Annotated in this window: 58 protein-coding genes (2 of these 58 cut by a window edge); 28 read left to right on the top strand and 30 right to left on the bottom strand. The window is 64.8% G+C overall.

The window, feature by feature from the left end:
• The 4 genes from AC04PT_RS11980 to AC04PT_RS11965 all read left to right on the top strand — a co-directional run.
• Window positions 1-793, top strand: partial view of a M15 family metallopeptidase gene (locus AC04PT_RS11980; RefSeq protein ID WP_482873917.1) — the 3' portion only. The gene continues 41 nt to the left of window position 1, outside the view; the window shows 793 of its 834 coding nt (coding positions 42-834); its start codon lies beyond the left edge, outside the window; the stop codon is at window positions 791-793.
• 245 nt (window positions 794-1,038) lie between these two features.
• Window positions 1,039-1,326 carry a co-chaperone GroES gene (gene groES / locus AC04PT_RS11975; RefSeq protein ID WP_482873916.1) on the top strand — a complete coding sequence of 96 codons (288 nt, stop codon included), beginning with the start codon at window positions 1,039-1,041 and terminating at the stop codon, window positions 1,324-1,326.
• Between the two features lie 71 nt (window positions 1,327-1,397).
• Complete coding sequence (gene groL / locus AC04PT_RS11970) at window positions 1,398-3,047, top strand: chaperonin GroEL (RefSeq protein WP_482873915.1); 1,650 nt, start codon at window positions 1,398-1,400, stop codon at window positions 3,045-3,047.
• 253 nt (window positions 3,048-3,300) lie between these two features.
• A complete protein-coding gene (locus AC04PT_RS11965) occupies window positions 3,301-4,635 on the top strand; it encodes a Hint domain-containing protein (RefSeq protein WP_482873914.1) in 1,335 nt (444 codons plus the stop codon).
• A gap of 91 nt (window positions 4,636-4,726) precedes the next feature.
• On the opposite strand, the gene AC04PT_RS11960 is transcribed toward AC04PT_RS11965, so the two are convergent.
• From AC04PT_RS11960 to trmD, 6 genes are all read right to left on the bottom strand, one after another.
• The gene (locus AC04PT_RS11960) at window positions 4,727-5,515 is read right to left on the bottom strand and encodes a division plane positioning ATPase MipZ (protein ID WP_482873913.1); all 789 of its coding nucleotides are present in this window, start codon (window positions 5,513-5,515) and stop codon (window positions 4,727-4,729) included.
• Window positions 5,516-5,619: 104 nt separating this feature from the next.
• Window positions 5,620-6,828: a multidrug effflux MFS transporter gene (locus AC04PT_RS11955; protein WP_482873912.1), complete on the bottom strand. Its 1,209-nt coding sequence runs from the start codon at window positions 6,826-6,828 to the stop codon at window positions 5,620-5,622.
• Window positions 6,829-6,934: 106 nt separating this feature from the next.
• Window positions 6,935-7,156 (bottom strand): 50S ribosomal protein L31, encoded by a 222-nt coding sequence (gene rpmE / locus AC04PT_RS11950; protein ID WP_482873911.1) that lies wholly within the window; start codon window positions 7,154-7,156, stop codon window positions 6,935-6,937.
• A gap of 11 nt (window positions 7,157-7,167) precedes the next feature.
• Window positions 7,168-7,560, bottom strand: a complete 393-nt coding sequence (gene rplS, locus AC04PT_RS11945; RefSeq protein ID WP_482873910.1) for a 50S ribosomal protein L19 — start codon at window positions 7,558-7,560, stop codon at window positions 7,168-7,170.
• 276 nt (window positions 7,561-7,836) lie between these two features.
• Window positions 7,837-8,691 (bottom strand): EamA family transporter, encoded by an 855-nt coding sequence (locus tag AC04PT_RS11940; RefSeq protein WP_482873909.1) that lies wholly within the window; start codon window positions 8,689-8,691, stop codon window positions 7,837-7,839.
• A 65-nt stretch (window positions 8,692-8,756) separates the two neighbouring features.
• Window positions 8,757-9,569, bottom strand: coding sequence for a tRNA (guanosine(37)-N1)-methyltransferase TrmD (trmD, locus tag AC04PT_RS11935; RefSeq protein WP_482873908.1), 813 nt, complete (start codon window positions 9,567-9,569; stop codon window positions 8,757-8,759).
• Window positions 9,570-9,650: 81 nt separating this feature from the next.
• Here trmD and AC04PT_RS11930 point away from each other — a divergent pair, with 81 nt between their 5' ends.
• The gene (locus tag AC04PT_RS11930; RefSeq protein ID WP_482873907.1) at window positions 9,651-10,526 is read left to right on the top strand and encodes a phosphotransferase; all 876 of its coding nucleotides are present in this window, start codon (window positions 9,651-9,653) and stop codon (window positions 10,524-10,526) included.
• Here the strand turns inward: AC04PT_RS11930 and AC04PT_RS11925 are convergent.
• The 8 genes from AC04PT_RS11925 to AC04PT_RS11890 form a co-directional block, all read right to left on the bottom strand.
• Window positions 10,523-11,326, bottom strand: coding sequence for a hypothetical protein (locus tag AC04PT_RS11925; protein WP_482873984.1), 804 nt, complete (start codon window positions 11,324-11,326; stop codon window positions 10,523-10,525). The genes AC04PT_RS11930 and AC04PT_RS11925 overlap by 4 nt on opposite strands.
• Window positions 11,327-11,332: 6 nt before the next feature.
• Complete coding sequence (rimM, locus tag AC04PT_RS11920; protein ID WP_482873906.1) at window positions 11,333-11,851, bottom strand: ribosome maturation factor RimM; 519 nt, start codon at window positions 11,849-11,851, stop codon at window positions 11,333-11,335.
• A 78-nt stretch (window positions 11,852-11,929) separates the two neighbouring features.
• Window positions 11,930-12,559 (bottom strand): 5,6-dimethylbenzimidazole synthase, encoded by a 630-nt coding sequence (gene bluB / locus AC04PT_RS11915; protein WP_482873905.1) that lies wholly within the window; start codon window positions 12,557-12,559, stop codon window positions 11,930-11,932.
• Between the two features lie 17 nt (window positions 12,560-12,576).
• A complete protein-coding gene (gene rpsP, locus AC04PT_RS11910; RefSeq protein WP_482873904.1) occupies window positions 12,577-12,942 on the bottom strand; it encodes a 30S ribosomal protein S16 in 366 nt (121 codons plus the stop codon).
• Window positions 12,943-12,985: 43 nt separating this feature from the next.
• Window positions 12,986-13,282 (bottom strand): chorismate mutase, encoded by a 297-nt coding sequence (locus AC04PT_RS11905; RefSeq protein ID WP_482873903.1) that lies wholly within the window; start codon window positions 13,280-13,282, stop codon window positions 12,986-12,988.
• A 24-nt stretch (window positions 13,283-13,306) separates the two neighbouring features.
• A complete protein-coding gene (locus tag AC04PT_RS11900) occupies window positions 13,307-13,852 on the bottom strand; it encodes a GNAT family N-acetyltransferase (RefSeq protein ID WP_482873902.1) in 546 nt (181 codons plus the stop codon).
• 3 nt (window positions 13,853-13,855) lie between these two features.
• Complete coding sequence (gene ffh, locus AC04PT_RS11895) at window positions 13,856-15,355, bottom strand: signal recognition particle protein (protein WP_482873901.1); 1,500 nt, start codon at window positions 15,353-15,355, stop codon at window positions 13,856-13,858.
• A gap of 310 nt (window positions 15,356-15,665) precedes the next feature.
• Entirely contained in the window at window positions 15,666-16,211 is a 546-nt protein-coding gene (locus tag AC04PT_RS11890; protein ID WP_482873900.1) for an FMN-dependent NADH-azoreductase, read from the bottom strand.
• 121 nt (window positions 16,212-16,332) lie between these two features.
• Between AC04PT_RS11890 and AC04PT_RS11885 the strand changes: the two genes are divergently transcribed.
• Both AC04PT_RS11885 and AC04PT_RS11880 read left to right on the top strand, forming a co-directional pair.
• Window positions 16,333-17,229, top strand: coding sequence for a LysR family transcriptional regulator (locus tag AC04PT_RS11885; protein ID WP_482873899.1), 897 nt, complete (start codon window positions 16,333-16,335; stop codon window positions 17,227-17,229).
• A complete protein-coding gene (locus AC04PT_RS11880) occupies window positions 17,222-18,097 on the top strand; it encodes a DMT family transporter (RefSeq protein ID WP_482873898.1) in 876 nt (291 codons plus the stop codon). The genes AC04PT_RS11885 and AC04PT_RS11880 overlap by 8 nt, the downstream gene beginning before the upstream one ends.
• Window positions 18,098-18,344: 247 nt before the next feature.
• Here AC04PT_RS11880 and AC04PT_RS11875 read toward each other — a convergent pair whose 3' ends face one another.
• The 3 genes from AC04PT_RS11875 to AC04PT_RS11865 all read right to left on the bottom strand — a co-directional run bounded on the left by AC04PT_RS11875 (window position 18,345) and on the right by AC04PT_RS11865 (window position 22,780).
• Window positions 18,345-18,695, bottom strand: a complete 351-nt coding sequence (locus AC04PT_RS11875) for a hypothetical protein (RefSeq protein ID WP_482873897.1) — start codon at window positions 18,693-18,695, stop codon at window positions 18,345-18,347.
• 60 nt (window positions 18,696-18,755) lie between these two features.
• The gene (locus AC04PT_RS11870) at window positions 18,756-22,211 is read right to left on the bottom strand and encodes a chromosome segregation SMC family protein (protein ID WP_482873896.1); all 3,456 of its coding nucleotides are present in this window, start codon (window positions 22,209-22,211) and stop codon (window positions 18,756-18,758) included.
• Window positions 22,212-22,387: 176 nt separating this feature from the next.
• Window positions 22,388-22,780, bottom strand: a complete 393-nt coding sequence (locus AC04PT_RS11865; protein WP_482873895.1) for a hypothetical protein — start codon at window positions 22,778-22,780, stop codon at window positions 22,388-22,390.
• 107 nt (window positions 22,781-22,887) lie between these two features.
• Between AC04PT_RS11865 and AC04PT_RS11860 the strand changes: the two genes are divergently transcribed.
• Window positions 22,888-23,661: a FadR/GntR family transcriptional regulator gene (locus tag AC04PT_RS11860; protein WP_482873894.1), complete on the top strand. Its 774-nt coding sequence runs from the start codon at window positions 22,888-22,890 to the stop codon at window positions 23,659-23,661.
• 136 nt (window positions 23,662-23,797) lie between these two features.
• On the opposite strand, the gene AC04PT_RS11855 is transcribed toward AC04PT_RS11860, so the two are convergent.
• The 5 genes from AC04PT_RS11855 to AC04PT_RS11835 form a co-directional block, all read right to left on the bottom strand.
• Entirely contained in the window at window positions 23,798-24,367 is a 570-nt protein-coding gene (locus tag AC04PT_RS11855) for a F0F1 ATP synthase subunit B (RefSeq protein ID WP_482873893.1), read from the bottom strand.
• A gap of 4 nt (window positions 24,368-24,371) precedes the next feature.
• Window positions 24,372-24,908 carry a F0F1 ATP synthase subunit B' gene (locus AC04PT_RS11850; RefSeq protein ID WP_482873892.1) on the bottom strand — a complete coding sequence of 179 codons (537 nt, stop codon included), beginning with the start codon at window positions 24,906-24,908 and terminating at the stop codon, window positions 24,372-24,374.
• Window positions 24,909-24,995: 87 nt separating this feature from the next.
• Complete coding sequence (locus AC04PT_RS11845) at window positions 24,996-25,220, bottom strand: F0F1 ATP synthase subunit C (protein ID WP_022572950.1); 225 nt, start codon at window positions 25,218-25,220, stop codon at window positions 24,996-24,998.
• 72 nt (window positions 25,221-25,292) lie between these two features.
• A complete protein-coding gene (locus AC04PT_RS11840) occupies window positions 25,293-26,057 on the bottom strand; it encodes a F0F1 ATP synthase subunit A (RefSeq protein WP_482873891.1) in 765 nt (254 codons plus the stop codon).
• Complete coding sequence (locus tag AC04PT_RS11835; RefSeq protein WP_482873890.1) at window positions 26,047-26,385, bottom strand: AtpZ/AtpI family protein; 339 nt, start codon at window positions 26,383-26,385, stop codon at window positions 26,047-26,049. Before AC04PT_RS11835 ends, AC04PT_RS11840 begins: the two co-directional genes overlap by 11 nt.
• A 255-nt stretch (window positions 26,386-26,640) precedes the next feature.
• Here AC04PT_RS11835 and AC04PT_RS11830 point away from each other — a divergent pair, with 255 nt between their 5' ends.
• Window positions 26,641-26,973: an ArsR/SmtB family transcription factor gene (locus tag AC04PT_RS11830; protein WP_482873983.1), complete on the top strand. Its 333-nt coding sequence runs from the start codon at window positions 26,641-26,643 to the stop codon at window positions 26,971-26,973.
• Between the two features lie 53 nt (window positions 26,974-27,026).
• Here AC04PT_RS11830 and AC04PT_RS11825 read toward each other — a convergent pair whose 3' ends face one another.
• Entirely contained in the window at window positions 27,027-28,208 is a 1,182-nt protein-coding gene (locus AC04PT_RS11825) for a lytic murein transglycosylase (RefSeq protein WP_482873889.1), read from the bottom strand.
• Between the two features lie 205 nt (window positions 28,209-28,413).
• Between AC04PT_RS11825 and AC04PT_RS11820 the strand changes: the two genes are divergently transcribed.
• Window positions 28,414-28,797, top strand: a complete 384-nt coding sequence (locus tag AC04PT_RS11820) for a hypothetical protein (protein WP_482873888.1) — start codon at window positions 28,414-28,416, stop codon at window positions 28,795-28,797.
• Here AC04PT_RS11820 and AC04PT_RS11815 read toward each other — a convergent pair.
• The 4 genes from AC04PT_RS11815 to AC04PT_RS11800 form a co-directional block, all read right to left on the bottom strand.
• Window positions 28,761-29,750, bottom strand: coding sequence for a glutathione S-transferase family protein (locus AC04PT_RS11815; protein ID WP_482873887.1), 990 nt, complete (start codon window positions 29,748-29,750; stop codon window positions 28,761-28,763). The two genes, AC04PT_RS11820 and AC04PT_RS11815, sit on opposite strands and share 37 nt — an antisense overlap.
• 129 nt (window positions 29,751-29,879) lie before the next feature.
• Complete coding sequence (locus tag AC04PT_RS11810; protein WP_482873886.1) at window positions 29,880-31,058, bottom strand: MalY/PatB family protein; 1,179 nt, start codon at window positions 31,056-31,058, stop codon at window positions 29,880-29,882.
• Window positions 31,059-31,189: 131 nt separating this feature from the next.
• The gene (gene ptsP, locus AC04PT_RS11805) at window positions 31,190-33,436 is read right to left on the bottom strand and encodes a phosphoenolpyruvate--protein phosphotransferase (RefSeq protein WP_482873885.1); all 2,247 of its coding nucleotides are present in this window, start codon (window positions 33,434-33,436) and stop codon (window positions 31,190-31,192) included.
• 48 nt (window positions 33,437-33,484) lie between these two features.
• Window positions 33,485-34,723, bottom strand: a complete 1,239-nt coding sequence (locus tag AC04PT_RS11800; protein WP_482873884.1) for an aspartate kinase — start codon at window positions 34,721-34,723, stop codon at window positions 33,485-33,487.
• 435 nt (window positions 34,724-35,158) lie between these two features.
• On the opposite strand from AC04PT_RS11800, the gene trpB reads away from it, so the two are divergent.
• The 9 genes from trpB (at window position 35,159) to AC04PT_RS11755 (ending at window position 44,505) form a co-directional block, all read left to right on the top strand.
• Window positions 35,159-36,391 (top strand): tryptophan synthase subunit beta, encoded by a 1,233-nt coding sequence (trpB, locus tag AC04PT_RS11795; protein WP_482873883.1) that lies wholly within the window; start codon window positions 35,159-35,161, stop codon window positions 36,389-36,391.
• A 210-nt stretch (window positions 36,392-36,601) separates the two neighbouring features.
• Complete coding sequence (locus tag AC04PT_RS11790) at window positions 36,602-37,060, top strand: PepSY domain-containing protein (protein ID WP_482873882.1); 459 nt, start codon at window positions 36,602-36,604, stop codon at window positions 37,058-37,060.
• Between the two features lie 58 nt (window positions 37,061-37,118).
• Window positions 37,119-37,565, top strand: coding sequence for a hypothetical protein (locus AC04PT_RS11785; protein ID WP_482873881.1), 447 nt, complete (start codon window positions 37,119-37,121; stop codon window positions 37,563-37,565).
• Between the two features lie 24 nt (window positions 37,566-37,589).
• Complete coding sequence (locus AC04PT_RS11780; protein ID WP_482873880.1) at window positions 37,590-38,078, top strand: helix-turn-helix transcriptional regulator; 489 nt, start codon at window positions 37,590-37,592, stop codon at window positions 38,076-38,078.
• Window positions 38,079-38,141: 63 nt separating this feature from the next.
• On the top strand, window positions 38,142-39,860 hold the full coding sequence (metG, locus tag AC04PT_RS11775) for a methionine--tRNA ligase (protein WP_482873879.1): 1,719 nt from the start codon (window positions 38,142-38,144) through the stop codon (window positions 39,858-39,860).
• Between the two features lie 274 nt (window positions 39,861-40,134).
• The gene (locus AC04PT_RS11770; RefSeq protein ID WP_482873878.1) at window positions 40,135-40,623 is read left to right on the top strand and encodes a Csu type fimbrial protein; all 489 of its coding nucleotides are present in this window, start codon (window positions 40,135-40,137) and stop codon (window positions 40,621-40,623) included.
• A gap of 43 nt (window positions 40,624-40,666) precedes the next feature.
• Entirely contained in the window at window positions 40,667-41,110 is a 444-nt protein-coding gene (locus AC04PT_RS11765; protein WP_482873877.1) for a fimbrial biogenesis chaperone, read from the top strand.
• A 64-nt stretch (window positions 41,111-41,174) separates the two neighbouring features.
• Complete coding sequence (locus tag AC04PT_RS11760) at window positions 41,175-43,574, top strand: fimbria/pilus outer membrane usher protein (protein WP_482873876.1); 2,400 nt, start codon at window positions 41,175-41,177, stop codon at window positions 43,572-43,574.
• Window position 43,575: 1 nt separating this feature from the next.
• Window positions 43,576-44,505 (top strand): Csu type fimbrial protein, encoded by a 930-nt coding sequence (locus AC04PT_RS11755; RefSeq protein ID WP_482873875.1) that lies wholly within the window; start codon window positions 43,576-43,578, stop codon window positions 44,503-44,505.
• Between the two features lie 115 nt (window positions 44,506-44,620).
• Here AC04PT_RS11755 and AC04PT_RS11750 read toward each other — a convergent pair whose 3' ends face one another.
• Window positions 44,621-45,055: an FKBP-type peptidyl-prolyl cis-trans isomerase gene (locus AC04PT_RS11750; RefSeq protein WP_482873874.1), complete on the bottom strand. Its 435-nt coding sequence runs from the start codon at window positions 45,053-45,055 to the stop codon at window positions 44,621-44,623.
• Between the two features lie 306 nt (window positions 45,056-45,361).
• On the opposite strand from AC04PT_RS11750, the gene AC04PT_RS11745 reads away from it, so the two are divergent.
• The 5 genes from AC04PT_RS11745 (at window position 45,362) to AC04PT_RS11725 (ending at window position 51,059) form a co-directional block, all read left to right on the top strand.
• Window positions 45,362-46,768 carry a sensor histidine kinase gene (locus AC04PT_RS11745; RefSeq protein WP_482873873.1) on the top strand — a complete coding sequence of 469 codons (1,407 nt, stop codon included), beginning with the start codon at window positions 45,362-45,364 and terminating at the stop codon, window positions 46,766-46,768.
• A gap of 79 nt (window positions 46,769-46,847) precedes the next feature.
• Window positions 46,848-47,534 (top strand): haloacid dehalogenase type II, encoded by a 687-nt coding sequence (locus AC04PT_RS11740; RefSeq protein WP_482873872.1) that lies wholly within the window; start codon window positions 46,848-46,850, stop codon window positions 47,532-47,534.
• A 2-nt stretch (window positions 47,535-47,536) separates the two neighbouring features.
• Window positions 47,537-48,367: an alpha/beta fold hydrolase gene (locus tag AC04PT_RS11735; protein WP_482873871.1), complete on the top strand. Its 831-nt coding sequence runs from the start codon at window positions 47,537-47,539 to the stop codon at window positions 48,365-48,367.
• The gene (locus AC04PT_RS11730) at window positions 48,364-49,332 is read left to right on the top strand and encodes a threonine ammonia-lyase (protein WP_482873982.1); all 969 of its coding nucleotides are present in this window, start codon (window positions 48,364-48,366) and stop codon (window positions 49,330-49,332) included. The genes AC04PT_RS11735 and AC04PT_RS11730 overlap by 4 nt, the downstream gene beginning before the upstream one ends.
• A gap of 176 nt (window positions 49,333-49,508) precedes the next feature.
• Window positions 49,509-51,059 carry a Ppx/GppA phosphatase family protein gene (locus tag AC04PT_RS11725; RefSeq protein WP_482873870.1) on the top strand — a complete coding sequence of 517 codons (1,551 nt, stop codon included), beginning with the start codon at window positions 49,509-49,511 and terminating at the stop codon, window positions 51,057-51,059.
• Between the two features lie 9 nt (window positions 51,060-51,068).
• Here AC04PT_RS11725 and AC04PT_RS11720 read toward each other — a convergent pair whose 3' ends face one another.
• Complete coding sequence (locus AC04PT_RS11720; RefSeq protein ID WP_482873869.1) at window positions 51,069-51,587, bottom strand: GAF domain-containing protein; 519 nt, start codon at window positions 51,585-51,587, stop codon at window positions 51,069-51,071.
• A gap of 205 nt (window positions 51,588-51,792) precedes the next feature.
• Between AC04PT_RS11720 and AC04PT_RS11715 the strand changes: the two genes are divergently transcribed.
• The 3 genes from AC04PT_RS11715 to AC04PT_RS11705 all read left to right on the top strand — a co-directional run bounded on the left by AC04PT_RS11715 (window position 51,793) and on the right by AC04PT_RS11705 (window position 55,070).
• Entirely contained in the window at window positions 51,793-53,007 is a 1,215-nt protein-coding gene (locus AC04PT_RS11715) for an endonuclease/exonuclease/phosphatase family protein (RefSeq protein ID WP_482873868.1), read from the top strand.
• Window positions 53,000-53,791, top strand: a complete 792-nt coding sequence (pcaD, locus tag AC04PT_RS11710) for a 3-oxoadipate enol-lactonase (RefSeq protein ID WP_482873867.1) — start codon at window positions 53,000-53,002, stop codon at window positions 53,789-53,791. Before AC04PT_RS11715 ends, pcaD begins: the two co-directional genes overlap by 8 nt.
• 193 nt (window positions 53,792-53,984) lie before the next feature.
• Complete coding sequence (locus AC04PT_RS11705) at window positions 53,985-55,070, top strand: Zn-dependent alcohol dehydrogenase (protein ID WP_482873866.1); 1,086 nt, start codon at window positions 53,985-53,987, stop codon at window positions 55,068-55,070.
• Window positions 55,071-55,072: 2 nt separating this feature from the next.
• Here the strand turns inward: AC04PT_RS11705 and AC04PT_RS11700 are convergent, their stop codons facing one another.
• On the bottom strand, window positions 55,073-55,504 hold the full coding sequence (locus AC04PT_RS11700; RefSeq protein ID WP_482873865.1) for a GNAT family N-acetyltransferase: 432 nt from the start codon (window positions 55,502-55,504) through the stop codon (window positions 55,073-55,075).
• Between the two features lie 26 nt (window positions 55,505-55,530).
• On the opposite strand from AC04PT_RS11700, the gene AC04PT_RS11695 reads away from it, so the two are divergent.
• A protein-coding gene (locus AC04PT_RS11695) for a mandelate racemase/muconate lactonizing enzyme family protein (protein ID WP_482873864.1) crosses the window boundary here: on the top strand, window positions 55,531-55,714 show its beginning. It continues 1,049 nt past the right edge of the window; 184 of the gene's 1,233 nt are visible here — the first part of the coding sequence; it begins with the start codon at window positions 55,531-55,533; its stop codon lies beyond the right edge, outside the window.

The following is a 55,714-nucleotide window of genomic DNA, read 5'->3' as shown; positions in this document are numbered from 1 at the left end:
CCTGGCTCAGCCGGCGGTGGCCGCCGATTGCGGCGCGCGCGACTTCATGGCGTTGGATTTGCCGACGAACGGGGTCTCCCCTTTGAAACTTGCGCTCGAGACCGCCTATCCCGGCGTGATCGTCGACCTTGCCGAAGGGACGGTCTCGACCGGCGGGGCGACCTTGCCGCTGGGCCGGCTTCGGTCTGGCGACCCGAAGGGCATGTTGACTTCGGGCTCGATCCTCGAACAGTTTCATTACGCCTATCCGCTGGCCTTCGACCTCGATGCCCGCAGCCAGCCGTGGAACGATCCGGGGCGGGTGCGCAATGACGCGTTCTTCCGCGCGCTCTATTTCGGAAGCGAAAGCGAGGCACGGGCGAGCCTGAAAAAAGTGCGCTATCCCGGGCCCGGGAAGGCCTCGTACCTGATGACTGACAAGCACGGCGTGGCCTGTCAGTTGGCCGCTGCCATGGCAGCGATCGCCAGAAGCAACGCAGCGGATCACCCCAGCCTGCGCGGCATCGGAGGCAGCTTCAACTGGCGCCCGATATCGGGAACCCGGCGCCTGAGCGCGCACAGCTTCGGGATCGCACTCGACCTCAACACCAAATACGGCGGCTACTGGCGCTGGAGCGGGGCCGAGGAAGGGCAGGTAGGCGACTACCGCAATGGAATACCCGAACCGGTCGTCCGCACGCTGGAACGCTTCGGCTTTATCTGGGGCGGCAAGTGGCACCATTTCGATGGCATGCATTTCGAATACCGCCCGGAGTTGATCCTCTACGCTCGGCTGGCCGGAGCGCGACACTAATCTTCAGCTTACTTGTGCCCGATCTGATCTGGGCATATCCCGTGTGCCGCAGGCATCGCCAACCGCACGTGGCTGGGGCCGAAGCCAGCAGTGACGTCGCGCCAAATTTTTGCGCTGCGACTCGTTGACACGCGGTTTCCAAATCCATAGCTATGCGTCGTTAGCACTCAAACAGGGTGAGTGCTAATACCCTCCCCGAGGGAGAGGGACGACTGAAACGAACTTTGAGCCAAGGAGCTGCAAAGATGGCATTTACACCGCTGCACGATCGCGTGCTTGTGCGTCGCACCGAGAGCGAAGAAAAAACCAAGGGCGGCCTGATCATTCCCGACAGCGCCAAGGAAAAGCCGCAGGAAGGCGAAGTCGTCTCCGTCGGCGCCGGCGCGCGTGACGACGACGGCGACCGCATCGCGATGGACGTCAAGGCCGGCGACAAGATCCTGTTCGGCAAATGGTCGGGCACTGAGATCAACCTGGACGGCGAAGAGCTGCTGATCATGAAGGAAAGCGACATCATGGGCGTCATCGCCTGATGTGAGGTCGATGGGTGGAGACCACCCATCCTACGCTTTCCCCAACCCCCGGAATTCAAGGAGAGACAGATATGTCTGCCAAGGACGTCAAATTCGACACCGATGCCCGCAACAAGATGCTCAAGGGCGTCAACATCCTCGCCAATGCGGTGAAGGTGACCCTCGGCCCCAAAGGCCGCAACGTCGTGCTGGATAAATCCTTCGGCGCACCGCGCATCACCAAGGACGGTGTGTCGGTTGCCAAGGAAATCGAACTGGAAGACAAGTTCGAAAACATGGGCGCGCAAATGGTCAAGGAAGTGGCCCAGCGCACCAACGACGAAGCCGGTGACGGCACCACCACCGCGACGGTTCTGGCCCAGGCCATCGTCAAGGAAGGCATGAAGTCGGTCGCAGCGGGCATGAACCCGATGGACCTCAAGCGCGGCATCGATCTGGCCACCCAGAAAGTCGTCGAAGCCATCAAAGCGGCTTCGCGCGAAGTCTCGGACAGCCACGAAGTCGCTCAGGTCGGCACCATCTCGGCCAATGGCGAGAAGGAAATCGGCCAGCAGATCGCTGACGCGATGCAGAAAGTCGGGAACGAAGGCGTGATCACCGTCGAAGAGAACAAAGGCCTCGAGACCGAGACCGATGTCGTCGAAGGCATGCAGTTCGACCGCGGCTACCTGTCGCCCTATTTCGTCACCAACTCGGACAAGATGATTGCAGAGCTTGAAGACTGCATGATCCTGCTGCACGAGAAGAAACTCTCGTCGCTGCAGCCGATGGTGCCGCTGCTCGAGTCCGTGATCCAGTCGCAAAAGCCGCTGCTGATCATCGCCGAGGACGTGGAAGGCGAGGCGCTGGCGACCCTCGTGGTCAACAAGCTGCGCGGTGGTCTGAAAATCGCGGCCGTGAAGGCTCCGGGCTTCGGCGATCGCCGCAAGGCCATGCTGCAGGACATCGCGATCCTGACCGGCGGTCAGGTGATCTCGGAAGACCTGGGCATGAAGCTCGAGTCGGTCACCATGGACATGCTGGGCACCGCCAAGAAAGTCTCGATCACCAAGGACGAAACCACCATCGTCGACGGTGCGGGCGAGAAAGCCGAGATCGAAGCACGGGTTTCGCAAATCCGCACTCAGATCGAGGAAACCACCTCGGACTACGACCGTGAGAAGCTGCAAGAGCGCGTGGCCAAGCTGGCCGGCGGTGTTGCCGTCATCCGCGTCGGTGGCATGACCGAAGTGGAAGTCAAAGAGCGCAAGGACCGCGTCGATGACGCCCTGAACGCGACCCGCGCGGCCGTTCAGGAAGGCATCGTCGTCGGCGGCGGTGTGGCCCTGGTTCAGGCCGCCAAGGGTCTCGAAGGTCTGACCGGCGAGAACAACGACCAGAACGTCGGTATCTCGATCGTGCGCAAGGCGCTGGAAGCGCCCCTGCGTCAGATCGCCGAGAACGCCGGTGTTGACGGCTCGGTCGTGGCTGGCAAGGTCCGCGAAAGCGACGACCTGAAGTTCGGCTTCAACGCCCAGACCGAAGAATATGGCGACATGTTCTCGTTCGGCGTGATCGACCCCGCGAAAGTGGTGCGGACTGCCCTGCAGGACGCGGCCTCGATCGCCGGTCTGCTGATCACCACCGAAGCCATGGTTGCCGACAAGCCCGAGAAGCCGGGCGCCGGTGGCGCTGGCATGCCCGACATGGGCGGCATGGGCGGCATGGGCGGCATGATGTAAGTCACGCCATCCTGTCGGATGATTGGGGTCGCCTTCGGGCGGCCCCTTTTCGTTTCGGCTCTGGGCCATGCGCGCCGAGCAGGCCTCAGGGATCACGCGTAGGACCGTCGGTCCGGACTCTAAGCCTGACGTAGTGGCCGGTCCGGGACCGTCAGTGCGTAAAACTCGAGAGACATATCTGCGGCGCGCAACCCTTTGGAAAGCCCCACAGCGGTAGTTTCGCCCGAATGCCCTGCACCGGACGGAGCGTATCGTGGCGACCTACACCATCGTTTCTGCCACCAAGGACCCGCTCGGTCCTGACGAATTGCATGCGGGCGAGACGATCACGGTCTCGCCGGGCGATGTCTTCATTATCGATCCGTCTGCCGACTTCGACATCACCTTCGCCTCGTCCGGTGGCGGCCCGCATGCCTTTGACGTTCTCATCAACGACAGCAACCCCAATGCATTTAACATCACCAGCCACAGCGACCTGATTCCGTCGGTCACGGTCGCGGACGGCGTCGATGCCGGCCTTGTCGACATGGCGTCACAGAGCGCTGACGGGTTCACGCTGCAGGCCGGTGACAATGTCACTCTCGGCAAACTCTGGGGGTCGGCCTCGGACAGCAACACCATCAGCCTTGGCAACGGGTTCACCGCGACCGGCGACTGGAACACCCTGGGCGGTGGGACGGTCATGACGGTCGGGGACGACGCAACCTTCCTGAAGCTGACGTCGTCGGGCGGGGATGACAGCGTAACCCTGGGCGACCGCGCGACCTTTGAGGAGCTGGACACAGGCGGCGGCAACGATACGATCACGCTCGGCGACGACGCACAGGGCGCAAAGATCAAGGCCGGCGACGGCAACGACGCAATCACGACCGGCAATCGTGAGCAGATAACCTTGGTTGACGGCGCGGCCGGCGTCGATTCCTACACCACCCAGACGGCCGGAACCTCGCCGATCAACGTCGAAACCGTCTCGGTGGTCTGCTACGCCGCCGGCACCCTGATCGACACCCCCACAGGGCCGTGTCGGGTGGAAACCTTGCGCGCGGGTGATCTGGTCTGGACACTTGACCACGGGCCCCGCGTCATTCGCTGGGTGCACCGCAGCCATCGGAGCCTGGACAGCGCCTGCGGAAATGAAGTGCCGGTGTTGATCTCGGCGCATGCGCTGGGAAACGGGCGGCCAGCGCAAGACCTGATCGTATCGCCGCAGCATCGCATTCTGGTGGGGGGACGAGGTCAGCTGCAGGCATGCTTCGCCTCCGAGGTCTATGCGCCTGCCAAGGCTTTGATCGGGTTGCGTGGCATACGGAAGATGAACGGCCGCCGGCGCATCACGTGGGTCCACTTCGCCTGCGACCGGCACGAGGTTGTCTGTGCCAACGGCTGCCTGTCGGAATCGCTGTTGCTGGGGGCCACCATGTTGGATGGGCTGAACCCAGGCGACCGGCATGAGGTGACGCGGATTTTCGGCTCATCGCAACGGCCGGGGGGCGCCCTGAACGGGCCCCCGGCGCGAAGGTGTCTGCGCGTCGCGGCCGTGAGGCAGCGGATTGCCGATGGCGTGCCGAAGCTGTGTCACGAAACCTGACCCCCCCCCAAGCCCAACACTGCGGCTAGGGACCGGACTGGGGTTCGGTATCCATCGGGCGTGATCTTCGCGGCCTCGGCAATACCCGGTGTCAGAAATCGACCTTTACACCGGGCAGGTTCAGCGCCTTGATCAGGTCGCGCAATTCCTGCCGGGCTGCGATGTTCGACATGTTCAGCTGCTTGACCCCAGCATCGCGCAGGTCCAGCAGGGTCAGCCCGCGGGGGAACAGTTCCCGAAACACAACCCTCTCGGAAAACCCCGGTCCGACGCGAAAGCCGATGCGCTTGGCGAGCTTCTCGACCGCGTGCTGCATCTTCATCTTGTTGACCATCTGCTGTGCGCCCACGCGGTTGCGCAATACGATCCAGTCGATTGGCTTCAGCCCGGCCTTGGCGCGGCGCTGGCGGGCGGCCCAGACCATTTCGGAATAGACCGACGGGCCGGTGATGACCTCGCCGTCGGTGTCGATATGCGCCAACAGGTCGAAGTCCACGAAACTATCGTTCAGCGGCGTCACCAACGTGTCGGCCACCGAATGCGCCATCTGGCTGAGACGGGTGTGCGAGCCGGGACAATCGATCAGTATGAAGTCGCTGACCGGGTCGAGATCGGCCAGCGCCTGCGACAACCGCGCCTCCTGCGTGGCGACGTCGCCGGGTATGAAATCGACGTAGCTCGGCGTGGGCAGGTCCAGCCCGGCCTGAGCCATGTGGCTGGTGCGGTTGTGGATGTAGCGGCCGAAGGTCTTCTGGCGCAGGTCTAGGTCGAGCACCCCAACCCGGTGCCCCATCCGCGCCAGAGCGGTGGCCACATGCATCGATACGGTGGACTTGCCGGCGCCGCCCTTTTCGTTGCCGACGACGATGAGATGCGCCATGGCGCTGCCCTCTTGCCTGTGAACTGCTTCGGAGTTTTCCGCTACATTTCACTCCCGCGCGGGGCTGGCAAGGGGCATCTCGCACTGACCAAGGACGCAGCGCTTCAGATTGCGGCCACCCGGTTGCGGGTTGCCACGACGGTGACGACCGCCAGCGCCGCACAGACCAGAATGGCAAGGATCAATCGGGCCGGCGAGCCGTCGAAAAACACCCCCGTCAGCCCGATCATCACGCCGCCCACCACCATCTGCAAGGTGCCGCCATAGGACGAGGCAAGCCCTGCGATCGGGCCGTGCTCTTCCAGCGCCAGCACCATCGAGGTCGGTACCACCAGCCCGAGACAGGCGTTGCCCAGCATCAGCCCGACAACCAGACCTGCCAGCGGCAGCTCGGCCAGCATCGCCCAGACCGCCAGCCCGAGGGCACAGGCGGCAAAGCCCAGCGTGGCGAAAGTCACCACCCGCGCCGCGCCGAACCGCGCGCCCAGCGTGGCGGCGAACTGCGAGGCGCCGATGAAGCCCAGCGCGTTCAGCGCGAAGGCGAGGCTGAACTGCTCGGGGCTCAGCCCATAGCTGCCGGTGAAGACGAAAGGCGACATCGCGAGGTAGACGAAGAAGCTGGCCATGCCAAAGCCGCCCACCATCGTGAGCCCCATGAAGCCCCTGTCACGCGACAGTGTGGCGATGCCGCTTGCCATGGTGCGGGCATTGACCGGACGCCGGGCATCCATGGGCAGCGTCTCGGGCAGGGCGCGCCAGCTTATGAACAGCGCGAAGGCGCCTGCCATGGCCAGCACACCGAAGATCATCCGCCAGCCGCCAAAGCCCATCAACAGCGATCCGGTCAGCGGCGCCAGCATCGGCGAGACCGACATCACCAGCATGATCATCGCCATCATCCGGGTGCCCGCGTCGCCGGTGTGGCGGTCGCGGATGATGGCACGCGGCACCACCATCAGCACCGCCGCCCCCACCGCCTGCAACACGCGAGCCGCGATCAGCACCCCGATCGAGGGCGCGAAGGAGCAGCCCAGCGTGCCCAAGAGGAACACCGCCAGCCCGGCATAAACGGGTCGTTTGCGGCCCACCGCGTCCGACCACGGGCCATAGAGCATCTGCGCCAGGCCGAAGGCGATGAAATAGGCGGTCAGCGTCGCCTGTGTCGCGGCGATCGAGGCGTCGAGGTCGCGGGTGATATCCGGCATCGCAGGCAGGAACATGTCCACCGCGAAGGGGCCGGGTATGACCAGCGCACCAAGCAGCAGGCCTTCGCGCCACAGCGACGGCCTGCGGGACAGGGAAATATCAGACATGGAAAAACTCGCTTTCGTCAAAAGGCGAGGGCACCAAAAGAAAAAAGGCTGCCCCGCGGGTATCCCGGGGGCAGCCTCACGCCTTTGCGCGATGTGCGTCGGGTGCTTAGAACCCGAGCCCCTCGTATTTCTTCTTGAACTTCGACACGCGACCGCCCTGGTCGAGCAGGCGGGTGTTGCCGCCGGTCCAGGCCGGGTGCGCCGACGGGTCGATGTCCAGCGTCATGGTGTCGCCTTCCTTGCCCCAGGTCGAGCGCATCTGGACGACGGTGCCATCGGTCATCTTGACGTCGATGACGTGGTAATCGGGATGGATGTCTTGCTTCATCGAACCGCTCCTTACGCGTCTGCGGCGGCCTTGTCGGCCTTCGGCTTGTAGTTGCTGACCTCGGCGATACGGGCCGATTTACCACGGCGCGAGCGCAGGTAATACAGCTTCGCACGACGCACACGGCCCCGACGCACCACGGTGATGCTGTCGATGTTGGTCGAATACAGCGGGAACACACGTTCCACGCCTTCGCCGAACGAAATCTTGCGGACGGTGAACGATCCCGCGATACCTTCGCCGTTCTTGCGGCTGATGCAGACGCCTTCGTAGTTCTGCACCCGGGTACGCGTGCCCTCGGTCACCTTGTAGCCGACACGGATGGTGTCGCCGGCCTTGAAATCGGGAATCTCCTTCCCGAGCGAGGCGATCTGTTCGGCCTCGAGTTCTGCGATCAGATTCATCTGATCCTCTCCTATGTCTCTCACGGTTTGGCCCGTGAAGGTGGTCGGCCTCAGAGCTCTTGGTCTTCTTTCGGGTCCGCCTATGCGCCCGCCAGAGATCAGGTCGGCTTTGCTGTCCTTTGTCCCGCGGCCTTGCCTCTGGTGCCCTGCTCGATCCCCGCCAGAAGCAGACGGGAATCAGGAAAGGGCCAGCGCGGCGCGGAATGCGCGGGGTAAACCAGAGATCGGCGCCGATATCAAGAGAAAACGGCCTGCCGCGATCTCGGGACCCGGCCGTCAGCCCCTTGCAAAGCGCAGCAGCCCGGCACCGAGGATCGTCACCATGGTCGAGGCCACCTTGGCAAGGTCCAGCCGCTCGCGCAGGACGATCACGCCGATCAGCAGCGCAAAGACTATCGAGGTCTCGCGCAGCGCGGTGACCAGTGCGATCGGAGCCTGGGTAAAGGCCCAGACGACGATGGCATAGGCCAAGTAGGAAGCACTGCCGCCGATCAGCCCCATGCGCATGACCCGCCGGTCACGGGGCAATTGCCGGATCAGCCCAGGCCGGCTCCAGGCGATGAAGGCACAATACAGCACCGCATTGCCCAGCGCCGCCCAAGTCCAGTAGCCCATAGCGGTGCCTGCCGCCCGCGCGCCCATGCCATCGACAAGCGAATAGGCGGCGATGAACCCGCCGGTGCCCAGCGCCATGGCCGCGGCGCGCGGGTTGCGGGTGCCGTCGGCGCGGCGCACCAGCGCCAGCGACAGAATTCCGGCGGCGATCAGACCGATGGCGGTCAGCTCGGCCGGGGCGAGGGTGACACCCAGCGCCCCCACCGACACCGCTGCCACGATCAGCGGGGCTGATCCACGTGCGATCGGGTAAACCTGCGTCAGGTCGCCTGCCCGGTAGCCCGCGATCAGGAACAGCTGATAGCCAAGGTGCAGCGCGATGCCGGCAAAAAGCCAAGGCAACCCGGCCAGCGCCGGCAAGGGGATGAAGGGCAGGGCGAGCAGCGCAAGCGGCACATGCCCCAGAACCACTGCCGTCATCGCCACATGCTTGTCGAACCCGCCCTTGACCAGCGCATTCCACGTGGCGTGCAGCATCGCGGCCAGAAGAACGGCAAGGAATACGGTCAGTGTCACGCGGCAAGCTCCGGCATTGTCGGCCGGCCGCCGGCATCGCGCTGGCGGCCTGTCATGCGGCGACCCTAGTCGCTGCGCCGCCGGGTGTCACTGGCCCGTGTCTGCCAGGCCTCCCAAAGGTCGGGCCGGCGTGCACGGGTCAGCGCCTCGGACTGCGCCTGCCGCCACTTGGCGATCTCGCCGTGGTGGCCCGACAGAAGCACGTCGGGGATGCGGCGGCCCCGCCATTCGGCGGGCTTGGTGTACTGCGGATGCTCCAGCAGCCCGTTGGAGAAGCTTTCCTCTTCGGCGCTGGCCTCATTGCCCAGCACGCCCGGCAAAAGCCGCACAGTGGCGTCGATCATCGCCTGTGCCGCAATCTCTCCACCGGTCATGACGAAATCGCCGAGCGAGACCTCGGAAATCCCGTAGTGCTCGATCACCCGCTGATCCAGCCCTTCGAAGCGGCCGCAGATGAACACCGCGCCCGGTGTGGTGGCGAGGCTGCGGGCCATCTTCTGGTCAAAGCGCTTGCCACGCGGGCTGAGGTAGATCAGCGGCCCCGGTCCCTTGCGCAACGCGTGCTCGATCGCGCGCGCCATGATGTCGGGTCGCAGCACCATCCCCGCTCCACCGCCAGCGGGCGTGTCGTCCACGTTGCGATGCTTGCCTTCGCCAAAGTCACGCAACTGCACCGTGTCGAGCTGCCATAACCCGTCCTTCAACGCCCGCCCGGTCAACGATCCGCCCAGCACGCCGGGAAACATCTCGGGGAACAGCGTGATCACCGTCGCCCGCCAAGCATGCGCCAGATCCGGTGCGTCGCGCATCAACGGTTCGGGTTTCAGCGTCGGGCGGACGGCCTTGCGGCCATGGGACTTGTTGGGCGGCTGTGTCATGGGCGCTCCTTACCCGGTGAAAACGCAGCAGGGAAGGGGTTCGGGCTTGGCCGGGATGCCGAAATCGCGTCACAAGGGGACATGCTGACCGATGACCTGCCCCTCGCCGCATGGACCGCGCTGAGCCCGGAGACCCCGCCTGCCGACGTGGAACTGCTTGGCGCGCAGATCTGGCGCGTCGGGGATGTCGTTCTCAAGCGCTTTCCCGATGCCGCGCCGAACCAGTTTCGACGCATTGTCCGTGCGCACCGGCAGGCGGGGCGCATCTTTCGCGGCACGCCCCGGCTGGCCGCGCAACGCCTGCATGCCTTCGATGACGCACATCGCGCGCTGCTGCTGGCCTATGTCCCCGGACGATCCGGCCGCATGGCGCTGCTGGACGGGGACGATCCGGGCGTGATCCTGTCACAGGCCGGGGCGTGGTTGCATCACCTGCACGCGGGACGCCCCACGTCGGAGGCCGTCTTCAATCCGAAGCCTGCCCTTCGTCGGCTTGATCCCGCACCGGCCTGCGCCGACATCCGCGCCTACCGGACAGCACAGGACAGACTGCACCATGACGCCTTGGCGCTCCGCGACCGTCCGACCCCGCACGCCGTCCTGCACGGCGACATGACGCTGGCCAATCTTCTGACCGACGGCGACACCATGACGGGCATCGATTTCGAGAACCTCGCCGCGCATCCAGCCGCCCGCGATGTCGGAGAGCTGTGGGCCGATCTGCTGCTGCATGTCCGGGAATTGCCCGAGGATGCAACGCCCATGCCGCGCGTCTGGAAACAGGGCTTTGCGGCCGCATATCCCGCGCTCGACCTCGAAACGGCGCTCTTCTACACCCGCCATCGTCTGCTGCGTGCCTGGTCCGGGATCCCACCGCGCGGGCGGGACAGGGGGCCGCACCGAGTGCGTCAGCTGATCAACCTGCGCAGTCTGGTCCGCAACGGGGCTTTCGCCTAACGCTCGCGCTTTGCCTCGATCCGCCGCGCCATCCGCAGCATGGTCTTTTTCAGCGAAACCACCTTGCCATCGGGCAGGGCACATCGGTTGAGCGCGAGAAACACGTCGTCCAGCCCCTTGGGCCGAGAGTTCGACGTCGTACCGGTCTGAAGCTCCTGGCGTGCCGCCTCCGGCACCTCGAGCAGATCGAGAACCGGCGTCATCGGACCCTGGGGCAGCTCGCTCATGTCCTCCAGGCTCATCGCCTGCACTAAGAAGGGATCGACTGCCTTGGCCGTCTGGGCGACCACCGTGTCGAACTTTGCCGCCCGCGCGAACAGCCTCGCGAAGTCGTCCGGCCCTTCCGTCCGGCGCGCCGAGCGCAGGATCTGCCAATAGGCGCTGCGGAACCATGGCTCCGCCGCCCGGGTGGAGAAATGAAACCTCAGGTCAGCCGATTGGCGAAACACCGTCACCGCCGCCGCCGCGATCTGCGCCATCAATGCCGGTGCCGCACCATAATCCGCGATGTCATGCCGCCCCGGTAGATGCCCCGACAGGTCTTCGCTCAGCAGCGCCACCGGGCGCGGGTCATCCTTGTCCAGCGTGTCGAAGAACGCCTCCGCAGCCTCGTAGACGTGTTCAAGGGCCACCGCGTCCTCGGCTATGGAGTAGGCCCGCGCCGCATCGGTCAGCCCGCGAAAATCGTCGCGCAGAAAGACCCGCACGTGGGGCATCAAGACCTCGGCATTCGTCGCCGCCATGGTCTGGACCGAGGTCGTCCCGGTCTTGTGAAACCCAGCGTGGATGACGATGCGCACCAAGGCTCAATCCTCGTCGGTGTCGGGAAAGAGCCCCTTCGGCGGATCCGCCACGATCCGACCGGCGCCAATGTCCACCGTCGGCACCGCCGCCAGCGTAAAGGGAAGCAGCACTGTAGATTTCAGTCCCGGACCATGCACCTCCAGCAGGTCGTCGGCACCGTGGTTGTGCACCGCCTTGACCCGCCCCAGCGACACGCCGCCGGTGTCGAAAACCTCGATCCCGATCAGGTCGGCGTGGTAATATTCGTCATCGTCCAGATCCGGCAGACGATCACGCGGCGCAAACAACTGAACCCCGCGCAGCTCATCCGCCTGCTCCTTCGTGGCCACACCCGACAGCCGCGCCGCGAAGCCGCCCTTGACCGGACGACCCAGATCGATGTCGAACGCGCGGCCGTCTTCAGTGCTCAAGGGGCCGTAGCCGGCGATCGCCTCCGGCTCTGCGGTAAAGCTTTTCAGCCGCACTTCGCCGTGCACGCCGAAAGCGCCTGCAATCGCGCCCACGCAAACCTGTTCAGACATAGTCACCTTCCGTCGCATTCTGTCACTGCTCACCGGCCATGAAAAAGCCCCGTGGCCCGCGCCACAAGGCATTTATGCTTAAACCTCGCGCAAGGGCAGGCTGCCCCGGCGCTTTTCCCAGCCCGCAGTCTCCAGTTCCGGCGTCATGCTCTCTTCCTCGGGCCAGCCGATGCAGAGATAGGCCACCAGTGCCCAGTCCCCGGGCACCGCGAGGTCGCGCTTCAGCCGGTCCGGATCGAGGATCGACACCCAGCCGACGCCAAGACCCCGCGCCCGGGCATAGAGCCAGAAAAGCGTGATCGCACCGACCGTGGAATACCGCCGTGTTTCGGGCATAGTCGCGGCACCAAGTCCTGCGCCCTTCGCCGTGTCCTCGGCGCAGAATACTGCTACCTGCTCGGGCGCGTCGCGCATCCCCGACAGCTTCAGCCCGCTGTAATGCTGCGCTTTCTCACCGTCATAACCGTCCAGCGCCCGTGCATTGCAGGCTTCGAAGTTCTTCTGCGCTGCCTGCCGCGCCTCGGCGCTGCGTACACGCACTACCCGCCACGGCTCGCTCAGCCCCACCGAGGGGGCCAGCAGAAACGCGTCGAGGCACTGCCGGAGCAGTGCCTCGTCCACCGGATCGCGGCGAAAGTGGCGCACGTCGCGCCGCCAGCGCATCAGATCGGTCAATTGCGCCCGGAAGTCCTCCGAGAAGCACGTCATGACGACGGCCCGCGCGCTTATTCTTCCGCGGTCGCTTCAGCGGCTTCGGCAGCCTTTGCAGCCTTTTCCTCGGCGCGTTCCTGGGCTTTCTTGCCCGGGGTGCCTTTCTTGGCGTTGGCACGCTCTTTCTTGTCGACGACGCCGGCAGCTTCCAGGAAGCGCGACACGCGGTCTGTGGTCTGTGCGCCTTCGCCCAGCCAGTACTGCACGCGCTCCATGTCGAGCTTCACGCGGTCTTCGCTGTCTTTCGGCAGCAGCGGGTTATAGGTGCCCAGCTTCTCGATGTAGCGGCCGTCGCGCGGCATGCGCGAGTCGGCGGCGACGATGCGGTAGAAGGGGCGTTTCTTGCTGCCGCCACGGGCGAGACGAAGTTTGATGGCCATTGGGTTTCTCCTTTGAATGGCGTGTGGGGCCGGTCGGTCCGGCCTATGATTGGTGTTGCTGGTGGTGCCGAATGACTTCGGCGATGATGAAGTTCAGGAACTTCTTGGCGAACTCCGGGTCGAGATCGGCCTGAATTGCCAATTCCTCCAGACGCGCGATCTGGTTCGCTTCGCGGTCAGGATCGGAGGGGGGTAGGTCGTGTTCAGCCTTCAGCTTGCCCACGGCCTGGGTATGCTTGAACCGCTCGCCCAGCGTATAGACAAGGATCGCGTCCAGCCGGTCGATGCTGGCGCGGTGGCCCTTCAGAAGCTCGGCCGTGCGGGTGACGTTGTCAGTCAAGAGCGTATCCTTTCTTCCGCGGCCTCATGCCGTGCCCTCAAGCGGGTAATCGAACACCAATGCACCGTCGAGCGTGCCGCTCTGGACGCCGCCCAGCTTGGTGACCAGTGCCTGACTCGCGGTATTGTCAGGTGCGACGTAGCTGACGACACGGTCGGCCCCGAGGCCCTTCAGGTGGGCCAACGCCGCCTGCGCACCTTCCAGCGCAAAGCCCTGCCGCTGCGCTTCCGGGGCGATGAAGAACCCCAGTTCAATAGCCTCGTCGCCCGGCTCCACGCCTGCGAAAACAAAGCCCACCGGCGCGCCGCCATGGCAGACAGTGAACATCCCGTCGCCGCGCAGCACCCAGCCCGCCACGTAATTGGCGAATTGCGCCCAGATCGTCTCGACGTCCGGGGCCTGTCCCACGAACTTCGCGGCAGGCGACGAAAACAGCCGTTCGAACAGCGCGAAATCGTCCACCTCCGGCGCGCGCAGGATCAGCCGGGCTGTCGCCAGCACCGGAAGCGCGGCACGCGCGGCGGCGGCAATCTCTGCACCGGGGCAGGGAAGGGAGACAGGCGACAGCATGGCCTACTTCTTCTTTCCGAAGCCGCTGAGGCCCGGCGGAAGCGACGCGCCACCCAACCCGGGCAGACCGCCCTTGGCGCCCATCTGTTTGGCCGCTGCTTCCAGCGCCTTGGGGTCCATGCCCTGTGCCATTTCAGGGGGCAGACCGCCTTTGCCGCCGAACATGCCACGCATCGCCTGTTTCAGCATGCCGCCTTTGCCCATCTTGCCCATCTTCTTCATCATGTCGCCCATTTGGCGCTGCATCTTCAGAAGTTTGTTGAGGTCGCTGACCTCCATGCCCGCACCCGCCGCGATGCGTTTCTTGCGGCTGGCCTGCAACAGCTGCGGGTTGGCGCGTTCCTTCTTGGTCATCGAATTGATCAGCGCGATCTGCTGGCGGATGGCGCGGTCATCGAACCCTGAGTCCTCGACCTGCTTGGCCATCTTGCCCATGCCCGGCATCATCGACATCATGCCCTGCATGCCGCCCATCTTGAGCATCTGGTCCATCTGCATCTTCAGGTCGTTGAAGTTGAACTGGCCTTTCTGGAAGCGCTTCATCATGCGCTCGGCCTGCTCCATCTCCAGCGTTTCCTGGGCCTTCTCGACCAGCGCAACGATGTCGCCCATGCCGAGGATGCGGCCGGCGATGCGCTCCGGTTCGAAGGTCTCGAGCGCGTCCATCTTTTCGCCCAGACCGACGAACTTGATCGGCTTGCCGGTGACCGCACGCATCGACAGCGCCGCGCCGCCGCGCCCGTCACCGTCCATCCGGGTGAGCACCACGCCGGAGATGCCGATCTTGCCGTCAAATTCTTCGGCGACCTCCACGGCGACCTGACCGGTCAGACCGTCCACCACCAGAAGCGTCTCGCGCGGCTGCACGGCGTCGCGGACATCTTCGACCTCCTGCATCAGCACCTGGTCGATCTGCAGGCGGCCGGCGGTGTCCAGCATGTAGACGTCGTAGCCGCCCAACATCGCCTGCTGCTTGGCGCGTTTGGCGATCTGCACCGCGCTCTCGCCCTTGACGATCGGCAGCGTGTCGACACCAACCTGCTTGCCCAGCACTGCCAGCTGGTCCATCGCCGCCGGCCGATAGATGTCGAGCGAGGCCATCAACACCTTCTTGCCGTCGCGATCCTTCAACCGTTTGGCCAGCTTGCCGGTGGTGGTGGTCTTGCCCGAGCCCTGCAGGCCGACCATCAGGATCGGCGCCGGGGCATTGTCGATCTTCAGCGTGCCGGGTTCGCCCTCGCCCTTCAGCACTTCGATCAGCTCGTCATGGACGATCTTGACGACCTGTTGGCCCGGCGTGACCGATTTGGTTACCGCCGCGCCGGTGGCCTTGGCCTCCACCGCCTTGATGAAGTTACGTGCCACCGGCAGCGACACGTCGGCCTCCAGCAGCGCGACCCGCACTTCGCGCAGCGCGGTCTTGACGTCGTCGGCGCTCAGCGCGCCCTGCTTGGTGAGGCGGTCGAAGACGCCGGAAAGGCGATCTGACAGACTTTCGAACATGGGGCTTTCGCCTCCCGATCTCGTTTCCCTTGCCGCCTCATGTAAGACGCGACCGCTCAAAGCACAAACGCTCCCACGGGCGCAACGCGCTGGTGGGAGGCGATCCCGGGCTAGGCCCAAGGGACCGGAAGGCACAGTGCTTCCGGGTGTTGGCGCGGGGATTAGGCCAAGTCCAACAGAGAGTCAAGCCGGCCCGCATGACACGAGCCGGCCTCCTGGTCTTCTTCTGGCCGGAAATATCCCGGGAGGTCTGGGGGCAGAGCGCCCAGCCTGTCGACGCGCACAGGCGCGGCGAAAACCTCCCAAGCGATCAGGCGGCGGCCTTCACCGCTTCGGCTTCGTCGGTCACGAAGGTCACATCGGTGATGCCCACGAAGCCAAGTATGAACCGCAGGTATGTCGAGGCATGGTCGAACTCCGAGCCCAACGGCGTTCCGCCCGAGGCATAGGCCACGATTGCCTTCTTGCCGGTCATCAGCCCCTCGGGGCCATCGGCGGTGTAGCGGAAGGTCACCCCGGCGCGCGCGATCTGGTCGACCCATGTCTTCAGCGAGGCGGGCAGATTGAAGTTGTAGACCGGCATACCGATCACGAGCGTATCGGCCTCCTGCACCTGCGCAACCAGAGCGTCCGACAGAGTCAGCTTCTCGCGCTGCGCCTCGGTCCGATCCTCGGCGGGGGTGAAGTTCGCGCTCACCCAGGCCTCGTCTACCTGCGGCAGCGGCGTATCGGCGAGGTCACGGGTGATCACACGCGCCGGCGACAGCGTTTCGACAACGGCGTCGGTCAGGGCGCGGGTGGCCGAGCCGGTCTTGCGGGCAGATGCGTCGATGCGCAGAACGGTCTGGGTGGTCATGGTTGGTCTCCGGATCTTGATGTCTGTCTCTGCACCGACAAATAGCCATTGCATTTCCGAACTCAATGCCATCAATTTAACAAGACTTGCGCGTTTGCGCACACAGTTCACGAGGAACCGAATGGACAATTGGGGAGAGGTCCGCACGGCGTATCAGGTCGCGCTGCACGGCACCGTCAGCGGCGCCGCCGAGGCGTTGGGCGTGCACCACGCCACTGTGATCCGACACATCGACGCGCTCGAGGCGCAGCTTGGTGCCAAGCTGTTCCAGCGCCATGCCCGCGGGTACACCCCCACCGAAGCCGGGCAGGACCTGCTGCGCGTGGCCCAGACCACCGAGGATCAGTTCAACCAGTTGCAAGGGCGCATCAAGGGTCGGGGCGAGGGCGTCTCGGGCGAACTGGTGGTGACCTCGTTGGCCGGCATGGCCGGGCAGTTCGCGCAGGTGATGGCCGAGTTTCAGCGTGAATACCCGGACGTGGTAATCCGCTACCTCACCGGCGACCGGCTGTTCCGGCTGGAATACGGCGAGGCCCACGTCGCAATCCGTGCCGGTGCCCCGCCCGAGCAGCCCGACAACGTGGTGCAACCGTTCTTTCGCCAGCCCGTCGCGCTCTATGCCGCGAAAAGCTATGTCGCGGCGCACGGCGTGCCCAAAACCGACGACGATCTTGCCCGGCACCGGCTGGTTTCTCACGACGACAAGGACAGCCGGGCGCCGATGTACCGCTGGCTGCGCGGGCAGGTGCCCGAGTCCGCCTGTGTCTTTCGCAGCACCGACAGCCGTGCCGCCGCCGAGGCGGTGGTGTCCGGCATAGGCATCGGCTTCATCTCGGTATTCGAGGCCTGCCGCCACCCGGACCTCGTCGAGGTCATGCCGCCGCGCGACGAATGGTCGTCACAGCTCTGGTTGGTCACCCACGTTGATCTGCACCGTGCGGTCAAGGTGCAGGCCTTCCTGAAGTACCTCAAGGCCCATGCCAAGGATTGGGAAGTGGACTGCGCGGGCAATGACTGAGGCGGCCAAAGGCCACCTGGCGATGCTGGTCTTCTCGGCGCTGGTCGCAGGGTCCTTTTCGCTGGGGGCGCTGGTCGCCAACGAGATCGCGCCAGCCGCGCTGCAAGCCGTGCGTTTCCTTTTGGCCGCCGTGCTCACCGGCGCTCTGGCAGCGGCCTCCGGCAAGGTTCGCCGCGCGCACTTCAGGGCTCCGTGGCGCTATTTCGTGCTGGCCGCACTCTTTGGCACCTATTTCGTGCTGATGTTCGAAGGATTGAGATCCGCCGCCCCGGTCAGCGCCGCCGCCGTTTTCACCCTGATCCCGATCATGGCTGCCGGTTTCGGCTATCTCCTGCTGCGCCAGATCCTGACCCCCCGCATCGCGCTCGGCCTCTCGGTCGGGGCAGCCGGCGCTCTCTGGGTGATCTTTCAGGGCGACGTCGCGGCCCTCATGCGCTTCCAGATCGGCCGCGGCGAAGCCATCTATTTCGTCGGCTGCATCTGCCACGCAATCTATGCGCCCTTGCTCGCCAAGCTCAATCGTGGTGAACCGCCTGCGGTCTTCACCACCGGCATCCTGACTGCCGGAGCGCTGCTGATCGCCGCTTACGGCTGGCGCGACCTGCTGGCAACGGACTGGGCCGCGCTGCCGCTGATGGTCTGGCTGGCGCTCGCCTACATCGTGTCGTTCGCCACCGTCGCCACCTTTATGGCGCTGCAATATGCTTCCCTGCGGCTGCCGGCATCCAAGGTGATGGCCTACACCTACCTGACCCCGTCATGGGTGCTGCTGTGGGAGATTGCCCTGGGTCACGGCGCCCCGCCTGTGCTAGTGTTGGGCGGCGTGGCGCTGACCATCGCTGCACTGCTGGTGCTGATCAGGGAATAGAGGGGGGCGTCCGTTACGGCCCTCGGCAGCTGTCTAGGGCCCGTTTGCTAGGCTCTGTCACAGACCTGTCCAGGCCCGGACAAGAGCAATAAGAATGGAAGCCGCCGCAAAAGTCAGCATTCCCGTCATGGATTTACCTTCCGTTACTGGCATTACATCAGATCAACCCGCGAGGGCGCGGTTGGTTTCAAAATGACTGCATTTGATTTATCCGACGTTAAGGTCTCGTATGACCTTTGGGGTCACGTCACCGTACGGGAAACCTGTCGCCCTTTTCGGTGATAACCACCAACCGGTTCTGCGCGTCCGTCACATAGAGATCGCAGCGCGAGAACCCGTTGACGAAGTCGATGCAGATCCGGCCGTCTTCCATGACCTCGAAATAGCCATATCCGGTGCCGCCTTCATTCGCGTAGGTATAGGTGTACCGGCCATCTACGTAGTATTCGGCCTGTCCGCCGTCGTAGAATTCGATGGTCCCGCCGCGTAACCGGGCATCCAGCGCGGCCTTTCCGAATCCGGTGTCGTCCTCGCGCGGTGTCCAGGTCTGGGCGGCAAGGGGCGTGGCGGCAACGGCTACGGCAAGGATCAGGCGCATCGAAAACCTCCGGCATGACGCCCCAAGCCTAGCCGATCCCGCGCACCACGGACCACACGATCACGCGACCATCTTTTCGGCCTTCTTCAGGTCAACCGACACCAGTTGCGATACGCCCTGTTCCTGCATGGTGACGCCGAACAGCCGGTCCATCCGCGCCATCGTCACCGCGTGGTGGGTGATGATCAGGAACCGCGTTTCGGTCTGGCGGCACATTTCGTCCAGAAGGTCGCAGAACCGGGTCACGTTGGCATCGTCAAGCGGCGCGTCGACCTCGTCGAGCACGCAGATCGGCGCCGGATTGGCCAGGAACACCGCGAAGATCAGCGCCAGCGCGGTCAGCGTCTGCTCGCCGCCCGACAGAAGCGACAGGGTCGAAAGCTTTTTGCCCGGCGGCTGGCACATGATCTCGAGGCCGGCCTCCAGCGGATCGTCGGATTCCACCAGCACCAGGTTGGCCTCGCCGCCACCGAACAGATGCGTGAACAGCATCGAGAAATTCGCATTCACCTGCTCGAAGGCGGTCAGCAGCCGTTCGCGCCCCTCGCGGTTCAAGCTGGCGATGCCGTTGCGCAGCGTCCGCACCGCCTCTTCCAGGTCGGTCTTCTCAGCCACCAAAGTGTCATGCTCTTCCTGCACCTCGCGGGAGTCTTCCTCGGCTCGCAGGTTCACCGCGCCCAGACCGTCGCGTTGCCGTTTCAGCCGGTTGACCTGCTCTTCGATGCGGTCGGCAGTCGGCATGTCTTCTGGATTGACGTCCAGTTTTTCCAACAGCTGCTGTGGCGAGACCTCCATCTCGTCCTCGATGCGCGCCGCGGCGGCCTGTGTCGTCTCGCGCGCCGCCTCGGCCCGCGCTTGCGCCCCGGCCCGCGCCTCGCGCGCTTCCGAGGCCGTCCGTTCGCAGTCCCGCTCTTGGGTGATCGCGGCGCGCAGCACCGTTTCGGCCTCGGCCAGCGCATCTGCCGCCGCGCGCCTGCGACCCTCCGCCCCGGCGATGCTTTCGGCCAGTTCCTCGCGCTGCTCGGCGATCGCTTCCGGCACCTGTGCCGCCTCGGCAAGGTCGGCCTCGCTGGCTGCCTTGCGGTCGTGCAACTCTGCGCTGCGCTTTTCCGCAGTCTCCAGCCGGTGGCGCCAGCCCGAAAGCTCCTTGGTCACCTGCTGACTGCGCCGGGTGCGGGCCTCGCCCTCTCGGCGAAGCTCATCCAGCGCCCCGCGCCGCGCCATCATCGTCATCCGCGACGCTTCGACGGTCATCTTGACGTCGTCGACCAGCGCTCGCGCCGCTTCGAGATCAGGGAGATCCGCGGCCGCCCGCTCGGCTTCGCGCAGTTGCAATGCAGCCGCCTGCGCTTCTTCCTCGTGTCGCTTGACCGCCAGCCCGAGACTGTCGAGACGGCCCTCGGCGAGGTTCTTCTCGTTCTCCGCGCGGTTCATCGCCCGGCTGGCGTCGTTGAAGGCGCGGTCGGCCTCGCGCCGGGCTTCGCGCGCCTCCTTGTCGGCGCGGGTCAACTCGGCCAGCCGCGCGATCAGCGCCTCGTGCGCGTCGCGGGCCGCTTCCATCCGCGTGGTGGTGCGCTCAAGAGATTGCTTCAACTCCTCCAGACGGTTGAGTTGCTCCAGCCGCAGCGCCGCCGCTGTCGGCGCATCCTCGGCCCAAGCGCGATAGCCGTCCCAGCGCCAGAGATCGCCTTCGGGTGAGACAAGCCGCTGGCCGGGGCGCAGCAGCGGTTGCAACCGCGCGCCTTCCTCGGCCTCGACCAACCCGATCTGCGCCATGCGCCGCGCCAGCACTTCGGGCACCGAAACATGGTGCGACAGCGGGGTCACGCCGCCGGGCAGAGCGGGCGCGTCGCTGTAATCGGGCAGGGAGGACCAGCCCGATGGTCCGTCGGCGGCCACTTCCGGCGCCCGCAGATCGTCGGCCAGAGCGGCGCCCAAGGCCTTCTCGAAGCCCTGCTGCACCTGCAATCGGTCCATGATCTGACCACCCTCGGCGGTGTCACGATCCAGAAGCCGCGCCAGCGCCGTGGCCTCGGCCCGGAGCGCGTTGGCTTCTCCTTCGGCCTCGGACCGCTCGGCCCGGGCGTCGGCCTCGCGCGCCTGTGCCTCGGCGCGCGCGTCATCCGCCGCGCTCAGCGCCGCATCCGCCCGCTCCGCCATGTCCTTGGCAGCGTCCTCGGCCTCTCGCGCCGCCGCTTCGTCACTGGCCGCACGGACCAGCTTGGCCTTGGCCTCTTCCACCGCCGTCCGCGCCTTTTCGGCCTCGGTCTCGCTGCGGGTCTGCAATTTCCGGCTGTCGTCCAGCAGCCGCTGTGCCGATTGGTGCCGCGCCGCAAGACGCGCTACATCCTCGGTCTGCCGCCCCAGGTCGCCCTCGCGCTCGTTCAACACCGAGGCTGCCTCCTGCGCCGCCTCCGTCGCCTCGGCCATCTGGTCGTCGAAACCCTCGCCGGCCTTTTCCAGCTCGCGTGCTTCCCATTCCAGCCGCTCGATGGTCTCGCCCGCGTCGCGGTTCAGCCCGGCCTCGCGCTCGATGTCATGGCCCAACTGCGCGATCCGCCCCTCCAGCGTCGCGATCTTGTCGCGCGCGGCGGCCTCTTGGCCCGCCAGCGTGTCGCGCTGTACCTGCAGACGCTGGAGAACGGCGGCGGCAATTGCCTCTTCCTCGCGCAGGGGAGGCAGGGCGGTCTCGGCCTCCTCGCGCGCCTTGCCGGCCTGACGCGCGGCCGTCTCGGCCTGCGCCGCAGCGGTCACCACCGCGCGCAACGCCTCCTCGGCCTTCTGCCGCGCCTCGTCGGAGTCCCGCCAGCGGCGATAGAGCAACAGCCCCTCCGCCTGTCGCAGTTCCTCGCCGATCGCCCTGTACCGTGCCGCCTGTTTGGCCTGCCGCGCCAGTTGCGCCAGCTGCGCCGCCAATTGCTCGATCACGTCATCGACGCGTAGCAGGTTGGCCTCGGTGCTCTTCAGCTTCAGCTCGGCCTCGTGACGGCGCTGGTAGAGCCCTGAGATGCCAGCAGCCTCTTCGAGGATACGCCGACGCGCCTTTGGCTTGGCGTTGATCAGTTCGGAGATCTGCCCCTGCCGCACAAGCGCCGGCGAATGCGCGCCCGTGGAGGCATCGGCAAACAGCATCTGCACGTCGCGCGCCCGCACGTCCTTGGCGTTGATCTTGTAGGCCGAGCCGACATCGCGGGTGATCCGCCGGGTGATCTCGAGGTGATCGCTGTCGTTGAACCCGGCTGGCGCCAGCCGGTCGGAATTATCCAGTTGTAGGGCCACCTCGGCATAGTTCCGCGCCGGCCGCGACGAGGCACCGGCAAAGATCACGTCCTCCATGCCGCCGCCGCGCATCGCCTTGGCGCGGTTTTCGCCCATCACCCAGCGCAGCGCTTCCAGCAGGTTCGACTTGCCGCAGCCGTTCGGGCCCACCACGCCGGTCAGCCCGTCCTGGATCATCAGGTCGGTGGGATCGACGAAGCTCTTGAACCCGGTCAGTCGCAGCTTGTTGAAACGCAATGCTCGGCCCTCTTTGGCATCCGGTGATTCCCGGTTTTCAGCCAGTCTGCGGGCAAGGATTGCGCGCTGTCAATGTGGGCGTACAGGATGTGGGGCGGCGGCTTGGGTTATCCACAAGATATCGGCAGCTTCTCGCGTAGCTGCGTAGGATGGGTGTTCTTCACCCAAAAACCGCATCACTCGCAGACCATGCGCACATCGCTGTCGCCGGTCCGGTCGGGTGCAAAGACGGTGCCGGTGCAAAGGGTCCGCCCGCGCGGCTTGCGCGGAACACGTCCGTCCCCGCAATCGAGCCCTGCAAGCAACACCGAGGGATCGCCTTGCAGCCAGGCGACGGTGCAGCCCGTGGCCAGTTCGATCGCCCGCCCGCCGTTGGCTGTGACGTCGCGCATCCGCGGCGGCCACATGGCATTGGTGCGGATCGCTTCGGCCAAGCCATTCCGCACACGGATATCGAACGCCATCCCGCCGACCTCGCGCTGCACCGGGGCCACGCCAAGGTGGCGCAGCCCCGGCGTGTCGCAAGACAAGAGAAAGACAGCCAAGGGAAACATCACTGCGTGTCTCATCGCCGTGCGATCCTGCCACGCGCTTGGTTAACAAGTCCTTACCGCCAACAGGGTTGCCCCGCGCCGCCCTGCGGTCATATAAGCTGACCAATTGCCGGAGCCGTCGCATGCCGTTTCACCCCGTCCAGCCCGAAAGGCTTTCGACCGCCGTGACCCGGCAGATCGAGCAATTGATCCTGCGCGGCATCCTGCGCCCGGGCGAGCGTCTGCCCTCCGAACGCGAGCTTTCCGAGCGGCTGAGTGTGTCCCGGCCTTCCCTACGGGAGGCCATTGCCGACCTTCAGGCCAAGGGTCTTCTGGTCAGCCGCGCAGGCGCGGGCATCTATGTGGCCGACGTCCTCGGCTCGGCCTTTTCGCCCGCGCTGATCCAGCTTTTCGCCAGCCACGACGAAGCGGTTTTCGATTACCTATCGTTCCGCCGCGACATGGAAGGCCTCGCCGCCGAGCGCGCCGCCCGGCTGGGCAGCGACACCGACCTGAAGGTGGTGCAGACCATCTTTGACAAGATGGAGGCTGCCCACGCCAAGCGCGATCCCTCGGACGAGGCGGCGCTGGACGCCGAGTTCCACCTGTCGATCATCGAGGCCAGCCACAACGTCATCATGCTGCACATGATGCGTTCGATGTACGACCTGTTGCGCGAAGGCGTGTTCTACAATCGCCAGATCATGTTCAAGCAGCGCCTGACCCGCGCCTCCCTGCTGGACCAGCACCGCCGCATCAACGACGCCCTGCAGGCCCGCAATGGACCGGCGGCCCGCGCTGCCATCGAGGCCCATCTCAGCTTTGTCGAGACCGCCCTGCGCGAAAACGCCCGGCTGGACCGCAACGAGGAATTCGCCCGCCAGCGCTTCGAGCACGAGCAGAACCGCAAAGGCTGAGGTCCGTTCTGCAGGTCGCACGATCTGCCCATGGATCGGTTCAGATCCGTCAACGGATCAGGTCCCGCACGAACGCAAAGCGCCCGGACCGCAAGGGTCCGGGCGTCTGCAATTTCGGCAGGGCAGGACCCTGGTGTCAGTGCAGCTTGGCACCCACTGTGTCGATCGATTCGTCGATCATCCGGCTGCGCTGTTCTGCAGTCATCTGCTCGGCGATCACCTCGCGCGCGGCAGCGACGGCCACCGCGGCGGCACGATCCCGGACCTCGCGCACGGCCGATTTCTGGGCCGAGTCGATCTGGTCCTCGGCGGCCGCCATGCGGCGCGCAATCGAGGTCTCGAGGTCCTTCTTCGCGGAATCGGCCGCAAGACGTGCCTCTTCCTTGGCGTGATCGATGATCCGCCCGGCCTGATCCTTCACCTCCTGCTGCTTGCGCTCGTAAGAGGCCAGCAGCGTCTGGGCTTCCTCGCGGATCGCGCGGGCTTCGTCCAGCTCGCTGCGAATGCCCTCGGCGCGCTTGTCTAGCATGCCGGCGATGATCGACGGCACGTTGAAGTAGATCAGCACCGCGATGAACAGGATGAAGGCCAGCAACACGATGAAATCGGTGTTGTGCAGCGAGAAGAACGGGCCGCTCGCGGCCAGTGCCGGGCTGCCCGCGATCAGGGCGGGGACGGTCAGCGCCACTGTCAGGTAGTTGCGCATGATGTTACCCTTTCACCCGCTGCGAGACAGCCGCGTCGATGGCTTTCTCGTCGGCCTTGCCGCCAAGCGCGTTGACAATCTCGGCCGCGGTTTCGCGTGCCACGACAGCCACATGCTCCAGGGCGGAGGCCCGGATCTCGGCAATCGCCTTTTCCGATTCCGCCGATTTGGCGGCAATCTCGGCATCGGCCTTGTCGGTGGCTTCCTGCAGTTCGGCAGCAATCTCTGCCTTGGCCTCGGCGACGATGGCATGTGCCTCGGTGCGGGCATCCGCCAGCGCCTGATCGTATGCCTTTTCCGCGTCCCCAGCCTGACGCTTCAGGTCTTCGGCCTTGGCCAGGTCATTGGTGATGGTCCCCTGACGTTCCGCCAGAACCGCAGCAATGCGCGGCAGCGCAATGCGGGACAGGACGAAATAGATCACGAGCAGCGTGATCAGGAGCCAGAAAATCTGGTTGCCCCAGTGATCGAAGTTCAGCTGCGGCATGCCCGGAGCTGACTCCACCGCGCCAGTTGCGGCGTCTGTAGTTTCGGTCGCCATGTCGGTCTCCTTGGGAATGTCCGGTTACCGTCGACCGGGCAGGCGGGGCCCGCCCGGCCGAGGCGTAAGGATGGTATTCCGCGAAGCTTAGACGGCGAACATCAGCAGCAGAGCGACCAGGAACGAGAAGATGCCCAGAGCTTCTGCGAAGGCGATGCCGATGAAGAGGGTCGCGGTCTGCGACGCAGCAGCGGAGGGGTTGCGCAGGGCGCCGGCCAGGTAGTTGCCTGCGACGTTGCCCACACCGATTGCGGCAGCGCCGGAACCGATAGCTGCGAGACCTGCGCCGATGTGTGCGAGTTGACCTTCCATGGGTGTATCTCCTTACGATTGGAAGTTGAATTCAGGGGTTGTCCGTAGGGTGCGTGATGTCACGCGCCCGTATTAGTGCGACGGGTGCAGCGCGTCCTTGAGGTAGACACATGTCAGGATGGTGAAGACATAGGCCTGGATGAAGGACACGAGGATTTCGAGACCGTACATTGCGGTGATCGCGACGATCGAGATCGGGCTGACGACGGCGATGGCGGCGAAACCGGCGAAGACCTTGATCACCGCGTGACCGGCCATCAGGTTACCTGCCAGACGGATGGAATGGCTGACCGGGCGCACGAAGTAGGAAATCACCTCGATGATCGCCAGCACTGGGCGCAGCGCCAGCGGCGCCGATTTGACCCAGAACAGTTCAAGGAACTTGCTGCCGTTCTTGACGAAGCCAACCACCGTCACGGTCAGGAACACCGCCAGCGCCAGGACCACTGTGACCGCGAAATGCGACGTGGTGGTGAAGGACATCGGGATCAGCCCGAGGAAGTTGGCCATCACGATGAACATGAACAGGGTCATGATGTAGGGGAAGAAGACGATCGCGTCCTTGCCGGCCACGTCTTCGACCATCTTGTAGACGAAACCATAGGCCAGTTCGCCGATCGACTGGGTGCGCGACGGCACGATGGCGCGGCGCGAGGTGCCCAGCACCATCAGCGCGATAACTGCGACAACCGCCAGCGCCATCCACAGGGTGACGTTGGTGATGGTGAACATGCCGACATCGCCATTGCCGAACAGCGGCTTGACGATGAACTGATCCATCGGGTGGAAAACCAGTCCGCCCTCTTCGGCCCCGTGTTCCGCAACTTCAGTCGCCATTTTTGTCCCTCTCGTCCTTAGCGGCCGTGTCGGCCATCTCTTTGACCTGAAACTCTTTCGCTGTGCGCAGCATCGTCTGCACCCCGGCGGCAAAGCCCAGCAATGTGAAAAGCACCAGAAAAATCGGCAAGGTGCCGAACAGGCTGTCGAGCCCGTATCCGATGCCGAAGCCAATCCCCAGACCGGCAACAAGCTCAATCACCATCCGCCAGCCCATCTGTGCCTGCGAATAATGCTCTTCCTGGTGGGGTTTGGCCTCCTTGCCCTTGAGCTTGGCGATGCGCTCGTCGAGCGCCTCCAACCGTTTGCGATGCTCCGGTGTCGGCAAGCTGTCCCCCGTCGGAAGTGTTGCGATGGTGCTAAGGGCAGGGGGGCGGCAAGTCAAGAACAGGTAAACGCGGCGCGGCGTCAGGTTAAATATCTGATATTGCTAGTTATTGCGAAATTCCTGCGGAAGGCTGACAAACCGTCGCAGGCGTCATTGGGCGCAATCCGGCAGGATCCGCATATTCAACTGAACGGTTGATCTTTGCCACGCCGCCTTGACCGGCGGCAAAGCCGCAGGTACGGCAGGCCGATGACCATGCCCGCCCATCTCGACGCGGTTTTCGCCGCCCTGGCCGATCCGACCCGCCGCGCTATCTTGTCCATGCTGCTCGAGGACGACATGGCGGTCACCGACGTGGCGCATCCCTTCGACATGTCGCTGGCCGCGGTCTCGAAGCATTTGACGATCTTGACCCGCGCCGGGCTGATCAGCCAGGAAAAACGCGGCCGGGTCAAATGGTGCAAGCTGGAGCCCGACGCGCTGCGCGCGGCCAGCGTCTGGATGCAGGGCTTCGGCCAGTTCGAGCCGGTGAACCTTGAAGCCTTCGAACGGTTCCTGGCGCAGGAGTTGCCTGACAGGGAAGCGTAGGATGGGTCGTTACGACCCATCCTACTGAAACGACTGTGTGAAGCCCCAGCGGCTTACAGCCGGTTCAGCAGAGCCCGCGTCGGCCAAGCGTCCGCCGGCATCCCGAGCTCTTTTTGAACCTCCTGCACCGCGTTGCGCGTGCCGGCGCCGAGAATGCCGTCGATGTCACCGACATCATAGCCCTTGGCCTGCAACTTGCGCTGCAGCTGCTTCATTTCGTCACCCGACAAGCCCGGTTCCGGATTGCCGGCGTCGAACACCTGCGAGCCTTCCAGCCGGTTGGCGAAATAGGCCGCGGTCAGCACGTAGACGAAGCTCTTGTTCCACTCGAAATAGACGTTGAAGTTCGGGTACGCGAAGAACGCAGGCCCCTTGTGCCCCTGCGGCAAGATCAGCGCCGCGGGCAGATCGGCGGGCTGGCCCCCACGCACACGCACACCCAGCGCCTGCCACTCGGACACCGAACGCGGCTGGTCGACCCCGGTCAGCCCCCAGTCAAGATCAGAGGGCACCACGACCTCCTGCAGCCACGGCTCGTTCGGCCGCCAGCCCAGGTCACGCAGCATGTTCGCACCCGACAGCAGCGCGTCGGGCGCCGAGGTCTTGAGGCTCACCTTGCCGTCGCCGTCGCCGTCGATGCCGTTGGTCAGGATATCCTCGGGCAGCATCTGCACCATCCCGATCTCGCCGGCCCAGGCGCCGGTCGTCCGCGTCGGATCGAAGTTGCCCTTCTCGTATAGTTCCAGCGCCGCGAAGACCTGCGGCCGGAAAAGCTCGGGCCGCCGACAATCATGCGACAGGGTCACCAGTGCATTCATCGTGTTGAAATCGCCCTGCACCTGGCCGTAGTCGGTTTCGAAGGCCCAGAACGCCAGCAGCACGCCGGGCGATACGCCAAACTCCTGCTCGACCCGGTCGAACACGCTGTCATAGCGCCGCGCCATGGCACGGCCGTTGTCGATGCGGTTCTGGCTGATCAGCCGGCGTGCGAAATCGACAAACGGGATCTGGAACACGCCTTGCCGCTTGTCGGCCCGCAGCACCGAAGCATCCTGACGGGCTGAGCGAAAGAAGCTGTCGACCGATGCTTGATCGTGCCCCTTGGCCACCGCCTCGGCCTTGAGGTCCGAGACGAACTGCGAAAAGGACCCGCCGCAGGGCGTGTCCTGCGCCGCGACAGGGGAGGCGAGCACTGCAAGACAGGCAATAGTGGCAAACCGGAGCGAAAAAACCATGAAGGAACCTCAGGATGATGACTTCGTTCGGCGGCAACCTAGCACGGGGCAAAGGCTTAACAAGCGGCATGACGAAAGCTTCATCCTGCTCTCGAAGAGGTAAAGTGACGTTACGTTAAGAGAATGTTAACAATTACCCATCAATGTCTTAAGCGGGGTGACGATACCGAGACCCGCTGCTCCGCACGTCATCGGAAAAATATCTATGCATGTTCTGATCGTCGAATCCAATTCCGGGCTGGGAATGATATGGGCCCGCCATCTTGAACGCTTCGGGATTCGCGTCATGCTTGCCGAAACGCAGGCCAAGGCCATCCAGGCCCTGACCGACACCCAGTTCGAGGTGATTGTCCTCGACCTCGTGATCGACGCTGGCGGCGCGGCGCTGGCCGTGGCGGATTTCGCTTGCTACCGCCAGCCCAAGGCGCGGGTGATCTTCGTCACCAATACCAGGTTCTTCTCGGACGGATCGATCTTTCAATATTGCGTCAACGCCGCCGCATTGGTTCCCAGCACCACCCCACCAGAGGACTTGGCGGCGCTGATCGAACATCACGCAGCCAGTGGAAACGCCTTGTCGCGCGCGTGAGGGGCATCAAAGTTGGGGTCCGGCCCGATCGGCACGATCCGGTGTGGATTGATGCTTTCCATACTGTAGTGATAATGCCGCCGGACGTGATCCAAGCGCACCGTGCCCGCCACGCCCGGAACCTGGAAAAGCTCACGCGTGTAGGCCCACATGTTCGGGTAATCCACCAGCCGCCGCCGGTTGCATTTGAAATGGCCGTGGTAGACGTGATCGAACCGCACCAACGTTGTAAAGAGCCTCCAGTCGGCCTCGGTCAGTCGGGAACCCATAAGATAGCGTTGCCGCGACAGGCGCTGTTCCAACCAGTCCAGCGTATCGAACAGCGGATGGACGGCAGCGTCATAAGCCTCTTGCGTGCGGGCGAACCCGGCCTTGTAGACGCCGTTGTTGACGGTGTCGTATACGCGTTTGTTGACCTCCTCGATGTCGTTGCGCAGCGCCTCGGGCCAGTAGTCTTCGGTGTGGCCGGTGATCCCGTCGAAGGCGCTGTTGAACATGCGGATGATCTCGGCGCTTTCGTTTGACACGATGGTGCGCGTGACCTTGTCCCAGAGCACCGGCACGGTCACGCGCGTGGTCACGGTCCGGTCGGACTTGGTATAGATGTCGCGCAAGAAGGGCAGGTCATAAAGCCTGTCGCCGGTGGCGCCGTCGAATTCGCGGTCAAAGGTCCAGCCGTTGTCCAGCAGGTCGGGATGCACCACCGAGACACCGATGTGATCTTCAAGCCCCTTCAGCGCGCGGAAGATCAGCGTGCGATGCGCCCAGGGGCAAGCATAGCTGACATAAAGGTGGTAGCGGCCACTTTCGGCCGGAAAGCCCGCTTCACCGGTTGGACCGGCAGCGCCGTCGGCGGTGACCCAGTTGCGAAAGCTGGTTTCGCCGCGCTTGAAAGCGCCATCGGATGACTGCTGCTCTTTTTTATGCCATTCGCCGTCAACAAGACGTCCCATGCGTGTTCTCCTCTGTTGCGCCAGAAGATAGCGCTGGCGACGTGCCGAAACACCGGCATCGCCGCGCAGGTCTTGCGCATTGACGAACAGGCGGGGAGGACGATCGCGGGTCAGTCCTGCGACGGCGGTCTATTGCAGGTCCGCAAAGGCCGCCTGCATCCGCGATATGGCCTCTTGGATGCGTGGCCGCGGTGTGGCGAAATTGAACCGCAGGAAATTGTCGCCACCGTAGCCGAAGGTCGGCCCGTGGCTTACCGCAATGCGGGCATCACGTTCGACCCGGTGCAGCAGCGCATCGTGATCGATCCCGGTGCCCTCAAAATCCACCCAGGCCAGGTAGGTCGCCTCCAGCGGCATCGACCGTACGCCGGGAATGGCGTTCAGACCTTCATCCAGAAGCTTCCGATTGCCGTCGAGATAGGCGATGAGGCCTTCCAGCCAGGCCACGCCGTCCGGCGAATAGGCAGCCTCGATCATGTGCATGCCGAAGGCATTGCCCGATATGCCCAAGGCCTTGAGCCTTCCCGCATAGCGCGCCCGCAACCTATCGTCGGGGATGATGGCGTGGCCGATGTGCGCACCGGCGATGTTGAAGGTCTTGGTGGTCGCCCCCAAGACGATCAGCCGATCGCGCACGGACGGATCGGCCACATCCATGGTCACGAACTCGGCGCCGGGAAAGACGAGGTCCTGATGGATCTCGTCAGAGACGAGGATCAGGTCATGCCGGCGGCAGAACTCGGCCACCGCCTTCAGCTCATCCCGCGTCCAGACCCGGCCGCCGGGGTTGTGGGGAGAGCACAGCAGCATTACCTTCTCGTGCCCGTTCATGCGCGTGTCCCAAGTCTCGAAGTCCATTTCGTAGCGCCCGTCCCGCTGCGCCAAGGGCAGTTCGACCGCCTGACGACCGCTGGCGCGGATCACCCGTCCGAAGGCGTGGTAGACCGGTGCCATCACCGCGATGCCGTCACCGGGCTGCGAAAAGGCATCGATTACCATTGCCACGCCGTTGACCACACCCGGAGTGTAGTGAATCCAGCGGTTCTCGATTCCCCAGCCATGACGCTCGCGCATCCACCACGCAACGGCAGTATCGGTTGCCGAGGCGTCGCCGAAATAGCCGTAAACACCGTGCGCCGTCATCTCTTCCAGCTTGGCCTGCACCGCGGCGGGGGGGCGGAAATCCATGTCGGCCACCCACATCGCGAGACCGTCGTTGGGCGAGACACCGTAGTTGGCCTCCATGCTGTCCCACTTCGAGCAATGGGTTCCGCGGCGGTCGATGATCTCGTCGAAGTCGAAGGACATGAATTGGCGCTCCTTGGTGGTTCGCCCGGACGCTATCGCGTGGCGCGGTGGATGCAAGACCTCTGCGATCCTCCGCACCGCCGTCCCGGACCTGAATCCGGGATCGCTCGTGACGGCCTGCGCCGTGGCCCTCAGCCACTCTGCTTGCGCAGGTACTCCATAACCTCGGGCCGGACCGTCTCGGCCCCGCTTGCGCGCGCTTCGTCAATCACCGTGCGCAACTCGTCCAGGTCGATGCGCCGCAGCAGGTGCTTCACCGGCCCGATCGAGGCAGGCCGCATGGACAGCGAGCGCAACCCCATCGCCGCAAGGCAGACGGCCTCGATCGGTCGGCCGGCGTCTTCGCCGCAGAAGCTGACATCGGTGCCGGTCGCGGCGCACCGGTTCAGGATCATCTCGAGGAATGTCAGGAAACTGGTGTTCAGCGTGTCATAGCGCCGGCGCACCCGCTCGTTCTCGCGGTCGGCGGCGAAGAAGAACTGCTTCAGGTCGTTGCCACCGATCGACAGGAACTGCACCGACTTGAAGAAGGCATCGGGCGCATAGGCCAGCGACGGCGTCTCCAGCATGGCGCCGACCTCGAGCTTGCGGGGAAGGGGGTGGCCAAGGATGCTCTCACGCTCGAGCGCCTTGGCCATTTCGGCCCGCGCCTTCAGGTATTCGCTGTATTGCGCGATGAAGGGGAACATCACCGTCAGCGGCCGGCCGTTCGCTGCCCGCAAAAGCGCCTGCAACTGCATCCGCATCACGCCGGGCCGGTCCAGCGCCACCCGGATCGCGCGCCAGCCCAACGCCGGGTTTGGCTCGTCGTTGGGTTTCATGTAGGGCAGCACCTTGTCCGACCCGATGTCGAGCGTGCGGAACACCACGCGCTTGCCCTTGGCTGCATCCAGCACGCCGGAATATATCCGCGCAAGCTCGGTCCGTTTCGGCATCTGGTTGCGGATCAGGAACTGCAGCTCGGTCCGGAACAGCCCCACTCCCTCGGCGCCCGAGCCTTCCAGCGACGGCAGGTCCGCCATCAGACCCGCGTTCATGTGCAACGCAATCACCTTGCCGCAGAGCGTCTCCGCCGGCTTGTCGCGCAGCGACACGTAACGCTCCTGCGCCTTAGAGATCATCGCGATCTTGTCGCGGAACGCCGTCACCACGGTGTCGTCTGGCCGCAGATGAACCACGCCCTGATCGCCATCCACCATCAGGTGATTGCCGTTCAGCGCCTCGGTGGTGATGCGGTTTGCCTGGATCACGAGCGGAATCGCCAGCGCCCGCGCGACAATTGCGGCGTGCGACCCGACCGAGCCTTCTTCGAGCACGACACCCTTCAGCTTCCGGCCATATTCCAGCAGCTCGCCGGGGCCGATGTTGCGGGCAATCAGGATCGGATCTTCGGGCATCTCGGCGCCGGTGGCGCTGCCTTGCCCGGTCAGGATTCGCAGCAGGCGGTTCGACAGGTCGTCGAGGTCGTGCAGCCGCTCGCGCAGATAGGCGTCAGGCACCTGGGACAGCCGCGACCGCGCCGTGGATTGCTCTTTCTCGACAGCAGCCTCGGCCGAGAGCCCGCGCGAGATGTCCTCTTCCATCCGCCGCATCCAGCTGCGCGAATTGGCGAACATCCGGTAGGCTTCCAGAACCTCCATCTGCTCCTTGTCGCCGCCGCGCGCGCCGGCCAGCAGCTGGTCGACACCGACGCGCAACTGGTCGACGGCCTCGTGCAGGCGCTCAAGCTCGCGGTGCGGATCCTCGGCAATCGGGTTGGTGACGACGACGCGCGGCTCGTGCAGCCAGACATGGCCCTCGGCGGCGCCCTCCTGCCCGGTGATGCCGCGGATCAGAATCGGCTGGGTGTGCCGCGCGGTCAGCGCCGCGCCTTCGCCGACGAAGACACCAAGTTCGGTCATCTCCGCCAACACCATTGCCACCACTTCCAGCGCATAGACCTCGTCAGCGGTGAATTCGCGCGCCTCTTTCGACTGCAGCACCAACACGCCCAGCATCTCGCCCAGACGCTGGATCGGCACGCCGAGGAAGCTCGAGTAAATCTCCTCGCCGGTTTCCTTCATGTAGCGGAACCCCGGCGCCTGAGGCGCATTGGCGGTGTTGACGATGGCGCCGGCACGGGCGACGCGGCCAACCAGACCCTCGCCGATGCGCATACGGGTCTGGTGCACGGCTTCCGGCTTGAGGCCTTCGGTGGCACACAATTCGAGCGTTTCGACATCACGGAACAGATAGATCGAGCACACCTCGGTGCCCATGGAATCGGCGGTCAGGTGCACGATCCGGTCAAGGCGTTCCTGACCGGCGGCTTCTTCGGCCATAAGGCCCCGCAGCCGCTTGAGCAGCTTGCGGCTTTCGCTTTCAGTCCCGTCCGGCATTCACCCCCCGAAACGCCCAGACGCACCCTGTCGCAGGGTCGCGATCCGTCAGGCGGCCTTTTCCAGTTCGAACGCATCATGCAGGGCCTGCACGGCGAGTTCCATATATTTCCGGTCGATCAGAACAGAAATCTTTATCTCTGAGGTTGTAATGACCTTGATGTTGATACCCTCATCCGAGAGTACCTTGAACATCTTCGCGGCCACGCCGGCGTGGCTGCGCATACCGATGCCCACGACCGAGACCTTGGCGACCCCGGTGTCGGCGACAATGTCGTGATAGTTGATCGCGCCCGAGGTCTTGGCGTCCTCCATTGCCTTTTCCGCCCGTTTCACCTGATCGGTGGGGCACGAAAAGGTCATGTCGGTGCGGCCTTCCTCGGCGATGTTCTGCACGATCATGTCGACGTTCACGCCGGCCTCGGACAGCGGGCCGAAGATGGCGGCGGCGATGCCGGGGCGGTCGGCGACCGAGATCAGGGTCATCTTGGCTTCATCACGCGAATAGGCCACGCCGGAGACAACATTCAGTTCCATGATTTCCTCCTCGTCGCAGACCAGCGTGCCGGCCTCGTCCGATTGTTCCTCGAAGCTGGACAGCACCCGCAGCTTCACATTGTAACGCATCGCCAGCTCGACAGAGCGGGTTTGCAGCACCTTGGCGCCCAGCGACGCCAATTCGAGCATTTCCTCGAAGGCGATCTTGTCCAGCTTGCGGGCGTTTTCGCAGATCCGCGGATCGGTGGTGTAGATGCCGTCGACGTCGGTGTAGATGTCGCAGCGCTCGGCCCCGAAGGCGGCGGCGAAGGCCACGGCGGTGGTGTCGCTGCCGCCGCGGCCCAGCGTGGTGATGCGCCCGTCCGGGCCGATGCCCTGAAAGCCCGCGACCACGGCGACCTGCATGCCTTCGCCGAACTTGGCGTTAATGTTGTCGGTGGGGATCTCGACGATGCGGGCGGCGGCATGGGCGTTGGTGGTCTTCAGCGGCACCTGCCAGCCCTGCCAGCTGCGCGCCGGCACGTCCATCTCCTGCAAGGTCAGCGCCATCAGCCCGGCGGTGACGTTCTCTCCGCTCGACACCACGGCGTCGTATTCGCGGGCGTCGAACAGCGGCGAGGTCTCGTTGACATAGCCCACCAGCTTGTTGGTCTCGCCCGACATGGCCGAGACGATGACGATCACGTCATAGCCCTTGGCCACCTCCACGCCGACCCGTTTGGCGGCACGGCGGATGCGGTCGAGCGTGGCGACGGAAGTGCCACCAAATTTCATCACCAGTAAGGGCATGGCGTCGTCCTGCCAGAATAGTTCTGGCGCGGTTTACGCGAGGTTGCGGGCAAAGGGCAAGTGGCAGGTTGCCGTGCGGAGGATGTGAAAGAGATGTCCGGGCCGTCGCAAGGCTGCACGTTCCCTCGCGTTGCCGACCTCCCTCCGGGGAGGCGATATGGTGAGGGATGCGCGACGGTCCGAGTACGACGGTGACTGAGCGATAAAGTGCCCTGCACCACGTCGGTTCGCCTCCCCGAGGTCGGCAGCTGCGCGGCTCAGCGTTGCGTTGGTCAGGGGCACACCCTATGACACCACGCACCCAATGCCGCCTTGCCAACCTCCGCTTAACGCCTTTTTCCCGCCCGGTCGGCCCGCCCGAAAACATCCTGCTTTAGCGCTTTCGTTCCACGGCGTGCGGCGGTATTCAGGGCGGCGATAACTCCGGAGGCTCCGATGTCCAACGACCTGTTCAACTCCTTCATGACCGGCCCCGACGAGAACGGCCGCTTTGGCATCCACGGCGGGCGCTTCGTGTCGGAAACCCTGATGCCGCTGATCCTGTCGCTGGAAGAGGAATACGAGAAGGCCAAGACCGACAAGGGCTTCTGGGACGAGATGGAGCACCTGTGGAAGCACTACGTCGGCCGGCCGAGCCCGCTTTATTTCGCGGAAGGTCTGACCGAGCGGCTGGGCGGCGCCAAGGTCTATATGAAGCGCGACGAGCTGAACCACACCGGTGCGCACAAGATCAACAATGTGCTGGGCCAGATCCTGTTGGCGCGACGCATGGGCAAGACCCGGATCATCGCCGAGACCGGCGCCGGCCAGCATGGCGTGGCCACTGCCACTGTCTGCGCCAAGTTTGGGCTGAAGTGCGTGGTCTACATGGGCGCGCACGACGTCGAGCGGCAAAAGCCCAACGTCTTCCGCATGCGTCTGCTGGGTGCCGAGGTGGTGCCGGTGACCTCTGGCCGCGGCACGCTGAAGGACGCGATGAACGACGCGCTGCGCGACTGGGTGACCAACGTGCGCGACACCTTCTATTGCATTGGCACCGTGGCCGGGCCGCACCCGTATCCGGCGATGGTGCGCGACTTCCAGTCGATTATCGGCAAGGAAGCCAAGGAACAGATGCAGGAGGCCGAGGGCCGTCTTCCCGACACCATCATTGCCGCTATCGGCGGCGGGTCAAATGCCATGGGGTTGTTCTATCCCTTCCTTGACGACAAGGACGTCCGCATCATCGGCGTCGAGGCCGGCGGCAAGGGCGTGAATGACAAGATGGAGCATTGCGCTTCGCTCACCGGCGGGCGCCCCGGCGTGCTGCATGGCAACCGGACGTATCTGCTTCAGGACGCCGACGGGCAGATCCTCGAAGGCTACTCGATCTCGGCGGGCCTCGATTATCCCGGCATCGGACCCGAGCATTCGTGGCTGCATGACACCGGGCGCGCCGAATACGTGGCGATCACCGACAAAGAGGCGCTGGAGGCGTTTCAGGTCTGCTGCGAGGCCGAGGGTATCATCCCGGCGCTAGAGCCCTGCCATGCGCTGGCCCACGTGATGAAAATCGCGCCGGAGCTGCCGAAGGATCACCTGATCATCATGAACATGTGCGGGCGCGGCGATAAGGACATTTTCGCGGTGGCGAAGCACCTTGGCTTCGACATGGACGAGGGCGACTGACTTTCTTTCCCCGGTTTGCAGGGACGATTTGCACGGACAACGCCCGCCATTCGGCGGGCGTTAGGCGTTTCTTGTGGGGCATAAACCTGAGTTTATGGCCTTTTGCCTTGGGTTTATCGCCAAATGGGGGCGCTGCGATCCACGGTTGGAAGTGCCGCGGGCGCCGTATCGAACGGGGCGCCGAGACGTGCAAACCACAGGAGAGCGAACATGAAACGCAGCAGATTTCTTGGTACCACCGCCGCAATGGTTCTGGCCGGATCGATGGCCATGGCACAATCGCTGAACGATCAGATCATCGCCGAGATGCAGAGGCAGGGCTTCCAGCGGATCGAGATCGAAAACGGCCCGACGCAGACCAAGGTTGAGGCCATCCGGGGCACCACAAAGGTCGAGCTTGTCTATGACAATGCCACCGGCCGGATCCTCAAGCAGGAGAACGAAACCGTCCGCATCGGCGAAGATACCAGCCCCGGCATTGAGATCGAGAGCGAAGACGAGGACTTCCTTGACGACGACGACGACGACGACGACGACGATGATGATGAAGAAGATGACGGCGAGGAAGACGACGACAACGACAACGATGACGGCGACGATGACGATGACGATGACGATGACGACGACGATGATGACGACGATGGCGATGACGAGGAAGACGACGACTGATAGAAGGTCACTCGCGGACGCCTGAAGGCAGGCGGACACGGATCGTCGGAGGCCAACGATGCACAGACGCAAATTTTTGGGCGGACTGACCACTGTATCGTTGGTCTTCGGCGCTCCCGTTTTCGGGCAGACCTCAAAGGATCGGATCATTCGGGACCTGACCCGGCAAGGCTATCGTCAGATCAGGATCAGCCGGACGCTTCTGGGCCGTCTGAGATTTGTGGCGACCGGACCGCAGGGACGGCGCGAGATCGTCATCAACCCGGCCACCGGCGATGTGCTGCGCGATTACCTCGACCGTCGCTTTGCCACGGACCCTGCGAAGCCAAGGTCAGGCCCATCGTCGGCACGCACGACGTCCGGTCAGGGCGACGACCCGTCCGACGACGACGATGATGACGAGGCGGATGAGCCGGACGAGGACGATGAGCCGGACGATGACGACGAGGACGACAGCGAAGACGACGACGACAGCGAAGATGACGACGATGATGACGACGACTGAGGTCTGCGCTGCTGGGTCGCTGTCGTGAATGGATACATCGCATTCGCGCTGCTCACGCTGCTGCAATTGTTCTGCGGCCTGTTTCTCCTGTTCGACATTGTTGCCGTCTTGCTCGGGCTCGAACTCGTGCCCGTGGCCTGGGTGTTCTATGAACTGGTCGAGATCGGCGCCGTCGCCGGCCTGATCCTCGGCACCTTGGTCAGCGGGTCACTGCTGCTGCGGTCGCTCCGTCGGCAGCAGCGCGCAGAAGAAAGCCTGCGCATCGCCTCGGGCGCGTTTCTGGACGTGCTGGAACAGCGGTTCACTGACTGGGGTCTTACCCCCGCCGAACGCGACGTGGCGCTGTTTTCCGTCAAGGGGTTCTCGACCGCCGAGATAGCCGAGTTGCGCAAAACCTCCGAGGGCACCGTCAAGGCGCAGACGAACGCCATCTATCGCAAGGCCGAGGTTTCGGGCCGGTCGCAGCTGCTGTCTCTTTTCATCGAGGATTTGATGGACGCCGCCAAAACGTGATGCCGTCTGGTCCCGCCGGACGCACTGCGCTAAACGGGGCGAAATCACACTGCGGGGACGTCCATGACACGCCATCTCATCACCTCGGCCATTCCCTATATCAACGGGATCAAGCATCTGGGGAATCTGATCGGCTCGCAATTGCCGGCCGATCTGTTTGCCCGGTACCAGCGGGCGCGCGGCAACGAGGTGATGTTCCTGTGCGCCACAGACGAACATGGCACCCCGGCGGAACTGGCGGCGGCCAAGGCCGGCAAGCCGGTCGATGAATATTGCCGCGAGATGCATGCCGTGCAGTCCGAGATCGCCGAGGGCTTCCGGTTGTCGTTCGATCACTTCGGACGCTCGTCTTCGCCGCAGAACCATGCGCTGACGCAGCATTTCGCTGGCAAACTAGCCGAGGCCGGATTGATCCGCGAGGTGAGCGAAAAGCAAGTCTTTTCCCACGCCGACGGTCGCTTCCTGCCGGACCGCTATATCGAGGGGACCTGCCCCAACTGCGGGTATGACCGGGCGCGTGGCGACCAATGCGAGAACTGCACCAAGCAGCTCGACCCCACCGACCTGATCGAGCCGCGCAGCGCGATTTCAGGCTCCACCGACCTTGAGGTGCGCGAAACCAAACACCTTTACCTGCGCCAGTCCGAAATGCGCGGACAACTGGAAGAGTGGATCGACGGTAAGGCCGACTGGCCGGTGCTGACCACCTCGATTGCCAAGAAGTGGCTGAACGACGGTGACGGGCTTCAGGACCGCGGGATCACCCGCGACCTCGACTGGGGCATTCCAGTGAAGAAAGGCAGCGAGGATTGGCCGGGGATGGAGGGCAAGGTCTTCTACGTCTGGTTCGACGCGCCGATCGAATATATCGCCTGCGCCGGCGAATGGGCAGAGGCCAATGGCAAGTCCGACGCGGACTGGCAGCGCTGGTGGCGCACTGACAAGGGCGCCGAGGACGTACGCTATACCCAGTTCATGGGCAAGGACAACGTGCCGTTCCACACGCTGAGTTTCCCGGCGACGATCCTCGGGAGCGGTGAGCCGTGGAAGTTGGTGGATTACATCAAGTCGTTCAACTACCTCAACTATGATGGTGGACAGTTTAGCACCTCGCAGGGCAGGGGGGTGTTCATGGATCAGGCACTGGCGATCCTGCCTGCGGATTACTGGCGCTGGTGGCTGCTGAGCCACGCGCCCGAAAGCTCGGACAGCGAATTCACGTGGGAAAACTTCCAGGCCTCGGTGAATAAGGACCTTGCGGACGTTCTGGGCAACTTCGTCTCGCGCGTGACCAAGTTCTGCCGCTCAAAGTTCGGCGAGGCGGTGCCGGAGGGCGGCGACTATGGCGAGCGTGAAGAGAGGTTGATCGCGGAACTGGGCAAACGGCTTCGGGCCTATGAGGCGCACATGGAGGCCATCGAGGTCCGCAAAGCCGCGCAGGAGCTGCGCGCGATCTGGGTGGCGGGCAACGAATACCTTCAGGACGCGGCGCCCTGGTCGACCTTCAAGACCGATCCTGAACAGGCGGCGGCGCAGATCCGGCTGGCGCTGAACCTGATCCGGCTCTACGCGGTGATTTCGCGCCCGTTCATCCCCGATGCCTGCGCGCAACTGATGCAGGCGATGCACAGCAGCGACGACGCTTGGCCTGAAGATCTGGCCACTGCGCTGGGCGTTTTGCCGGCCGGACACACCTTCGCGGTGCCCGATGTGACCTTCCGCAAGATCGCCGACGACGAGCGCGAGGCGTGGCAAGAGAGGTTCGCTGGTACCCGAAACTGACCGGTTGAGTCATGATCCTATCCGAAATTCCCGTTGACCCGGGCCGAATTCCGTCGTCCTGGGGTTGAGCTACCTGGGCGCGCGATTTGGTGCGCTAAGGAAATCCTCATGTTTCAAAGGCCTTAGAGAATCTCAGTTTCCGTCCAAGGCGACTGCTTGTTTGTCAGTTCTCCTTTTAAATTGAACAAATTCAATGCTTTGAAGGGACACAAATGCGCCCGAATCAAAGCTGATGTTCATCTCCGAACACGAGTAGAATTTTACGGAGATTGACATGAAATACCCCTCAATGATGGCAGTGTGCCTGTCGTTGGCTGCGGCGACCGCCGCACCGGTGATGGCCGCCCAGACCACAACATCGGAGCTTGGCGTCACGGCCGTTGTCGCCAACAGCTGCACGCTGACCACGACCACGGCCATGTCGTTTCTGACCATCGACCCTTCGACCGTCACCAATGAGACCACGCCCGGCCTGCTCACGGTGCTTTGCACGGCCTCGCAAACCGCAATCAACGTCAAGGTCGGTGGCGGTCTGAACCCGACCGCAACGAAGCGCCGGATGATTTCGGGGACCACTTACATTCCCTATTCGATCTTCTCCAATTCGGCCCGCACCGCCGAAGTCGGGCTCGACGGCACGATCTACGATCAGAGCGTGACCGCGTTGGTGCCGCAGCCGATCTCGGTCTACGGCCAGATCCCTATCGGTGATTATTCGGCCGGCGCCTATAGCGATACGCTTCTGGTGACGCTGTCCTACTGAAGTCCCCGCGCGAGCAGATAACAGAACCGAAAAGGTTGCAGTCATGAAAAACAGCTCACTTCTCAACGGCGCGAAACGTGCCATCCTCGCATCTGTTCTGGCCTGCGCTCCGGCGCTGGCCCAAGCCGACAGCCTCGCGGTCTCTCCGACCAAGCTGATCGTCCCCGGCCAGAGCAAACAGACCACGCTGACCGTCACGGCTGGCGGGCGTCAGTCATCGGTCGTCCAACTGCGCGTGGTCGCCTGGGATCCGCGTCGCGGGTTGGATTACATCAAACCGACGCGGGACGTCGTGGTCAGCCCGCCGATGGCGCAGTTGCGCCCCCGGCAGGAACTGACGGTGCGGGTTATGCGGACCAAGCGCCGCGCCGTGCGCGGGCAGGAATGCTACCGCGTGCTGGTGGACCGGCTGCCCGGCCGCGAGCAAAGCGGACAGGCCGTCAAGTTGCAGGTCCGGCATTCCGTGCCGCTCTGCTTCAATTCCTGATCACCGCACAGGATGAACGGATCGGCGCGGCCTGCGACGCGGGCTGCGCCTCCGGTAATGACCAATGAAATTGCCCCGACTCGTATACGCGCTGATTGCGCTGGGCCTTGCCGCCGAAGCAGTGGCGCAGGCCTTCGTGAATGAGCCGCTGACCGTCACCGCCGAGATCAACGACGGTCCCGGCGCGCCGCTGGTCCCGCTGTTTCTGGAGGTTACCATCAACGGCAAACGGACCGGCAAGGTGGCCGAGTTCACCGGCAGGCTGGATGGCACGCAGATGACCGCTCCGCGAGACGAGCTGAAGCAGCTCGGCATCCGTCCGCCGCTGGGTCTGGGCGCCGAGGTGCCCCTGACGGCGATCGACGGCGTGACATACCATTATGACGAAAAGGAACAGGCGCTGCATATCGCCGCGCCGCACGAGGTGCTCTATCCCAGCGTGGTCTCGGCCGCGCGTCAGCCCGACTTTGAACCAGCCGACGGCGATTTCGGGGCGGTGCTGAACTATTCCTCGTCGGTCGATTTCGGACTGGGCGAACGCTACGGCAACCAGACCGGACAGGTGACAAGTTCGCTTGACGGCCGCGTCTTCGCGCCCTTCGGCCGGCTGAGCAGCACCGGGTTCATCACAACGCCGCTGGGCGAAAACTCCGGGAAAGGCCGGGCGCTGCGGCTCGAGACTGCCTTCACCAAGGATTTCCCCGGCAAGGCACTGAGTTTCACCGTAGGCGATTTCACCACTACCGGCCCCTCGTGGGCGCGTCCGATCCGCTTGGGCGGGGTGCAGATCAAGCGCGACTTCTCGCTGCGATCGGATCTGATCACCGACCAGCGGCTGTCCTATTCGGGCGCGGCGGCGGTGCCCTCGGCGGTGGATGTCTTCATCGACAACAGCCGCGTTTTCTCGGCCGAGGTCGAGGACGGGCCGTTCCGGCTGGAGGATCTGCCGGTGCAGGGTGGCGGCGACGCCGAGATCGTGGTGCGCGGTATAGACGGCGGCGTCACGCGGCGTACGGTGTCCTTCTTCGCGACCTCAGGGCTGATGAAAAAGGGCATGGCGGATTATTCGCTGGCGATAGGCCGCCCGCGCGAGGCCTTCGGGATCGAAAGCGATCGCTACGGCGACGCCACCGTCGTCACCGCCAGCCTACGCTACGGCCTGAGCGACAAGGTCACCCTCGACGCGCATTACAGCGCCACCGACCGCCTGCAATTGTCCGGGCTCGGCATGACCGCGGTTCCGCTATCGCTGGGCCAGGTTCGGCTGGCCGTCGCAGCCAGCGACTTCGAAGGCGTCACCGGCGGTTTCGCACAGCTCGACATGAAGACCGAAATCGGCGGCATCGACCTGCACACCTCGTCGACCCGGACCGAGCCGGGTTTTGCCGACCTCGCCTTCGTCACCGGGCTCGACTACCTGAGCGACATCGGCGGTACGCGGGGCAGCCTGCTCGAGGTTCCGCTGTCCCAGGACGTGATCGGCGTTTCGGTGCCGGTTACCAAGTCGAAACGCCGACTGGGGCTGGCCTATGTGGATTCGCGACGCGAGACCTCGCACGATCGGCTGGCCTCGTTGTCCTATGGCGCACCGCTTGTCGGAGGGCGCGGCTCATTCAGCGTCAACGGGACCTACAACCTTGAAACCGAAGACGTGCGCCTGTCGCTCGGGTTGTCGATGAAGCTCGGCAAGCGCACCTACGGACAGGCCAGCGCGTATCGCGACAGTTCGGGGCACGAGACGCAGGACGTCTCGGTCAGCCGCGCCATGGGTGAAGGCATCGGCGCGTGGGGCTACAACGCGCAGATCGCGCGCCGCGACGACGAGATGCCGCTGCGGCTGAAGGGCAATTATCGTAGCCGATACGCCGAGCTCACCGGTGAAGTGCAGACCCAGGGCGACGGGCTGTTCCTGCGCGCCCAGGCCGACGGTGCGGTGGCCCTGGCCGGCGGTGCCCTCGCCATGGGCAATCCGGTCGAGGACGGCTTTGCCGTGGTCGACGTCGGCGTAGGGAACGTGCCAGTCTACCTCGACAATCGCCCGGTGGCGCGCAGCAACGCGCGCGGGCGGGTGCTGGTCAACGGGCTGAACGCCTATCGCCGCAATCGGCTTTCGGTCAATGTGCGCGACCTGCCCGATCAGGCGTCGCTGGGCGTATCGGCCGCCGAGATGGTGCCGCAGCGGGGCGGCGGCAAGTACATCGACTTCGGCGGCAACGCGCAGGGCGGCGTGCTGGTGGTGATGCGTGACGCCACCGGTCGGGTGCTGCCGCCGGGCACGCCGGTGCGGGTCTCCGGCACGCGCGATGAGGCCTTCGTCGGTTATGACGGCGAGACCTGGATCGAGGCGCCGCGCGCCAGCAACACCCTGACCGCCGATCTCGACACCGGCAGTTGCACGGCGCGCTTCACCTATAGCCCCGGAACCGAGGTTCAGGCGGTGATCGACCCGGTGGAGTGCCGCTGAGATGGCGCGGTTGGCCCTCCTGCTCACGGTCCTCTTCCTTGGTCTTCTGGGTGCCGGGTCCGTGCAGGCCGCCACCTGCGAAGCCCGGATGAGCGATCTGAGTTTCGGGGCGGTCAGCCTGCGGCAAGGCTCGGTGCATCGCACCTCGGGCACGCTGACGGTTAGCTGTTCAAACACACTGGTCCCGGTGGGGGTCTGCGTCCGCTTCGGCCCCGGCACTGGCGGGGCCGGCGGCGGCAATGCCCCGCGCTACATGATGGGGCCGTCCGGCCAGCGGCTGGCCTGGCAGATGCGGCTGGGCGGTCACGGTCAGGCCTTCGGAACCCTGAACGAGGTCTTCGTCACGGTGCCGATCGCGCAGGTCAGCGGCGAGGTCACTATCCCGGTCTATGCCGAGATCCTCGCCAATGGCACCGAGTTCGATGCCGGCCTCTACCAGTCGCTGTTCTCCGGCCCGGCGCACGTCGAAATGAGCTACGGCATTCTCAGCTGCGACCTCTTTGCCCAGAGCCGCCCGGTGCCTGACTTCCGCGTCACCGCGGAGACTGTCGCGAGCTGCGAACTGGACGTCGGCACCATGGATTTCGGCCGGATCAGCAGCCTCGATGGCACGCCGGCGGACGCGCAGGCCGCTGTCGATGTGCGCTGCACGTCGGGCGCCGAATACACTGTCTCGATGGGCATGGGCAACGGCACTGGCGTTACCGATCCGGCGTATCGCCGCATGAGCAACGGCATCGCCAGCCTGACCTACGGGCTGTTCCGCGATCCGGGGCGCAGCCTGCCTTGGGGGCAAGAACCTGCGCAGCGGGCCACCGGTAGCGGCACCGGCTACACGCAGCGCTACAACGTCTACGGCCGCATCTATTCCGGCCAGCCGGCCCCGATCGGCGCCTATGGTGATTCAGTCGTGGTGACCGTGCATTACTGACGCGGGCCCGATGATCGGGCGCGCGCCATTGGTTCGTTCAGGAATTTCCGGGAAGCGTTAGGGGAAGAGCCCCCGGCGTGTCGTCACGCGCAGGCGTGGCGACAGGCAGCGTGTCTCAGGCGGCCTTGATATCCATCAGCTCAATGGCGAAGGTCAGATCCTTGCCGGCCAGCGGGTGATTGGCGTCCAGCGTCACCTCGTCGTCGGTCACCTCGACCACCGTCACCGGCATCTGCTGGCCCGTGGGCGTCTGAACCTGCAACTGGGTGCCCAGGTCGAGCGGGATCTCGGCCGGGATTTCGGATCGTGGGACCGCCTGACGGGCGTTGGGATCGGGCTGGCCATAGGCTTCGTCGGCCGCAATCTCGACCACTTTCTTGTCGCCCACTTCCATGCCCGGAAGCGCTTTGTCGAGGCCGGGAATGATCTGACCGGAACCGACGGTGAATTCCAGCGGGTCGCGGCCCTGCGAGCTGTCGAACGTGGCGCCATCGGCCAGAGTTCCGGTATAATGAATGGCAACCGTGTCGCCAGTTTTGACCTGGTTCATGCAATCTCCGAAGGTGTGGGGATGAAAGGGGGAGGCCGCCGCCCCGGCGGGTTCTCCTGTTGCGAGCGCGCAAAGTAGCGGAGTGCGGTGGAAAAGGCAAACCGGCCCTCACCCACGACGCCCCCCGCAACCCGTAGCAGACCGCGTCGCGCGCGCACGCGCACAGGGGCATCCGGCGGCCTCGGCCCAGATATTTCTGACAAATTTGTAGAAAACCATTACCGGGAGCACTAGTATTGCAAGATCGAGATTTTGCTTTGGCCAAAGCCCTCTGGGCATGTGCGCGACAGGGGAACAGGACCGATTTTGGATCACAACCGCCAGGTGCTTGACGGGCTCGATGTTGGCACGTTCATCGAAGCCATGCACGACGAGGTGATCATTCTCGACGCCGAGGGAGTAATCATCGCGGTCAATACGCCGTGGCGACAGTTCTGCATCGAAAACGGTGGCGACGCGACCGACTGCTACTTGGGCAGCAACTATCTTGGCATCTGTCGCGGGGCTTCCGGGCCCTCCAGCGCCGAGGCCAGCCTGATCCCCGACGGGTTCGAGCGTACGCTGAGCACCGGACATCCGTTCAAGTGCGAATACCCGTGTCACAGCCCGACGACCAAGCGCTGGTTCGAACTGACGGCAAGCAGGCTGCTCTACAAGGGTGCGCGCTACCTGATCGTTCAGCACCGCAACATCACCACCCGCCACGTACAGCGCGAGGAGGTCGAAAAGGCTTTCATCCAGTCCAGCGCGATGAAGGCACTGGTCGTCACCTCGAACGATGCCATCATCAGCTACGATCTCGACGGCAAGATCATCACCTGGAACCCGGCGGCCCAACGGCTGTATGGCCACACCGCCGACGAGGCGATCGGGCAGTCGATGGAATTCATCTATCCCGAGGGCTGGCCAAAACGGGTGGAGCAATACCGCGACGAGATCATCTCAGGCGCGCTTGAGACTTTCGAGGCACCGCGCATCGCCAAGAGTGGCGCCGAGCGGCTGGTCTGGATCAGCTGTGCGCCGATCCGCAGCGCCGCCGGCGAGGTGGTGGCGCTGTCCGCCATTCACCGCGACGTGACCGAAATCCGCAAGGCTGAGAAGGCGCGCGACCTGATCGCGCATGAAGTAATCCACCGCGCCAAGAACATGTTGGGCATCGTTTCGGCAATCCAGCGACAGACCGCGCGACGGGCCTCGACGCTGGAGGGGTTCCTCGCGGCCTTCGACGCCCGCGTCCAGTCGCTTGCAAGTTCAACCGAACTGCTTGTGGGCTCGGCCTGGACCACGGTGGCCCTGCGTGATCTGGTGGATCGTCACCTGACGCCTTTTGCCGCGCCGCAGGACGATCGAATCGTCATAGAAGGTCCCGACGTCGATCTCACACCGCAGTCGGTACAGACTATTGGCATGGCCTTGCACGAGTTGGCGACCAACTCGGTCAAACACGGTGCCCTGCAGGACCAGAACGGCAGGATTGCGATCCGCTGGTCGTTGCAGGACGATGGCGGGCCCGGGGCGGAACTGCATCTGCTATGGCGCGAAACCGGCATCGAGGTCACCCGGCCCGACGCTGCTTCCAAGGGCTTCGGCAGCACCGTGCTCACCAGCCTCGCACCCTCGATGCTGTCGGCCCCGGCACGCTATGACCTGGGGCCGGAGGGCGTCAGCTGGAAGATCCGGGTGCCGTCGGAACACTTCTACCGGGTTGACTGAGCCGTCCCGCACGGGCTGGTCTTTGCTGCGGGCATCTGCATGATGCGCCCGACCGCAGTAATCGGGAGGCCCGCCGCACATGACCATCACCACCTGCATTTTCGACGCTTATGGCACGCTCTTCGATGTCGCCGCAGCCGCTCGGCTGGCCGCGGCGGAGCCGGGACAGGATCACTGGGCGGACAAATGGCCCGCGCTGGCCGCGCATTGGCGCGCCAAGCAGCTGCAATACACCTGGCTGCGCGCGATCACTGACGACCACTGTGATTTCTGGCAGGTTACGCAGGACGGGCTGGATTGGGCGCTCGAGGCCGAGGGGCTGGACGGCGACGCCACGCTGCGCGAACGCCTGCTGGCGCTTTACTGGGAGCTCGAGGCCTATCCCGAGGTGCCGAAGATGCTGGCGGCGCTGAAGGCGGCCGGGCGAAACACCGCGATCCTGTCCAACGGTTCGCCCGACATGCTGTCGGGCGCGGTGGACAGCGCCGGGCTGGGCGAGATGCTGGACGATGTACTGTCGGTCGAAAGCGTTGGCATCTTCAAGCCGGCGCGGCAGGTTTATGACCTCGTCGGCCAGCGCTTTGGCTGCGCGCCGGATGAGGTGCTTTTCGTGTCGTCGAATGGCTGGGATGCGGCGGGCGCGGCGGCCTACGGCTTCCACACCGTCTGGGTCAACCGCGCCGGCGATCCGGTCGATCGACTGCCGGGGCGCCCCCATGAAATCCTTTCAGACCTGACCGACATCCCGAAGCTGGCGGGGGCGTGAGCATGGCGACGTTCCAGACCTCCGACGGGCTGACGCTGTTCTACGAGGATGAAGGCGACGGTCTGCCGGTGCTTTGCCTGTCGGGCCTGACCCGCGACAGCCGCGACTTCGCCTACGTCACGCCGCAACTGCTGGAGGCAGGCTGCCGGGTGATCCGGCTGGATTATCGCGGGCGGGGAAAATCGCAGTTCGCCGACGACCCCCTGACCTACACCATCCCGCGCGAGGCGGCGGATGTCATGGAGCTGCTGGCACATCTGGGACTGGACCGCGTCGCGCTGCTGGGAACCTCGCGCGGCGGGCTGGTGGCGATGGCACTGGCGGCGACGGTGCCCGACGTGCTGCGCGGCGTGGCGTTGAACGACATCGGACCGGTGATCGCGCCGGGCGGGCTCGAGGTCATCATGGGCTATCTCGGCAAGCAACCGGTGTGGAGGACCTATGACGAAGCCGCCGCCGCGCGTCCGGCCGTGATGGCGGGTTTCGCAAACGTCCCGTCCAAGCGTTGGCGCGCCGAGGTCGAGAAGTTCTACGACCAGACCGACGACGGGTTGCGCATCACCTATGACCCGCGCCTGCGCGACGCGGTGATCGCGGCAGGCGCGCAGCCGGCACCGGATCTCTGGCCAATGTTCGACGCCTTTGAAGGCAAGCCGCTGGCGATCATCCGGGGCGCCAACTCCGACCTGCTGTCGCCCGAGACGCTGGCCGAGATGCAAAGGCGCCGGCCGGATGCGAATGTGGCGGTGGTTCCGGACCGGGGGCATGTGCCGTTTCTGGACGAACCGGAGGCGCTGGCCGTATTGCAGGCATGGCTGCGGGAAATGGCATGAACATCGAGATGATCGAAGCGGCCTGCGCGCGGATCGGCACCTTGGTGCGCCGCACGCCGCTGCTATCGTCGCCGTTTTTGAACGAGATCGCGGGCCGGCACGTGCTGGTAAAGCCGGAATGCCTGCAACACACCGGCAGCTTCAAGTTCCGGGGCGCGACCTCGGCGGTGTCGGCGCTGGCGCCCGAGGTGCGGGCGCGCGGCGTGCTGGCGTTTTCGTCGGGCAACCACGCGCAGGGGGTGGCCCTGGCGGCGCGGATGTTCGGTGTGCCGGCGGTGATCCTGATGCCCTCGGACGCGCCACAGGTGAAGATAGCGAATACGCGGGGCTATGGCGGCGAGGTGGTGCTTTATGATCGCGGCAGCGAGGACCGGGATGCGCTGGGCGCGCAGCTGGCCGAGAGCCGAGGACTGACGCTGATCCGTCCGTTCGACGACCCCCAGGTGATCGCGGGGCAGGGTACCTGCGGTCTGGAGATCGCAGAGCAGGCGGGCGAGATGGGCATCGCCGAGGCCGAGGTGCTGGTGTGCTGCGGTGGTGGCGGGTTTTCCTCGGGCACCGCGCTGGCGCTGGAAGCAACGGCCCCGGGGCTGAAGGTGCGGACGGTCGAGCCCGAGGGCTATGACGACGTGGCCCGGTCTCTGCGAAGTGGCCGGCGCGAGCGCAACGCGACCGAGGCGGGCGGGCTCTGCGATGCCATCCTGACGCCCTCGCCGGGAGAGCTGACCTTTCCGATCCTGAACCGGCTGGCCGGGTCGGGCCTGGTGGTCACAGAGGTGGAAGCTCTGCGCGCCATGGCGCTGGCCTTTGCGCACCTGAAGGTGGTGGCCGAGCCCGGCGGCGCGGTGGCGCTTGCGGCAGCGCTGTTTCATGGGGCAGACCTGAAGTCCTACACGGTCGTGGCGACGATCTCGGGCGGCAATGTCGATCCGGAGGTCTTCGCGCGGGCGTTGCGGGCGGGGTAGGGCGCGACGCTCACGGTTCGTGCCACAGTGTCCGGGACCTCACCTCACGCTGGCAAAGAGGTCCCGGATCAAGTCCGGGACTGCGGTTCGTGACATCGCGACCGCTGCGGACTGGACGAAGCCGCCGCGCCAATGCGATGCTCGGGGACCGATACGCCAATTGGGAGGCCGACCCGATGCCAGATGCACCCACCGCCGACGGCAGCCAGCCCCGTGTCATCGAGATCGAAACCAACCGCATCCTCGACAGGCAGCAAAGCCATTACGGCGTCATCGACATCGGGTCGAACTCGATCCGGTTGGTGGTCTACGACGATCTCAGCCGCGCGCCCTTCCCACGTTTCAACGAAAAGGCAATGGTGGCGCTGGGCGCCGGGCTGGACGACGACGGGCACTTTTCCGAAAAGGCGCTCAAGGCGGCGCTGCACGCCATCCTGCGGCTCGACGCCATCGCCCGTGCGATGGAGGTCGAACGCATTGACGTGCTGGCCACCGAGGCGACGCGGAAAGCCAAGAACGGCAAGGACCTGATCGACGCGATCCGTGACAGGACCGGGCTGGAGCCGCGTATCCTGACCGGTGAGGAAGAGGCGCATTTCACCGCTCTGGGCGTGATCTCGGGCTTCTTTCAACCCAAGGGCATGGTCGGCGATATCGGCGGTGGCAGTCTCGAAGTGGCCGAGGTGGTCGCGGATCGGGTGGGCGAGCGCACAACCTCGATGCCGCTAGGCGCTTTCCCGGTCACCGCGAAGATGCAGGACAGCTATGGCGCGGCCAAGGATCACGTCGATGCGGTGTTGCAGGAGAACCTGCCGCCGATGCTGACCGACCCGGTGTTCTATGCCATCGGCGGCGGCTGGCGGGCGCTGGCCCGGGTGCATATCGCCATGAACCGGCGACCGATCAACGCGGTGCACGGCTACGAAATGGCCACCGACGAGCTGCGCAGTATCGCCAAGGACATTGCCAGGATGACGCCCGAGGAGGTCGCCGAACTGCCCGACGTGCCCAGCCGCCGGATCGAGACCTTGCCGGCCTCGGCGCTGGTGATGAACCGGGTGCTCAAGCAGCTGAAACCCGAACGGGTGGTTTTTTCGGCCTACGGCCTGCGCGAGGGCTGGCTCTACGGCCAACTCGACGCGTCGGAGCAGTACCGCGATCCGCTGCTGGAAGGCGCGCAGGCGATAGGGCTGCCCACCGCGCGGGTGCCGGCGTTCAGCGCGGCGCTGGCGCGCTGGACCGAGGACCTGTTTCCCGGCGAGGCCCAGAGCGACCGGCGCTTGCGGCTGGCAGCCTGTGCACTGACCGACATCGCCTGGCGCGAGCACGCCAAGATCCGCGCCATGGACAGCTTCCAACGGCTGCTGCAATTCCCCTTCATCGGGGTGTCGCATGCCGAACGCGCCTTTCTGGCGGTGGCGATCCTTGCTCGCTACGGCGGCAAGGTGGACGGCGCCGTCAAGGAGGTGACCGACAGCGTCCTCAGCGACAACGAGGTCAAACGTGCCGAGATCCTCGGGCGCACCCTTTTGCTCGGCCACCGCTTCTCGGCCAGCGTGCCCGAGATACTGGCACATGCCCGGCTGCGGATCGACAGCGATGCGGTGCGGCTGGAGATCCTCGACAACACCAGCCTGCCCGACAGCGATGCGGTGCAGACCCGGCTGAAGCAACTGGCCAAGGTGGTGGGCGTCGGCGATTTCGAAATCGTCGAGGTTGATGCCTGATCCGTCGGTCTAGCGAAGAGTGCCATGAAGCGCGATGCGCAGCTTGATCTGGTCCGAGACGCAGGCGGCGATGTCGATCATGAATTCCATGTCCGAAACGCTCCAGGCGCGCGGCACGGTGTCGATGGCACAGATCGCCCCCAGCGGCTGGCCGTCTGGCAAATGGACGGCGGTGCCCAGGTAGGCCCGCACGCCAAGCTCGGCCACCGCCCGGTTGTTGCGCACCCGCGCATCCCGTAACGCATCCTCGACAATCAGCGGGCGGTTGTCGCGTTTGACGAACTGGCAGAACGAATGGCTGAGAGGGGTCTGCCGGTCCAGCGCCCATTGGCCGCTCAGACCCGTCTGGCTTTTGAAGTACTGTCGATTGTGGGTTTCCTCGACGAAGGAGACCAGCGCGACCGGCACCCCGACGGCGGTCCGCACAAGGCGGGTGAACTTGTCGAAATCGTCTTCGGGGGCGGCATCAACGAGCCGCAGGAACTGCAATATATGATGGTGCAGGTCACTGCCCCGCGGTCTGGTCACTGAGACTTCTTGGTCCGCATGCATACCGGGTCTCCTGCGATGAGTTCATGATCGGTGCACAGCATCATATTTGGGCAGCGTTAATGGTCGGTTAATGCTTTCGTGACGCCGGCCCCGACCGGTCCAGAGGCTTGTCGCGGCCATGGGCTTGCGCAAAGAGACCTGCGGTGCTTCCTTCGGACGATCCGCGCAGCGAGGAACTGTCATGACCGAATTCACCATCGCTTCTTTCAACGTGAAGAACCTGATCGGACCGGACAAGGAATACTATCGCTACCAGAGCTACACGCCCGAGGAATACGCCTGGAAGAAGGACTGGCTGGCGGACCAGATACTGACGCTCGACGCCGACGTGGTGGGCTTTCAGGAGATTTTCGAGGAAGGGGCCCTGACCGACGTCGTCGAAGAGGCCGATGCACGCGGTGCCGTGCTCAACGCGGCCTCGATCCCGGATGCGACGCGGCGGTATCACAAGAAGGCGATCTTCCGGAAGCTGGCCTATCGCACCTATGAGGACGCGGCACTGGCCTTTGCGCCCAATGCCGCCGACGAAGGATTGCCGGGCGAGCGGCGGCCGGGCGTGGCAATCCTGTCGCGCTTTGGGTTCGCGGGCGATCCCGAGGTGATTCAGGATCTCGAGACGCCTCTGACGATCCCCTTTGCACCGCTGCGCGGTCTGGACGCGGGCGACAGTGGCAGCTTCACCCTGCATCGCCTGTCGCGGCCGCTGCTCAAGGCGCGTATCCCGGTGGCTGGGCAGGAGGTGACAGTGTTCAACTGCCACCTGAAGTCGAAGCTAGGCGAATATATCCGTCCAGCGGGGGCGGCCTTCGCGCCCGAAGAGGACCTGACACGTTACGATCCGCTGGGCCGCGCCATGGGCAGCCTGCGCGCCGCCGTCCGGCGCATGGCCGAGGCATGGGTGCTGCGCCGAGAGATCCTTGCCGAACTGGAGAAGGGCAGGCCGGTGATCGCGCTGGGCGATTTCAACGATGGCGAACACGCGGTCAGTTCCGAAATCATCGCCGGCGAGGTGCCGTTCCGAAACTATGCCTGGATGCTCAGACACGACGCAAAGCACCGATCGGACCGCTATACGCCGCAGGAGAGCGAACAGATCACAAAAGCGGTCGAGCGGGTTCGGCTGCATTCGGCCGAGAAGCTGTTCGTCCGCAAGTCGTTGCGCGACATGGTCTATACCTCGGCCTTCGGCGGTACCTTCGAAAGCATCGACCAGATTTACCTGTCGCGGCACTTCCATCCAGACTATCCCGGACGCATCGGCGAAATGGAGTATTTCAGCGCGTTCAACGACCACCTGACCGACGGTAGCCATCCCGAAGCGCCCTACAACAAGCTGGCATCGGACCACGGGCAGATCATGGCGCATCTGCGGCTGACAGGGCGCGGCGATGGCTGAGGCCCAGGTGAACGGCATCAGCCTGCATTATCGGGACGAGGGCGCCGGCCCGCCGCTCGTGCTGGCCAACGCGCTCGGCTGCAATCTGGAGATCTGGGACGCGGTGGTGGACCTTCTGCCCGAGGGGCTGCGAGTGATCCGCTTTGACATGCGCGGCCACGGACGGTCCGACTGTCCGGCAGCGCCCTACGGCATGGGCACGATGGTGCGCGATGCGGAAGGGTTACTGGATCACCTGAAGGTGCGAGACGCGGTCTTTGTCGGGCTGTCGCTGGGTGGCATGGTGGCGCAAGGGCTGGCGGTGAAACGGCTTGATCAGGTGCGGGCGCTGGTGCTGTCCAACACCGCGGCCAAGATCGGCACTCCGGCGCAATGGGACGCCCGGATCGAGGAAGTGCGGAAGGGTGGCACGGCGGCGCTGTCCGACGCGCTTATGGCACGGTGGTTCACGCGCCGGTTCCGTTACGCGCCGCAGGCGCGGGCGGTGCGCGCGATGTTAAGGGCGCAGGACACCGGGGGCTATGCCGGATGCTGTGCGGCAATCTCCGGGACGGATTTCTACACGCCGACGTCGGGACTGCGGCTGCCATGCCTTGGGATTGCCGCCAGCGACGACGGCGCGACCCCACCGGACCTGGTGCGCGAGACAGTAGAGTTGATACCGGGTGCGCGGATGGAGTTGATCCGGCGCGCCGGGCATCTGGCCTGCGTGGAACGCCCCGAAGCCTATGCGGAGGTGCTGGTGAAGTTCCTGCGCGAAATCGGACACCTGCCGCGCGTTTGACGACCCGCGTCCCGGCCTCGCGCCGGGACCTCCTCCTTTTCGCTGATAAATAAGGTTCAAGGCAGGTCCGGGACACCGGCCGCCGGCCGCCGGCGTCACGTGTTGACCTTGCGTCCTTTTATGCCGCCCTGACGTTTCCGGGTTTCCACGCCGCATTGGGTTTGCTTGAGTGGCGGCAAAAGGGAGCCCGCCCATGCCGAAAATTCAGGCCGCCGTCCTCCGCGCTTTTGGCGCGCCGCTTCAGGTCGAGGAGGTTACGCTGCGCCCGCCCGGCGCCGGAGAGATCGAGGTCACGCTGGACGCAGTGGCGATCTGCCACTCCGACATCACTTATGCATCGGGCGCATGGGGCGGCACGCTTCCGGCGGTGTTTGGGCACGAGGCCGCAGGCCGGGTCACCGCGCTGGGCGACGGGGTGACGCGCCTGTCGGAGGGCGATTTCGTGGTGGTCACGCTGATCAAGGCCTGCGGCGTCTGCAGCAATTGCGCTGCGGGCAAGCCGGCAATCTGCGATTCCGCCGCGCCGGCAGCCTCGAAGCTGAGCGACAGCTCAGACCACCACGTCGAGGCGGCGATGAATTGCGGTGCTTTTGCGGAACGGGTGGTCGTCGATCAGAACCAGGTGGTTAAGCTGCCCGACCACATGCCGGCCGAGAGCGTGGCGCTGCTGGGCTGCGGGGTGATCACCGGGATCGGCGCGGTGGTCAATGCGGGAAAGCTGCGCGCTGGTGAGGACGTGGTGGTGATCGGCGCCGGCGGCGTCGGCCTGAACGCCATACAGGGCGCGAAGATCGCCGGCGCGCGGCGCATCGTGGCGGTGGACATGAGCGAGCAAAAGCTCGCGATGGCGCGGGACTTCGGCGCCACTCATGGCGTGCTGGCCTCCGGCGAAGCCCCTTGGAAAGAGGCGCAGGAGGCGCTGGGCGGACGCGGGGCCGACCTCGTGGCCGTCGCCGTGGGCGCGATCCCTGCCTACGATCAGGCGCAACGCTATCTCGGTTGGGGCGGGCGCATGGTGATGGTGGGGATGCCGGCCTCGGGCGCGATGGCCGAGTACGAGCCGGTGGTCAGTGCCTTCATGAGCACGTCGATGATCGGCTCCAAGATGGGCGACGCGGTGATCCAGCGCGACATTCCGTGGATGGCGGACCTCTACGAGCAAGGCCGTCTGAAGTTGGACGAACTGGTCTCGGGCCGCTGGCGGCTGGACCAGATCAACGAGGCGATTGCCGACACAAGCTCGGGCGCCGCGCGGCGCAACGTGATCCTGTTCAAGTGACCTCAGACCGGATCGAAGGCACCGTCCCAGCCGAAGCCAACCAACGGCTGTTCCTCGGCGTCCAACGTGCGGTAGAGTGCCAGCGCCGGGGCGTTGTCGGGCTCCGTCGCCAACCAGATGCCGTCGCAACCCATGCCGCGGGCGTGGGCGACCAGCGCAAGCGTCACCGCGAGGGCGTGACCCTGCCTGCGATGGCTTTCCCGGGTGCCGACCTCGTTGATGAAGAACCCCGGGGGCTTGTCCGGGTGGATCAGCACGCTGCCAGAGGCGAAGGAGACCATCTCACCCGCGTCGAAGGCCGCCGCCATCGCCTGTCTTCCGGGATCGAGGAAAACGCGGGCCTGATCAGGCAGTACGGGGCAATCGAACAGCCCCGGCGTGACATTCAGAAGCAGGTCGATATCGTCAGGTCCAAGGATGCGCACGTGGGTCATTTTCGCCTCCCATTGAAGGAACTGTGATGAGACTTGCCGATCTCGACGTGATTGTCACCGCCCCGCCGGCCCCGGGCTGGGGCGGGCGCTACTGGATCCTTGTCAAGGTGACGACGGCCTGCGGCATCACTGGGTGGGGCGAGTGCTATGGAGCCTCGGTGGGACCTGCGGCGATGAAGGCGGTGATCCGCGACGTTTTTGAACGGCACA

This window comes from Litorisediminivivens sp. KMU-197, assembly GCF_056858395.1.
This window is presented reverse-complemented; position numbering and strand designations above follow the sequence as displayed.

Coding starts and splice junctions, on each gene's coding strand:
- AC04PT_RS11810 (WP_482873886.1), bottom strand. CDS start 31,058: ATGTCCTTCGACTTCGACGAGATCATCGACCGCCGCGGAACCCATTGC.
- groES (WP_482873916.1), top strand. CDS start 1,039: ATGGCATTTACACCGCTGCACGATCGCGTGCTTGTGCGTCGCACCGAG.
- AC04PT_RS11860 (WP_482873894.1), top strand. CDS start 22,888: ATGCCGTTTCACCCCGTCCAGCCCGAAAGGCTTTCGACCGCCGTGACC.
- AC04PT_RS11875 (WP_482873897.1), bottom strand. CDS start 18,695: ATGCGCCTGATCCTTGCCGTAGCCGTTGCCGCCACGCCCCTTGCCGCC.
- AC04PT_RS11815 (WP_482873887.1), bottom strand. CDS start 29,750: ATGGGACGTCTTGTTGACGGCGAATGGCATAAAAAAGAGCAGCAGTCA.
- AC04PT_RS11890 (WP_482873900.1), bottom strand. CDS start 16,211: ATGACCACCCAGACCGTTCTGCGCATCGACGCATCTGCCCGCAAGACC.
- AC04PT_RS11725 (WP_482873870.1), top strand. CDS start 49,509: ATGCCAGATGCACCCACCGCCGACGGCAGCCAGCCCCGTGTCATCGAG.
- trpB (WP_482873883.1), top strand. CDS start 35,159: ATGTCCAACGACCTGTTCAACTCCTTCATGACCGGCCCCGACGAGAAC.
- AC04PT_RS11705 (WP_482873866.1), top strand. CDS start 53,985: ATGCCGAAAATTCAGGCCGCCGTCCTCCGCGCTTTTGGCGCGCCGCTT.
- AC04PT_RS11735 (WP_482873871.1), top strand. CDS start 47,537: ATGGCGACGTTCCAGACCTCCGACGGGCTGACGCTGTTCTACGAGGAT.
- AC04PT_RS11900 (WP_482873902.1), bottom strand. CDS start 13,852: ATGCTGTCGCCTGTCTCCCTTCCCTGCCCCGGTGCAGAGATTGCCGCC.
- AC04PT_RS11960 (WP_482873913.1), bottom strand. CDS start 5,515: ATGGCGCATCTCATCGTCGTCGGCAACGAAAAGGGCGGCGCCGGCAAG.
- rimM (WP_482873906.1), bottom strand. CDS start 11,851: ATGTCTGAACAGGTTTGCGTGGGCGCGATTGCAGGCGCTTTCGGCGTG.
- AC04PT_RS11760 (WP_482873876.1), top strand. CDS start 41,175: ATGAAATTGCCCCGACTCGTATACGCGCTGATTGCGCTGGGCCTTGCC.
- AC04PT_RS11730 (WP_482873982.1), top strand. CDS start 48,364: ATGAACATCGAGATGATCGAAGCGGCCTGCGCGCGGATCGGCACCTTG.
- AC04PT_RS11850 (WP_482873892.1), bottom strand. CDS start 24,908: ATGGCGACCGAAACTACAGACGCCGCAACTGGCGCGGTGGAGTCAGCT.
- pcaD (WP_482873867.1), top strand. CDS start 53,000: ATGGCTGAGGCCCAGGTGAACGGCATCAGCCTGCATTATCGGGACGAG.
- AC04PT_RS11830 (WP_482873983.1), top strand. CDS start 26,641: ATGCCCGCCCATCTCGACGCGGTTTTCGCCGCCCTGGCCGATCCGACC.
- ffh (WP_482873901.1), bottom strand. CDS start 15,355: ATGTTCGAAAGTCTGTCAGATCGCCTTTCCGGCGTCTTCGACCGCCTC.
- AC04PT_RS11785 (WP_482873881.1), top strand. CDS start 37,119: ATGCACAGACGCAAATTTTTGGGCGGACTGACCACTGTATCGTTGGTC.
- trmD (WP_482873908.1), bottom strand. CDS start 9,569: ATGACACAGCCGCCCAACAAGTCCCATGGCCGCAAGGCCGTCCGCCCG.
- AC04PT_RS11700 (WP_482873865.1), bottom strand. CDS start 55,504: ATGACCCACGTGCGCATCCTTGGACCTGACGATATCGACCTGCTTCTG.
- rpmE (WP_482873911.1), bottom strand. CDS start 7,156: ATGAAGCAAGACATCCATCCCGATTACCACGTCATCGACGTCAAGATG.
- AC04PT_RS11715 (WP_482873868.1), top strand. CDS start 51,793: ATGACCGAATTCACCATCGCTTCTTTCAACGTGAAGAACCTGATCGGA.
- AC04PT_RS11840 (WP_482873891.1), bottom strand. CDS start 26,057: ATGGCGACTGAAGTTGCGGAACACGGGGCCGAAGAGGGCGGACTGGTT.
- AC04PT_RS11755 (WP_482873875.1), top strand. CDS start 43,576: ATGGCGCGGTTGGCCCTCCTGCTCACGGTCCTCTTCCTTGGTCTTCTG.
- AC04PT_RS11820 (WP_482873888.1), top strand. CDS start 28,414: ATGCATGTTCTGATCGTCGAATCCAATTCCGGGCTGGGAATGATATGG.
- AC04PT_RS11765 (WP_482873877.1), top strand. CDS start 40,667: ATGAAAAACAGCTCACTTCTCAACGGCGCGAAACGTGCCATCCTCGCA.
- AC04PT_RS11750 (WP_482873874.1), bottom strand. CDS start 45,055: ATGAACCAGGTCAAAACTGGCGACACGGTTGCCATTCATTATACCGGA.
- rpsP (WP_482873904.1), bottom strand. CDS start 12,942: ATGGCCATCAAACTTCGTCTCGCCCGTGGCGGCAGCAAGAAACGCCCC.
- AC04PT_RS11770 (WP_482873878.1), top strand. CDS start 40,135: ATGAAATACCCCTCAATGATGGCAGTGTGCCTGTCGTTGGCTGCGGCG.
- AC04PT_RS11855 (WP_482873893.1), bottom strand. CDS start 24,367: ATGCGCAACTACCTGACAGTGGCGCTGACCGTCCCCGCCCTGATCGCG.
- AC04PT_RS11740 (WP_482873872.1), top strand. CDS start 46,848: ATGACCATCACCACCTGCATTTTCGACGCTTATGGCACGCTCTTCGAT.
- AC04PT_RS11825 (WP_482873889.1), bottom strand. CDS start 28,208: ATGGTTTTTTCGCTCCGGTTTGCCACTATTGCCTGTCTTGCAGTGCTC.
- AC04PT_RS11930 (WP_482873907.1), top strand. CDS start 9,651: ATGCTGACCGATGACCTGCCCCTCGCCGCATGGACCGCGCTGAGCCCG.
- metG (WP_482873879.1), top strand. CDS start 38,142: ATGACACGCCATCTCATCACCTCGGCCATTCCCTATATCAACGGGATC.
- ptsP (WP_482873885.1), bottom strand. CDS start 33,436: ATGCCGGACGGGACTGAAAGCGAAAGCCGCAAGCTGCTCAAGCGGCTG.
- AC04PT_RS11865 (WP_482873895.1), bottom strand. CDS start 22,780: ATGAGACACGCAGTGATGTTTCCCTTGGCTGTCTTTCTCTTGTCTTGC.
- bluB (WP_482873905.1), bottom strand. CDS start 12,559: ATGACGTGCTTCTCGGAGGACTTCCGGGCGCAATTGACCGATCTGATG.
- groL (WP_482873915.1), top strand. CDS start 1,398: ATGTCTGCCAAGGACGTCAAATTCGACACCGATGCCCGCAACAAGATG.
- AC04PT_RS11955 (WP_482873912.1), bottom strand. CDS start 6,828: ATGTCTGATATTTCCCTGTCCCGCAGGCCGTCGCTGTGGCGCGAAGGC.
- AC04PT_RS11880 (WP_482873898.1), top strand. CDS start 17,222: ATGACTGAGGCGGCCAAAGGCCACCTGGCGATGCTGGTCTTCTCGGCG.
- AC04PT_RS11845 (WP_022572950.1), bottom strand. CDS start 25,220: ATGGAAGGTCAACTCGCACACATCGGCGCAGGTCTCGCAGCTATCGGT.
- AC04PT_RS11800 (WP_482873884.1), bottom strand. CDS start 34,723: ATGCCCTTACTGGTGATGAAATTTGGTGGCACTTCCGTCGCCACGCTC.
- AC04PT_RS11885 (WP_482873899.1), top strand. CDS start 16,333: ATGGACAATTGGGGAGAGGTCCGCACGGCGTATCAGGTCGCGCTGCAC.
- rplS (WP_482873910.1), bottom strand. CDS start 7,560: ATGAATCTGATCGCAGAACTCGAGGCCGAACAGATCGCCTCGCTCGGG.
- AC04PT_RS11790 (WP_482873882.1), top strand. CDS start 36,602: ATGAAACGCAGCAGATTTCTTGGTACCACCGCCGCAATGGTTCTGGCC.